At 65.4% G+C, this 55910-nt stretch carries 51 protein-coding genes, 2 tRNA genes and 1 riboswitch (2 of these 54 cut by a window edge); of the genes, 24 read left to right on the plus strand and 29 right to left on the minus strand.

The window, feature by feature from the left end; translation table 11 throughout:
* The 4 genes from ACTEK7_RS13860 to ACTEK7_RS13875 form a co-directional block, all read right to left on the minus strand.
* On the minus strand, positions 1-328 hold the start of the coding sequence (locus ACTEK7_RS13860) for an ammonium transporter (protein ID WP_036003055.1). The gene continues 1121 nt to the left of window position 1, outside the view; the window shows 328 of its 1449 coding nt (coding positions 1-328); its start codon is at positions 326-328; the stop codon falls past the left edge of the window.
* A gap of 37 nt (positions 329-365) precedes the next feature.
* Entirely contained in the window at positions 366-704 is a 339-nt protein-coding gene (locus ACTEK7_RS13865) for a P-II family nitrogen regulator (RefSeq protein ID WP_008142813.1), read from the minus strand.
* Between the two features lie 309 nt (positions 705-1013).
* Positions 1014-2315 (minus strand): ammonium transporter, encoded by a 1302-nt coding sequence (locus ACTEK7_RS13870; RefSeq protein ID WP_225148210.1) that lies wholly within the window; start codon positions 2313-2315, stop codon positions 1014-1016.
* Between the two features lie 74 nt (positions 2316-2389).
* Positions 2390-2728 carry a P-II family nitrogen regulator gene (locus ACTEK7_RS13875; protein WP_008142802.1) on the minus strand — a complete coding sequence of 113 codons (339 nt, stop codon included), beginning with the start codon at positions 2726-2728 and terminating at the stop codon, positions 2390-2392.
* Between the two features lie 260 nt (positions 2729-2988).
* On the opposite strand from ACTEK7_RS13875, the gene ACTEK7_RS13880 reads away from it, so the two are divergent.
* Positions 2989-3867: a DUF4339 domain-containing protein gene (locus ACTEK7_RS13880; protein ID WP_036038878.1), complete on the plus strand. Its 879-nt coding sequence runs from the start codon at positions 2989-2991 to the stop codon at positions 3865-3867.
* Positions 3868-3897: 30 nt separating this feature from the next.
* Here ACTEK7_RS13880 and tesB read toward each other — a convergent pair whose 3' ends face one another.
* Positions 3898-4761: an acyl-CoA thioesterase II gene (gene tesB / locus ACTEK7_RS13885; RefSeq protein ID WP_036003028.1), complete on the minus strand. Its 864-nt coding sequence runs from the start codon at positions 4759-4761 to the stop codon at positions 3898-3900.
* A 205-nt stretch (positions 4762-4966) separates the two neighbouring features.
* Here tesB and ACTEK7_RS13890 point away from each other — a divergent pair, with 205 nt between their 5' ends.
* On the plus strand, positions 4967-6187 hold the full coding sequence (locus ACTEK7_RS13890; protein ID WP_036024268.1) for a ubiquinone biosynthesis hydroxylase: 1221 nt from the start codon (positions 4967-4969) through the stop codon (positions 6185-6187).
* Positions 6188-6254: 67 nt separating this feature from the next.
* Here ACTEK7_RS13890 and ACTEK7_RS13895 read toward each other — a convergent pair whose 3' ends face one another.
* Together ACTEK7_RS13895 and ACTEK7_RS13900 are read right to left on the minus strand one after the other, a co-directional pair.
* The gene (locus ACTEK7_RS13895) at positions 6255-6452 is read right to left on the minus strand and encodes a Trm112 family protein (protein WP_036003042.1); all 198 of its coding nucleotides are present in this window, start codon (positions 6450-6452) and stop codon (positions 6255-6257) included.
* Positions 6453-6509: 57 nt separating this feature from the next.
* Positions 6510-7040, minus strand: coding sequence for a TetR/AcrR family transcriptional regulator (locus ACTEK7_RS13900; RefSeq protein ID WP_036024363.1), 531 nt, complete (start codon positions 7038-7040; stop codon positions 6510-6512).
* A 90-nt stretch (positions 7041-7130) separates the two neighbouring features.
* Here ACTEK7_RS13900 and ACTEK7_RS13905 point away from each other — a divergent pair, with 90 nt between their 5' ends.
* Together ACTEK7_RS13905 and ACTEK7_RS13910 are read left to right on the plus strand one after the other, a co-directional pair.
* On the plus strand, positions 7131-7481 hold the full coding sequence (locus ACTEK7_RS13905; protein WP_036003036.1) for a hypothetical protein: 351 nt from the start codon (positions 7131-7133) through the stop codon (positions 7479-7481).
* Between the two features lie 353 nt (positions 7482-7834).
* Positions 7835-10336: an EAL domain-containing protein gene (locus ACTEK7_RS13910; RefSeq protein WP_225148211.1), complete on the plus strand. Its 2502-nt coding sequence runs from the start codon at positions 7835-7837 to the stop codon at positions 10334-10336.
* 135 nt (positions 10337-10471) lie between these two features.
* Here ACTEK7_RS13910 and ACTEK7_RS13915 read toward each other — a convergent pair whose 3' ends face one another.
* Together ACTEK7_RS13915 and trxA are read right to left on the minus strand one after the other, a co-directional pair.
* Positions 10472-11149 carry an LON peptidase substrate-binding domain-containing protein gene (locus tag ACTEK7_RS13915; protein WP_036003016.1) on the minus strand — a complete coding sequence of 226 codons (678 nt, stop codon included), beginning with the start codon at positions 11147-11149 and terminating at the stop codon, positions 10472-10474.
* 105 nt (positions 11150-11254) lie between these two features.
* Positions 11255-12178, minus strand: coding sequence for a thioredoxin (trxA, locus tag ACTEK7_RS13920; protein ID WP_225148212.1), 924 nt, complete (start codon positions 12176-12178; stop codon positions 11255-11257).
* Positions 12179-12450: 272 nt separating this feature from the next.
* On the opposite strand from trxA, the gene ACTEK7_RS13925 reads away from it, so the two are divergent.
* The 6 genes from ACTEK7_RS13925 (at position 12451) to ACTEK7_RS13950 (ending at position 17204) form a co-directional block, all read left to right on the plus strand.
* Positions 12451-12525 (plus strand) — tRNA-Gly (locus ACTEK7_RS13925).
* Positions 12526-12797: 272 nt separating this feature from the next.
* Positions 12798-13052, plus strand: a complete 255-nt coding sequence (locus tag ACTEK7_RS13930) for a hypothetical protein (RefSeq protein ID WP_036003012.1) — start codon at positions 12798-12800, stop codon at positions 13050-13052.
* Positions 13049-13777, plus strand: coding sequence for a Fic/DOC family protein (locus ACTEK7_RS13935; RefSeq protein WP_225148213.1), 729 nt, complete (start codon positions 13049-13051; stop codon positions 13775-13777). Before ACTEK7_RS13930 ends, ACTEK7_RS13935 begins: the two co-directional genes overlap by 4 nt.
* Complete coding sequence (locus tag ACTEK7_RS13940) at positions 13774-14760, plus strand: NAD-dependent epimerase/dehydratase family protein (RefSeq protein WP_225148214.1); 987 nt, start codon at positions 13774-13776, stop codon at positions 14758-14760. The genes ACTEK7_RS13935 and ACTEK7_RS13940 overlap by 4 nt, the downstream gene beginning before the upstream one ends.
* A gap of 381 nt (positions 14761-15141) precedes the next feature.
* Positions 15142-16416 (plus strand): PQQ-dependent sugar dehydrogenase, encoded by a 1275-nt coding sequence (locus ACTEK7_RS13945; protein WP_036003007.1) that lies wholly within the window; start codon positions 15142-15144, stop codon positions 16414-16416.
* Positions 16417-16607: 191 nt separating this feature from the next.
* On the plus strand, positions 16608-17204 hold the full coding sequence (locus ACTEK7_RS13950; protein WP_225142298.1) for a c-type cytochrome: 597 nt from the start codon (positions 16608-16610) through the stop codon (positions 17202-17204).
* A 90-nt stretch (positions 17205-17294) separates the two neighbouring features.
* Here the strand turns inward: ACTEK7_RS13950 and panE are convergent, their stop codons facing one another.
* The 4 genes from panE to ACTEK7_RS13970 form a co-directional block, all read right to left on the minus strand.
* Entirely contained in the window at positions 17295-18218 is a 924-nt protein-coding gene (panE, locus tag ACTEK7_RS13955) for a 2-dehydropantoate 2-reductase (RefSeq protein ID WP_225127941.1), read from the minus strand.
* Positions 18219-18317: 99 nt separating this feature from the next.
* On the minus strand, positions 18318-18926 hold the full coding sequence (locus ACTEK7_RS13960; RefSeq protein WP_193374950.1) for a 2-hydroxychromene-2-carboxylate isomerase: 609 nt from the start codon (positions 18924-18926) through the stop codon (positions 18318-18320).
* A 101-nt stretch (positions 18927-19027) separates the two neighbouring features.
* Positions 19028-20377, minus strand: coding sequence for an MATE family efflux transporter (locus tag ACTEK7_RS13965; RefSeq protein ID WP_225148215.1), 1350 nt, complete (start codon positions 20375-20377; stop codon positions 19028-19030).
* Between the two features lie 88 nt (positions 20378-20465).
* On the minus strand, positions 20466-21062 hold the full coding sequence (locus tag ACTEK7_RS13970; protein ID WP_225148216.1) for a DUF2239 family protein: 597 nt from the start codon (positions 21060-21062) through the stop codon (positions 20466-20468).
* Positions 21063-21213: 151 nt separating this feature from the next.
* Here ACTEK7_RS13970 and ACTEK7_RS13975 point away from each other — a divergent pair, with 151 nt between their 5' ends.
* Positions 21214-21879, plus strand: a complete 666-nt coding sequence (locus ACTEK7_RS13975) for a glutathione S-transferase family protein (protein WP_036002974.1) — start codon at positions 21214-21216, stop codon at positions 21877-21879.
* A gap of 30 nt (positions 21880-21909) precedes the next feature.
* Here the strand turns inward: ACTEK7_RS13975 and ggt are convergent, their stop codons facing one another.
* Entirely contained in the window at positions 21910-23661 is a 1752-nt protein-coding gene (gene ggt / locus ACTEK7_RS13980; RefSeq protein ID WP_225148217.1) for a gamma-glutamyltransferase, read from the minus strand.
* 100 nt (positions 23662-23761) lie between these two features.
* Here ggt and ACTEK7_RS13985 point away from each other — a divergent pair, with 100 nt between their 5' ends.
* A complete protein-coding gene (locus ACTEK7_RS13985; RefSeq protein WP_225148218.1) occupies positions 23762-25147 on the plus strand; it encodes an MFS transporter in 1386 nt (461 codons plus the stop codon).
* Between the two features lie 121 nt (positions 25148-25268).
* Here the strand turns inward: ACTEK7_RS13985 and purH are convergent, their stop codons facing one another.
* The 3 genes from purH to ACTEK7_RS14000 all read right to left on the minus strand — a co-directional run bounded on the left by purH (position 25269) and on the right by ACTEK7_RS14000 (position 30249).
* A complete protein-coding gene (gene purH, locus ACTEK7_RS13990; RefSeq protein ID WP_225148219.1) occupies positions 25269-26861 on the minus strand; it encodes a bifunctional phosphoribosylaminoimidazolecarboxamide formyltransferase/IMP cyclohydrolase in 1593 nt (530 codons plus the stop codon).
* Positions 26862-26885: 24 nt separating this feature from the next.
* Positions 26886-26967, minus strand: a riboswitch (ZMP/ZTP riboswitch).
* A 59-nt stretch (positions 26968-27026) separates the two neighbouring features.
* Positions 27027-28745 carry a heparinase II/III family protein gene (locus tag ACTEK7_RS13995; RefSeq protein ID WP_036002964.1) on the minus strand — a complete coding sequence of 573 codons (1719 nt, stop codon included), beginning with the start codon at positions 28743-28745 and terminating at the stop codon, positions 27027-27029.
* A 157-nt stretch (positions 28746-28902) separates the two neighbouring features.
* Positions 28903-30249, minus strand: coding sequence for an RsmB/NOP family class I SAM-dependent RNA methyltransferase (locus tag ACTEK7_RS14000; RefSeq protein ID WP_225148220.1), 1347 nt, complete (start codon positions 30247-30249; stop codon positions 28903-28905).
* 188 nt (positions 30250-30437) lie between these two features.
* On the opposite strand from ACTEK7_RS14000, the gene ACTEK7_RS14005 reads away from it, so the two are divergent.
* A complete protein-coding gene (locus ACTEK7_RS14005; protein WP_225135565.1) occupies positions 30438-30647 on the plus strand; it encodes a DUF1674 domain-containing protein in 210 nt (69 codons plus the stop codon).
* 49 nt (positions 30648-30696) lie between these two features.
* Here ACTEK7_RS14005 and cysN read toward each other — a convergent pair whose 3' ends face one another.
* The 4 genes from cysN to ACTEK7_RS14025 all read right to left on the minus strand — a co-directional run bounded on the left by cysN (position 30697) and on the right by ACTEK7_RS14025 (position 36453).
* Positions 30697-32592 (minus strand): sulfate adenylyltransferase subunit CysN, encoded by a 1896-nt coding sequence (gene cysN, locus ACTEK7_RS14010; protein ID WP_225148221.1) that lies wholly within the window; start codon positions 32590-32592, stop codon positions 30697-30699.
* Complete coding sequence (gene cysD / locus ACTEK7_RS14015; protein ID WP_036024260.1) at positions 32592-33554, minus strand: sulfate adenylyltransferase subunit CysD; 963 nt, start codon at positions 33552-33554, stop codon at positions 32592-32594. The genes cysN and cysD overlap by 1 nt, the downstream gene beginning before the upstream one ends.
* Positions 33555-33559: 5 nt before the next feature.
* Complete coding sequence (locus tag ACTEK7_RS14020; RefSeq protein ID WP_225148222.1) at positions 33560-34579, minus strand: sulfotransferase family protein; 1020 nt, start codon at positions 34577-34579, stop codon at positions 33560-33562.
* Positions 34580-34734: 155 nt separating this feature from the next.
* Positions 34735-36453 carry a methyl-accepting chemotaxis protein gene (locus ACTEK7_RS14025; RefSeq protein WP_225113173.1) on the minus strand — a complete coding sequence of 573 codons (1719 nt, stop codon included), beginning with the start codon at positions 36451-36453 and terminating at the stop codon, positions 34735-34737.
* A gap of 202 nt (positions 36454-36655) precedes the next feature.
* Between ACTEK7_RS14025 and ACTEK7_RS14030 the strand changes: the two genes are divergently transcribed.
* Positions 36656-37240, plus strand: a complete 585-nt coding sequence (locus ACTEK7_RS14030) for a thermonuclease family protein (protein ID WP_225148223.1) — start codon at positions 36656-36658, stop codon at positions 37238-37240.
* A gap of 53 nt (positions 37241-37293) precedes the next feature.
* On the opposite strand, the gene ACTEK7_RS14035 is transcribed toward ACTEK7_RS14030, so the two are convergent.
* Positions 37294-37809, minus strand: a complete 516-nt coding sequence (locus ACTEK7_RS14035; RefSeq protein WP_036024233.1) for a L,D-transpeptidase — start codon at positions 37807-37809, stop codon at positions 37294-37296.
* Positions 37810-38251: 442 nt separating this feature from the next.
* Positions 38252-40198: an acetate--CoA ligase gene (gene acs / locus ACTEK7_RS14040; protein WP_225135575.1), complete on the minus strand. Its 1947-nt coding sequence runs from the start codon at positions 40196-40198 to the stop codon at positions 38252-38254.
* Positions 40199-40591: 393 nt separating this feature from the next.
* Here acs and ACTEK7_RS14045 point away from each other — a divergent pair, with 393 nt between their 5' ends.
* Entirely contained in the window at positions 40592-41761 is a 1170-nt protein-coding gene (locus ACTEK7_RS14045; RefSeq protein ID WP_225148224.1) for a DNA topoisomerase IB, read from the plus strand.
* 108 nt (positions 41762-41869) lie between these two features.
* On the opposite strand, the gene ACTEK7_RS14050 is transcribed toward ACTEK7_RS14045, so the two are convergent.
* Positions 41870-42325 carry an SRPBCC family protein gene (locus ACTEK7_RS14050; protein WP_036024228.1) on the minus strand — a complete coding sequence of 152 codons (456 nt, stop codon included), beginning with the start codon at positions 42323-42325 and terminating at the stop codon, positions 41870-41872.
* Positions 42326-42426: 101 nt separating this feature from the next.
* On the opposite strand from ACTEK7_RS14050, the gene ACTEK7_RS14055 reads away from it, so the two are divergent.
* On the plus strand, positions 42427-43521 hold the full coding sequence (locus ACTEK7_RS14055; RefSeq protein WP_225148248.1) for an adenylate/guanylate cyclase domain-containing protein: 1095 nt from the start codon (positions 42427-42429) through the stop codon (positions 43519-43521).
* Between the two features lie 92 nt (positions 43522-43613).
* Here the strand turns inward: ACTEK7_RS14055 and ACTEK7_RS14060 are convergent, their stop codons facing one another.
* The 3 genes from ACTEK7_RS14060 to tsaD all read right to left on the minus strand — a co-directional run bounded on the left by ACTEK7_RS14060 (position 43614) and on the right by tsaD (position 46266).
* A complete protein-coding gene (locus ACTEK7_RS14060; protein ID WP_225113176.1) occupies positions 43614-44027 on the minus strand; it encodes an EVE domain-containing protein in 414 nt (137 codons plus the stop codon).
* Between the two features lie 2 nt (positions 44028-44029).
* The gene (locus ACTEK7_RS14065; RefSeq protein WP_225148225.1) at positions 44030-45010 is read right to left on the minus strand and encodes an NAD(P)H-dependent glycerol-3-phosphate dehydrogenase; all 981 of its coding nucleotides are present in this window, start codon (positions 45008-45010) and stop codon (positions 44030-44032) included.
* Between the two features lie 188 nt (positions 45011-45198).
* Positions 45199-46266 (minus strand): tRNA (adenosine(37)-N6)-threonylcarbamoyltransferase complex transferase subunit TsaD, encoded by a 1068-nt coding sequence (tsaD, locus tag ACTEK7_RS14070; protein WP_225148249.1) that lies wholly within the window; start codon positions 46264-46266, stop codon positions 45199-45201.
* Positions 46267-46423: 157 nt separating this feature from the next.
* Between tsaD and ACTEK7_RS14075 the strand changes: the two genes are divergently transcribed.
* From ACTEK7_RS14075 to ACTEK7_RS14095, 5 genes are all read left to right on the plus strand, one after another.
* Positions 46424-47170, plus strand: coding sequence for a uroporphyrinogen-III synthase (locus ACTEK7_RS14075; protein WP_225148226.1), 747 nt, complete (start codon positions 46424-46426; stop codon positions 47168-47170).
* A 63-nt stretch (positions 47171-47233) separates the two neighbouring features.
* Entirely contained in the window at positions 47234-48454 is a 1221-nt protein-coding gene (locus ACTEK7_RS14080; RefSeq protein WP_225148227.1) for a COG4223 family protein, read from the plus strand.
* 35 nt (positions 48455-48489) lie between these two features.
* On the plus strand, positions 48490-50289 hold the full coding sequence (locus tag ACTEK7_RS14085) for a heme biosynthesis HemY N-terminal domain-containing protein (protein ID WP_225148228.1): 1800 nt from the start codon (positions 48490-48492) through the stop codon (positions 50287-50289).
* 99 nt (positions 50290-50388) lie between these two features.
* A tRNA-Thr gene (locus ACTEK7_RS14090) sits at positions 50389-50464 on the plus strand.
* 143 nt (positions 50465-50607) lie between these two features.
* Positions 50608-51000 carry a hypothetical protein gene (locus tag ACTEK7_RS14095; protein WP_036024216.1) on the plus strand — a complete coding sequence of 131 codons (393 nt, stop codon included), beginning with the start codon at positions 50608-50610 and terminating at the stop codon, positions 50998-51000.
* Positions 51001-51132: 132 nt separating this feature from the next.
* On the opposite strand, the gene ACTEK7_RS14100 is transcribed toward ACTEK7_RS14095, so the two are convergent.
* Positions 51133-52188, minus strand: coding sequence for a polysaccharide deacetylase family protein (locus ACTEK7_RS14100; RefSeq protein ID WP_036002909.1), 1056 nt, complete (start codon positions 52186-52188; stop codon positions 51133-51135).
* Positions 52189-52440: 252 nt separating this feature from the next.
* Between ACTEK7_RS14100 and ACTEK7_RS14105 the strand changes: the two genes are divergently transcribed.
* The gene (locus tag ACTEK7_RS14105; protein WP_036038816.1) at positions 52441-52734 is read left to right on the plus strand and encodes a hypothetical protein; all 294 of its coding nucleotides are present in this window, start codon (positions 52441-52443) and stop codon (positions 52732-52734) included.
* Positions 52735-52886: 152 nt separating this feature from the next.
* A complete protein-coding gene (locus ACTEK7_RS14110; protein ID WP_036002903.1) occupies positions 52887-53102 on the plus strand; it encodes a hypothetical protein in 216 nt (71 codons plus the stop codon).
* A 134-nt stretch (positions 53103-53236) separates the two neighbouring features.
* Here the strand turns inward: ACTEK7_RS14110 and ACTEK7_RS14115 are convergent, their stop codons facing one another.
* Complete coding sequence (locus tag ACTEK7_RS14115; protein WP_225148229.1) at positions 53237-54925, minus strand: MFS transporter; 1689 nt, start codon at positions 54923-54925, stop codon at positions 53237-53239.
* Between the two features lie 136 nt (positions 54926-55061).
* On the opposite strand from ACTEK7_RS14115, the gene ACTEK7_RS14120 reads away from it, so the two are divergent.
* Positions 55062-55910, plus strand: partial view of a hydrolase gene (locus tag ACTEK7_RS14120; RefSeq protein ID WP_225148230.1) — the 5' portion only. The gene runs 525 nt beyond the window's last position; 849 of the gene's 1374 nt are visible here — the first part of the coding sequence; it begins with the start codon at positions 55062-55064; its stop codon lies beyond the right edge, outside the window.

Raw genomic sequence — 55910 nt, forward strand, 5'->3', positions numbered from 1 at the left:
CCATCATGAAGGCCTTGGAGAAGCCGCCAATGAAGTCGGAGCCGCCGGTGAAGGTGAGGCTGTAGCCGTATACGGCCCAGATCACGCAGACGACGCAGACGGTGTAGAACACCTGCATCAGGACCGAGAGCATGTTCTTGGAACGAACCAGACCGCCGTAGAACAGCGCGAGGCCGGGGATCGTCATCAACAGCACCAGCACTGTCGATGTCAGCATCCAGGCGTTGTCTCCCTTGTTGACCGTTGGCTCGGCGTAGGCTGCGGTCGCAGCGAACAGGCCGACTGCGAGAGCCGCCAGTCCCGCGCCATAGGGACGCTTGAACGTCATATTGTTTACTCCTGCTTGGATAAGGTTGAGCGCGAAATCAGAGGGCCGCGGCATCGGCCTCGCCGGTGCGGATACGCACCGCGTGGTCGAGGTTGATGACGAAGATCTTGCCGTCGCCGATCTGTCCGGTTTTCGCCGCGGACGTGATGGCATCGATGGTCTTGTCGACCTGGTCGGAGGCGACAGCGACCTCGATCTTGATCTTGGGCAGGAAGCTCACGGCATATTCGGCGCCGCGATAGATTTCCGTATGGCCCTTCTGGCGGCCATACCCCTTGACTTCCGTCACCGTGAGACCGTGAACGCCGATGGCGGTCAGGGCGTCACGGACTTCTTCAAGCTTGAATGGCTTGATGATCGCCATAACAATTTTCATGGGTCCTATCCCCGCTTGGGCCCGGTCCGGACGTGGCCGGGCGTTCTCGACTGGTTCGCCACGAGGGAGAAGTTTCACTACGCGGGCACAGCCGGCCCCCTAGAATCAAATGCCGTGCCAGATCAGGCGGATTGCCTAACGGACTATGAAGACGGGGGTTTTCGCCTTTGGCGGGTGCTGCGATGCAGTGCGCTATTACGTCGCGCTCAAAACGTGGTCACGCCTGCTGAAAATAAGGGCAAGACAGGCTCCCGACACAATGTTGCTCACGTGTCGGGCAGCGAGGCGGTATTTACGTAGCGTCGGCGCCTACTGCAGGGCTTCACCGTGCTGCGAAATATCCAGACCCTCCAGCTCGTGCTCACGGGATACGCGCAAGGGCACGAACAGGCCGACCAGCTTGAGCAGGATGAAGCTGACGCCCGCCGACCAGACGAAGGTCACGGCGACCCCATAGAACTGGATCAGGAGCTGCTGCGGATTGCCCTCCAGCAGGCCGGCGGTGCCGCCGATGGCGCTGGTGGCGAACACGCCGCCGAGCAGGGTGCCGGTCAGGCCGCCGATGCCGTGGACGCCGAAGACGTCGAGCGAATCGTCGTAGTCGAAGCGGTGCTTCAGCCAGGTACAGGCCCAGTAGCAGAGTGCACCGGCAATGATGCCGATGACGATGCCGTGCCATGGCGCGACGAAGCCCGAGGCCGGCGTGATGGTGCCGAGACCTGCGACCGCACCGGAGATCATGCCGAGCACCGAGGGCTTGCGCCGGGTCGCCCATTCGATCGCGCCCCAGGTCAGCGCGCCCGCGCAGGCGGCCAGATGGGTCGCGATGATCGCCATCACCGCGCGTGAGTTCGCTCCGAGCGCCGAGCCGCCGTTGAAGCCGAACCAGCCGACCCACAACAGGCCGGTGCCCATCACTGCGAGCGACAGATCGAACGGCGAGAGATTCTCGGTGCCGTAGCCGTGACGGCGTCCCATCACCTTGGCTGCAACGAGGCCGCCGGTGCCGGCCGACAGATGCACGACGAGACCGCCGGCGAAATCGAGCACGCCCATGCTGGCGAGGAAGCCGCCGCCCCACACCCAATGCGCCAGCGGAATGTAGACGAAGATGAACCAGGCGACCGAGAACAGGAGATAGGCGGAGAACCGCATGCGGTCGGCGACCGAGCCGGCGACCAGCGCCACCGTGATGATGGCAAACGTCATCTGGTACAGCATGAACAGCGATTCCGGGATCGTCTTCGCCGCGGGGTTGACGCTGTCCATGGTCATGCCGGCGAGAAACCAGCGATCGAGCGTGCCGATCCAGGGGCCGTCACCGACGAAGCACAGCGAGTAGCCGAACGCCACCCAGAGGATTGAGATCAGCATCACCGCGGCCAGGCTCTGCGCCATGGTGGCGAGCACGTTCTTCTTGCGCACCATGCCGGAATAGAACAGCGCAAGCCCCGGGATCGTCATCATCAGCACCAGCGCTGTCGCGACGATCATCCAAGCGGTGTCGGCGGTGTTGATCTCGTTTGCCGCCGCGCGCGCCGGCGAAGCCATGGCGGACACAAATCCGATTGGCGCAGCCATTGCAGCTGCGCGGCGCGACAATCCCGCCATATCGTTCCCCCCGGCATCAATTGGCGTCGCACGCTGTGGCGTCGTTGCCCGGTGCAATCGAAGAATAATTTGTGTTAAAGCGCGTCGCTGTCGGTCTCACCGGTGCGGATGCGCAGCGCGTGGTCGATCGGCGTGACGAATATCTTGCCGTCGCCGATCTGGCCGGTGCGCGCCGTCGCGGTGATCACGGCGACCGCCTTGTCGGCGACGTCGGAAGCGACCGCGATCTCGATGCGCAGCTTCGGCAGGAAGTTCACGACATATTCGGCGCCGCGATAGATCTCGGTGTGGCCCTTCTGACGGCCATAGCCTTTCACCTCGGTCACGGTCATGCCGTGCACGCCGATCGCCGTCAGGGCTTGGCGGACCTCATCGAGCTTGAAGGGTTTGATGATCGCGACGACGAGTTTCATGGTCAGGCCTATTCCCCGGGATGCGCCGCGCCGTATGTCCCCGGCGCTGCGTCAATCTGGCATCTTTCCGGGCAAATGGCACAAAAAAGTTGCAGATTGAAGCGGAAAAACGTTTGGCCAAGGGCGGTCATGTGAACGGCCGCCTCTGTACAGGGCAGCTGTTCATCATTCACAATGCATTTTTGGCATGGATGCGGTGAACCCAGGCGTGAACCGAAGCGTCCCGGCCGGTACATACGTAAGTTCGAGGGGGACGTTCCATGGCGAGTTGGTTTTACGCATCCGAGGGCAAGCAGCAGGGGCCCTTTCCGGAAGGGCAATTCCGCGACCTCGTTGCGCAGGGCGTCGTGCGTCCGGACACCCTGGTCTGGACCGAGGGCATGGCCGGCTGGCAGAAGGCCGCCGAAATTCCCGGCCTGATCGGCGGCGGTGCGCCGCCGATGGTCCCGACGGGCGGAAGTGGCTATGGCGGCGCTGCCGGCTATGCAAGCGGTGGATCGCTCTCGGTCGATTTCAGCATCCTTGAATTCACCTGGCGCAGCATCGTCCTGCTGATCGGAATGATCTTCGTCATCCCGGCGCCCTGGGCCTTCGTCTGGTACACCAGATGGATCGTCTCCTGCGTGAAGGTCCCTGGGCGGCCGAACCTCAGCTTCACCGGCAATGCGATGACGTTGGTGCCGTGGTATTTCGGCTTCATCGTTCTCGCCATCGCGCTCGGCTTCGTCGGCAGCGAGATATTGAGCAATCTGCTGTTCATCGTGCAGATCGTGCTCTACTGGCTCCTGATCAAATGGATGGTCGCGAACCTCGCCTCCAACGAGCAGCCGCTGGGCCTCAGCTTCACCGGTTCGGTCTGGGCCTATATCGGCTGGAATCTGTTGTTTGCGATTTCCATCATCACCATCATCGGCTGGGCCTGGGTGGCCGCGGCCCAGATGCGCTGGTTCTGCCGCAACGTCGAGGGCACCCGGCGCGAGATCGTGTTCAAGGGCAGCGGCCTCGATATCCTCTGGCGCGGCATCGTGGCCGCCATCCTGATGTGCTTCATCATCCCGATCCCGTGGGTGTACCGCTGGATCATGAACTGGTTCGCCTCGCAGACCGAGCTCGCGCCGCGCGGCTCGCTCGGGGCATGATCTGAACGCTTCAGGCGCTGCTTGAAGCGATCAGGCCTTCCGTTCGCGCACCGAGCCTTCCTGCGCGACGGAGGCGACCAGCGTGCCGTCCGGCTTGAAGATCGAGCCGCGGGTCAGCCCCCGTCCCGATTGCGCGCTCGGCGAATCCTGCGCGTAGAGCAGCCATTCGTCGGCGCGGAACGGGCGATGGAACCACATCGCGTGGTCGAGACTCGCCGGCATCATGCGTTTGTCGAACAGCGTGCGGCCATAGCGCGCCATGATCGCGTCGAGCAGCGAGAAGTCCGAGGCGTAAGCGAGCGCGCACATGTGCAGCGCCGGATCGTCGGGCAGCTTGGCCGCGGTCTTGATCCAGACGTGGATGCGGCCGTCGTCGATCTTCTGGCCGAAATAACGGCCGAGCTCGACCGGGCGCAGCTCGATCGGCCGATCGGATTCGTAGTAGCGGCGGATGAAGTCCGGCATCTCCTTGAACATCGGCTGCTTCGCCACCTCCTCCGCCGTGAGCTTTTCCGGCGGCGGCACGTCCGGCATCTTGTCCTGGTGGTCGAACGCAGTCTCCTCCTCGGCGTGGAACGAGACCATGATCGAGAAGATCGCATTGCCGTGCTGGATCGCGGTGACGCGGCGGGTCGAGTAGCTTTTGCCGTCGCGCAGGCGCTCGACCTGATAGATGATCGGGATCTGCGGATCGCCCGGCAGGATGAAATAGCAATGCAGCGAATGCGGCAGCCGGCCCTCCACGGTGCGGCAGGCCGCGACCATCGCCTGCCCGATCACTTGGCCGCCGAACACCCGCTGCCAGCTCGTCTTCGGGCTGTTGCCGCGGAACAGGTTCACCTCGAGCTGCTCGAGGTCGAGTATCCCGATGAGGTCGATCAGTCCTTTGGACATGATGGTGCTTTCCAGTGATGCCTCATTCCGGGGCGCACGCGGTGCGAACCCGAAAATCTCGAGCTGATAAACCTCCGGATTCCGGGTACGCGCGTTGCGCGCCCCGGAATGACGGAACGAAGGGCTAGCGGTCCTCGTTTCACCGCACTGTTTCGCCCAGCTCAAGTCTGCTAGCAAGACCGAGAATTGTCCGGGAAGCTTTGGTATGTCGGTACAGGGTAGCATTGTCATCGGTGGCGGCGCGTTTGCCGGCCTTGCGCTGGCCTTGGCGCTACGCCAGGGGCTCGGGCCCGAGATCCCAATCATCGTCGCCGATCCCGCGCTCGGCACGCGGCCGAGCCGCGACCCCCGCGCCACCGCGATCGTCGCCGCCTGCCGCCGCCTGTTCGAGACGATCGGCGCCTGGGACGACGTCCGGGGCGAGGCCCAGCCGATCCTCGACATGGTCGTCACCGATTCCAAGCTCGAGGACGCCACCCGCCCGGTGTTCCTGAACTTCGCCGGCGACGTCGCGCCGGGCGAGCCCTTCGCGCATATGATCGAGAACCGCCGCCTGATCGACGCGCTGGTGGTGCGCGCCGAGGCCGACGGCATCGATCTTCGCGCCACCCCGGTCGCCTCCTACGATGCGCGCACCGACGGCATCGAGGTGACGCTCGGCGACGGCAGCGTGATCGCGGCGGGCCTCTTGGTCGCCGCCGATGGCGCGCGGTCGAAGCTGCGCGAGCGCGCCGGCATCGTCACTCATGGCTGGGAGTACGATCAGTCCGGCATCGTCGTCACCGTCGGCCACGAGCGCGATCACGAGGGCCGCGCCGAGGAACACTTCCTGCCGGCCGGCCCGTTCGCGATCCTGCCGCTCACCGGCAAACGCTCCTCGCTGGTGTGGACCGAGCGCCGCACTGAGGCCGCGCGCATCATCGCCCTCAGCGACGAGGAATTCCACGCCGAGCTCGAGCAGCGCTTCGGCCTGCATCTCGGCGAGGTCAAGGTGCTCGACAAGCCGCGGGCGTTTCCGCTGTCTTATTTCGTCGCGCGGTCCTTCATCGCCGAGCGCCTCGCGCTGGTCGGCGACGCTGCCCATGTCATCCACCCCATCGCGGGCCAGGGCCTCAACATGGGCCTGAAGGACGTCGCTGCGCTGGCGGAAGTGGTGGTCGATGCCGCGCGGCTCGGCCTGGATATCGGCGGGGCGGACGTGCTCGAACGCTACCAGCGCTGGCGCCGGTTCGACACCATGGCGATGGGCGTCGCCACCAACTCACTGAACTTCCTGTTCTCCAACCAGTCGACGCTGTTGCGCACGGTGCGCGACATCGGCCTCGGCCTCGTCGACCGCGCCCCGCCGCTGAAGAACCTCTTCATCCGCCAGGCCGCAGGCCTCACCGGCGAGGTGCCGCGGCTGTTGAAGGGCGAGGCGTTGTAAGGGCGAATGGTGAGTAGCGAGTGGCGAGTGGACCCATTCGCCATTCGCCACTCCCCACTCGCTGTTATCAATCGATCTTGCGCGCCTCTTCCGGCAGCATGATCGGGATGCCGTCGCGAATGGGATAAGCGAGCTTGGCGCTGCGCGAGATCAGCTCCTGCCGCTCAGCATCGAATTCCAGCGGGCCCTTTGTCAGCGGGCAGACCAGGATCTCCAGCAATTTTGGATCGACGCTGGCTTCGGGACGTTCGGTGGGCGCGTTCATGGAAGTCTCCGGCACTTGCTTGCCTTTAGCATAGAAATTCGCGCCCGCCATCGCGCTTTAGGCGGAGACCATCGCCAGGAGCTCGTCGAGCATGGTCCGCAGCCGCGCGGCCGGGATTGACGGGCCTGACAGGGCGAAACCGAGAAATGTCCAGTACAGGATCTGCGCGCGGGCCTGCGCCGTTGCCGGGGCGAGTCCCCGCTTCTGCAGCAGCTCCTCGATATAATCGAGCCTGCGGCGATCGATGGCACGCACCGCCCCTTGCGCGCTAGCATCGAACGCCGCCCAATTGCGCACCGCGCGTTCGAGGTCGAGCCGCGCGCCGAAGGATCTCCGCAGCAGCATCTTGACCGGCTCGTCGCCGGCGGCTTCGACGTCGGCGATGATCCGCTCGGCCGCGATCTCGCGCCAGCGCTTCAGCACCGCGGCGTGAAACGCGGCGAGATCGGCGAAATGCCAATAGAAGCTGCCGCGCGATACGCCCATGGCCTTGGCGAGCGGCTCGGCCTTCAAGGCCGTGAAGCCGCTCTTGGCCAGGGCCTTGAGGCCCTGGCCAGTCCAATCGTCAGCGGAGAGCTGTTGGTTCATGTCGTTTCCCGGAAGCGCACCATACACTAGTGTATTGACAAGCGCTTGGCCAGACGCTATCGAAACATACATGAGTGTATGGAGGCGTCGATGCGGGATCTGCTGCTCCAGTGTGCGGGCGTCGTGACCATCGCCGTTGCGCTCGTTCACGGCTACCTCGGCGAAGCCAAGGTCTTCGCCCGCGCGCGCATCGAGCCGGAGCGCCTCCGCACCTTGATCCGGCTGGTGTGGCAGGCCTCGACCGTGGCCTGGATCGGCGGTGGCGTGCTGCTGATCGCGGCGCCGTGGATGCAATCGGAGCCGGCTCGTCACTGGATCGTCGCGACCATGGCCTGCGTGTTCGGCTGCTCCGCCCTCGCCAACGCATGGGCGACGCGGGGCCGGCATTTCGGCTGGATGGCGCTCAGTGCGGTCGTCGTGATGTCGGTTGCCGGGTACTAGAACTCATCTAAAGCGGACCAGATCCGTTACCGATCGACCAGGCATTCTTCGGATGCCGTCATCGTCCTGGTCGTGCTCCACGTTGCTGGTGTGGCGCTGATAGGACTCCTGCAGCGCGATGATCACCGGACGCAAGCGCATCCGCGTCCATCTCCAGTCATCCGCAAACGCGCGCAGCGGGCTTCCGGCGCGACCGGCGCGCGGAACGTGTTAGCCCCACAGATCAAATTTTACGGACGGTGTTGGCAAGCCGCTAAGCATGCGATCAGGCGCGGCACAAAATTAACGCGAAGGGCGATTAGCCGGTCCAGCATCGACAAACATCAACAATATCGACGATGGGGCGAAACTGAATGTTCCGCGTTTTCTCCTGCCTTACGGCCGAACACGATTGGCGGCTCGTCGTGCTCGCTGCTCTGGTCTGCTTCGTTGCCAGCATCGTCGCGGTCAGCATCTTCCACCGCGCGATCGCAACGCGCGGGAGAACCCGGTGGATCTGGATCGCCATTGCCGGCGCGGCCATCGGATACGGCATTTGGGCTACGCATTTCGTCGCGATGCTCGCCTACGAGCCCGGGGTCACGACGGGCTACGGCATCGTGTTAACGGCGTCCTCTCTCGCGGCGGCAATGCTGCTGACCTCGGTCGGCTTCGGCGTCGCGGTCGTCACGTCCGGCCGCTGGCGCGCGGCGGCTGGCGGCGTCATCATCGGTGGCGGCATTGCCAGCATGCACTATCTCGGAATGTGGGCGCTCGAAGTGCCGGGCCGAGTCTCCTGGTCCGTGGACCTCGTGCTCCTCTCCATCGTTCTGGGCATGTGTTTTGGCTACGCTGCGCTGGCGGCAGCGCTCACCCGTCAGGGTTATAGCGGCACGCTGGCAGCCGCCACCCTGCTGACGCTCGCCATCGTGTCGCATCACTTCACGGCCATGGGCGCCGTGCAGATCACACCGGATCCGGCGCTCGCGACCGATACGCTTTCGCTGTCTCCGGCCTTCCTCGCGCTCGCCATCGCCGGCGTCGCATTGTCCGTGCTGGGCATGAGCCTGATCGGAGTGCTGGCCGATCGTCGTCTGGCGACCAGAACCGCCAAGTTCGAGGAGATCATCAGCCAGCTCTCCATCGCCCGGCAGCAGCTCGAAGGGTCGCAGAACGAGCTCAAGGAACAGAAGCTGAGGCTGGACACGGCCATCAACCATATGGTCGAGGGCCTTTGCATGTTCGACGCCGGGAAGCGGCTCGTCATCTGCAACGAGCGTTACGCCCGTTTGTACCGGCTGCCGCCGGAATTGCTGCGTGCGGGAACTCCGCACCGCGACATCATCCGTCATCGCGTCACCAGCGGCATACTCGAAGGCGAGGCCAGCGATTTCGCCGCCGAACGGCAGATCGCCAGGCTCGAAGCACTGCCGATCCATGCCGTCTCGAGCCGCATCGATGCGTTCGCCGATGGGCGGCTGATCTGCGTGACGCGGCAGCCGATGGCCGGCGGCGGCTGGGTGGCTACGCATCTGGATGTCACCGAGCAACGCCGGTCCGAAGCGAAGATCACCTACATGGCGGAACACGATGCGCTCACCGAGCTGCCGAACCGCGTGCTGCTCAAGGCGCGTCTGGAGCCTGCACTTGCCGATACGCGTGGCGGAAATCTCCATCTGGCGGTTCTCTTGCTCGATCTCGACCGCTTCAAGGAGGTCAACGACACGCTCGGACATCCGGCGGGCGACCTGCTGCTGCGCTCGGTCGCGGCGCGCCTGCTGGATTGCATCAGGGAGACGACGTTCGTCGCCCGACTGGGCGGCGACGAATTCGCAATCGTGGACTACGTGACCAATCCGGTTGCGGACGCGGCCTCTCTCGCCGAGACGATCCATGGCGCGCTCAGCGAGCCGTTCGATCTCGGCGATCATCAGGTCGTTATAGGCACCAGCATCGGGATCGCCCTTGCGCCCCGAGACGGCGCCGATTCCGACACGATCCTCAGGAGCGCAGATCTTGCCCTCTACTCGGCCAAGAGCGGCGGACGTGGTGCATTCCGCTTCTTCGAGCCGGAGCTGGACCGGCTCCTGCATGCGCGCCGCAACCTGGAGCGGGATCTGCGGAAGGCGCTTGCGAGGAGCGAATTCGAGCTCCACTACCAGCCGTTCGTCAATTTGAAGAGCGGCGAGACCTGTGGCTTCGAGGCGTTGCTGCGTTGGCACCACCCCGAGCGGGGTCTGGTCTCGCCCGGCGAATTCATTCCCGTCGCGGAGGAAACTGGCTTGATCCTGCCGCTGGGGGAATGGGTGTTGAGAACCGCCTGTGCCGAAGCGGCAAAATGGCGTTCCGACCTGAAGATCGCGATCAACCTGTCTCCAGCGCAATTCAGGAGCAAGGAGCTCGTGTCGACGATCGTGAGCGCACTGGCGGCGTCGGGGATTGCTTCAGACCGGCTCGAGCTCGAGGTCACCGAAACCGTCATCATGCATGACAGCGGGACCGTATTCGCAGCACTCAGCCAGCTGCGCGAGCTCGGGGTGCGGATTGCCCTCGACGATTTCGGCACCGGCTATTCGTCGCTCAGCTTTCTGCAGAAGTTTCCCTTCGACAAGATCAAGATCGATCGCAGCTTCGTCAGCGAGCTGTCCAGTCCGATGGAGGAGCCCCATCGGATCGCGCGGGCCGTGGTCCAGTTCGCCACGAGTCTCGGTAAGACGTCCACCGCCGAAGGCGTCGAAACCGCCGAGCAGCTGGACATCCTGCGCCAGGAGGGCTGCGTCGAGGCCCAGGGCTTCCACCTCAGCCCGCCGATACGGGCCTCGACGATCGCACGGCTTGCGGATCGAAAGGCCGAGGCCGGCGAGTTTGCCGCATAGAGCATGATCCGGACCCGAAGGGCCGCGTCAGCGCAAAGTGTGTAGCGGTTTCCGAAAAGATCATGCTCAAACCAAAAAACCCAAAGCGCGATGAGGATTTATCCTAATCGCATCGCGCTTTGGGTCGCTTGACGATCACTGCAGCGGCGGGTCGCCGCTAGTGCGCTTCTTGGCGAGGTCCATCTCGGTGACGGCGATCAGGATCTCGGCGCGGGTCTTCAGGTCGGGCGCCTCCAGCATGGCCTGCTTTTCCGCGGGGCCGTAGGGCGACATCATCGCGAGCGCATTGACGAGGGCTTCATTGGGCGCGCTCTCGACGCCCTCCCAGTCGACCTTGAGGTTGTTGGCCTTCAGGAAGTCCGCCAGCACCGCCAGCAGCGCCTCGCGGTCGACCTCCTCCTCGCCGCGGCGCGCGGTGAAATCGTCGACGTAGGCGAAGAAGTCCACCTTGCACTGCCGATAGGGGGTGAGCACCTCGAGCTCCTCGACCACCTTGAAGCGCGAAACGCCGGTGAGCTCGAGGATGTAGCGGCCGTCGCCGGACTCGGCGAGCTGGGTGATGCGGCCGACGCAGCCGACGCGGAACAGCGCCGGCTTGTCGGAATCCTTCCGCGAATGCGCGATGTCGGGCTGGATCATGCCGATCAGGCGATGGCCGTCGCGGAAGGAATCGTCGACCATCGAAAGGTAGCGCGGCTCGAAGATGTTGAGCGGCATCTGGCCGCGCGGCAGCAGCAGCGCGCCCGGCAGCGGGAAGACCGGAATGATCTCCGGGAGGTCGGCGGGCCCGCGATATTCGATGTTGATCGGCATCTGCCCGGTCCCCTGGCGTTGCTAGCGCATGATCCGGATCCGAAGGACCGCGTTAGCGCAAAGTGTGGAGCGGTTTTCCGAACAGATCATGCTCAAAAAAGGCCGTTACGAAAACAGGATCGTCGACAAACGTTTGCGGCCTTCGACGGTTGCATCATCCGTGCCGCCCCAGGCCTCGAAGAACTGCACCAGCTGCTTGCGGGCGCCGTCGTCGTTCCATTTGCGGTCGCGCTTGATGATCTCGAGCAGCTGCTCGGTCGCCGCCGCGCGGTTGCCTTGGGCGTTGAGCGCGGTGGCGAGGTCGAATCGGGCCTGATGATCGAGCGGGTTTGCGGCGACTTTCTGTTCCAGCTCGGCAACCGGTCCGAGCGATTTCGCCTGCTCGGCGAGATCGATCGCGGTCTGCACCGCCTTCACGGCCGGGTCGTTGCGCTTGGATTCCGGCACCATGGCCAGCGTCTGCTTGGCCTGCTCCATCGCGCCGGAAACGGCGTAGCACTTCGCAAGGCCCGCCAGCGCCGCGATGTTGGTGGAATCATGCTGCAGCGCCTCGGCATAGATCTGCGCCGCCGCCGCCGCGTCGCCCTCGGCGAGCATCGCGTCGGCCTCCTGCACGATCTCGGCGACGTTGACCTCGCCCGGCGCGGTGACGCCCTTGGTCAGCCGCTCGATGAAGGCGTTGACCTGGCTCTCCGGCACCGCGCCCATGAAGCCGTCGGCCGGCTGGCCGTTGACGAAGGCGATCACGGCCGGGATCGACTGGATGCCCATCTGGCCCGGGATCGCCGGATGATGGTCGATGTTCATCTTGACCAGCTTGACCTTGCCCTTGGCCGCCTTCACCGCCTTCTCCAGGACGGGGGTGAGCTGCTTGCAGGGGCCGCACCATTCTGCCCAGAAATCGATCAGCACGGGCTGGCGCTTCGATTCCTCGATAACGTCCTTCACGAAGGTCTGGGTGGTGGTGTCCTTGATCAGGTCGGCCGCAGCCGGGCCCGCCGCTCCGTTACCCTGGTCGATGATCGTCACGGGATTCCCTCGTCATGTCTGGAATGGCGGCTCTTTAGCACGCCGCCGCGTCATATGCTTGTGGTCGGCTCCTAAATTGGGCCGAATGGGCCGAATTTCAATCCAGGTCCCGCGATTCGCCGGTTCCGGGGCGTTTCCGGTCGATTTGCCCCAGCTTCGGGCTCCATATGGCGCCTCAAATGCGAAATGATGCCGCCCGTAGCTGTTGCATTCCCCTCCCGCTTTTGGCATACGACAGCCGTTGTCGGCGCGTCACGCGACCGACACAGGATGCGGGTGTAGCTCAGTGGTAGAGCACGACCTTGCCAAGGTCGGGGTCGAGGGTTCGAGCCCCTTCGCCCGCTCCAGTTTTTCCTAGGCTGGCCTAGGAAGCGCTCTCCAACCTCGGAGAGCATTGTATGAGCCTCAAAGACTCCAAAGGGCAAGCGCGAGCTGTTGTTGGGCATGAGCCGCCTCGTGCGGCGATTTGCTGTCCGCGCTTGCGAGAGCGGCCTCAAACCGAGGCCGGAGCAATTTTGAAGGTGTTTCGGTAGTTTACGGGCAAGTGAAGACGCCGGGAAGGCAGCAACTCAATGGATTCTCAGGCCTTGGTTCACTATATTTGGGGAGAGGAGTTTCCATGTCTGCTCAGCGCTCCGCCACCAAGGCCCAGTATACTGCTGGTGTAATCCAGCGGTTGGCGGCCGCTAACAACGTGGCAGTGATCGCGACATCGAACGATGTCTTTGCCCATCACGTGACGCGGCTCTCCGGCGATGACGTGAATTTCGATCCTATCGAGAATACCATCGTCGCACTCCAGCGCGCCGGGATTTTGGATCGTGTCCAAGCGGTGCGTCTTCAAGCGCGCTATCTTCGCGAAAGCCGTCTGTGACGTTTGATCCGTTTGGAGATTTTGCGACGCGCGGTTATTTGCGCAACGTCGCGAAGGCCAAAGATCCCGGAATCGTTCAGCGCCTCCTGCACAATTCCTTTCTGACCGGCATCGATGCAGCCTTGGATCATCTCAAGGCGCAGCCTTCCCTAAGCTACGCCGATGTCCTCCAAACACACAAAACGCTCTTTGAAGGAGTGTTCCCCTGGGCTGGAGAGGACCGTCATACGAACGCGTCCCACATCTTCGTAAAGAAGGGCTCTGTGATCTTCGCCCATCCCAATGACATCCGCAAAGCTATCGACTACGCGTTGGAGAAGGGACAAGACGAGGCGTTCATGGCGGAAAAGCCCGGCGAAGTGATGGGCTATCTCGCCTATGGCCATCCATTCCTGGACGGCAATGGCCGCACTATCATGCTGATCCATGCGGAACTTGCGCGGCGTGCAGGCATCAGCATCGATTGGGCCGCCACGGACAAAGTTCAGTATCTCGCAGCCCTGACGCAGGAGCTCGAAGAGCCGGGCAAGGGCAAACTTGATGCTTACCTTAAGCCATTCATCCGCAAGGGCTCGGAGAGCAACATCGCCGACGGGATCAAGGCCGCGCCGGGCCTGGACGGCGGCAACGCAGACACAGTCGCAGGCGAGACGAGCAATCCAATGCTCCAGGCGCAATACGAAGAGCAAAAAGCCAAGCGCAACGGCGGGCGAGACTTGCAATGACAATCCTGGTCACCGGTAGCGCTGGCCATCTCGGGGAGGCGGTCCTGCGGACGCTCCGTGGGCGCGGGTCGCCCGCCCGCGGCGTCGATCTCAAGCCCTCCCCCTTCACCGATGCCGTTGGCTCCATCGTCGATCCCGCCTTCGTGCGGCGCCAGATGGACGGCGTCACCGCCGTGGTCCACACCGCGACGCTGCACAAGCCGCATGTGGCGACCCATTCCAAGCAGGATTTTGTCGACACCAACGTGTCAGGAACGCTGAACCTGCTCGAGGCGGCAGTCGCGGCCGGCGTGAAGAGCTTTGTCTTCACCAGCACCACCAGCGCATTCGGCTCGCAGCTGCGGCCCGAGGCGGGACAGGCGGCGGTGTGGGTCACCGAGGAGCTGCCATCGGTGCCGAAGAACATCTACGGCACGACCAAGCTGATGGCCGAGAACCTCTGCGAGCTGTTCTTTCGCGAGCGCGCGCTACCGATCGTGGTTCTGCGGACCTCGCGCTTCTTTCCGGAGGACGACGACGACCCGGCGATGCGGTCGGCCTACACGCTGGAGAACGCGCAGGCCAACGAGCTGCTCTACCGCCGGCTGGATATCGCGGACGCGGTGAGCGCGCATCTAGCCGCCGTCGAGCGCGCGCCCGGCATCGGCTTCGCCCGCTACATCGTCTCGGCGACGAGCCCGTTCCAGCAACGTCATCTCGGAGCGCTGGCGCGCGATGCCGCCGCTGTCGTGCGCGAGCTCTATCCGGAGTGCGCGCAGCTCTATGCGGCGCGCGGCTGGCGGCTCTTCCCCGCGATCGACCGGGTCTATGTCAACGAGCGCGCGCGGCGGGAGCTCGGCTGGCGACCCGAATTCGACTTCGCCCATGTGCTGCGCAGCCTGCGCGATGGCCGCGACTTCCGCAGCACGCTGGCGCGCGAGGTCGGATCGAAAGGCTATCACGACACGCTGTTCGACGACGGACCCTACCCCGTCGCCCCGTGAGCGCCGCGATTATTTTACTCGACGCTTCAAATGATTGTCCGGCGTCACCGCGCGCGGATCAACTTGCGCAGTTCTACTGTGCATGGGGTTGTTTTCGCACTTTTGTATGCCCACCCCGGCGGACCGCCTGACGACGTTGCGCGCGCGCTGTTGATTCCGCGTTGCAGCGCGAGGCGCGGTCGTCGCAGCGTTCATCCGTTCATTGACATTCCGTCTCAATTTTTGCTGCGCGCAGCCGCGCTGCATCCGGCGCGCTTCTCACGATGGGCAGATGTGCTAACCTTTTTGCGCCTGTCGTCCCGACGGGCTCAAGACTTCGCCTCTCGACTAGCAAAAGAAAATAATGCGCAGCCCTGACGGCTGCCTTAGGGGAGTGATGCGATGACATCGATGTTCCATCGATCCGTGTTGGCGCTTGCAGCCGTGGCCCTTCTCGCGGGGACCGGCGCCGGCAACGCGCAGCAGCAGGACAAGAACAAGCCGCTGAAGAAATACGATTCCAGCACCAAGGAGTTCTGGACCCATCCGCCGGATGACTGGTTCCTCGGTGACGAGACCGAGGCGCAGAAGGGCCTCGCGCCGCCGTCGGGCCCGCCGACCGGCGCCTCCGACGCCGAGCTCGCCAACATCGTCAAGAAGATCAAGCTGCCGCCGGGCTTCAAGATCGAGGTCTACGCCTCCGGCGTGCTGGCCGCGCGGCAGATGGCCTGGGGTGACAAGGGCACGTTGTTCGTCGGCTCGTTCGGTCTCGGCAACGTCTATGCCATCAAGGACAACAACGGAAAGAAAGAGGTCAAGACCGTCCTCAAGGGCCTGAACATGCCCACCGGTCTCGCCTTCAAGGACGGCGCGCTCTACGTCATCGCCGTCGACAAGCTGATCCGCTACGACAACGCCGAAGCCAATCTCGACAATCTCGGCCAGGGCAAGGTCGTCTATGACGACATGCCGTCCTATGCCGCGCATGGCTGGAAATACATCGCGGTCGACAAGGAAGGCTGGTTCTTCCTGCCGTTCGGCCCGCCCTTCAACATCGGCATTCCGCCGACCAGCGTGTCGCAGATCCGGCGCGTCGATCCCAAGACCGGCAACGCCGAAATCTGGGCGCTCGGCGTCCGCAACTCGGTCGGCGGCGACGTCGATCCGCGCACCGGCAAGCTCTGGTTCACGGAGAATGCCCGCGACTGGATCAGCGATGATCTGCCCTCGGACAAGCTGAACATGATCAACCGGATCGGCGAGCATTTCGGCTATCCCTATTGCCATCAGGGCAATCTGCCTGACGACAAGTTCGCGATGGGCCACAAATGCTCCGAGTTCACGCCGCCCGTACTGAACCTCGGTGCCCATGTCGCACCGCTCGGCATGAAGTTCTACACCGGCGACCAGTTCCCCGCCGACTACAAGAACAACATCCTGATCGCGGAGCACGGCTCCTGGAATCGCCACAAGTACCAGGGCGCGCGCATCGTGCGGGTGATCGTCGGGCCTGACGGCAAGAACCCGAAGCGGGAGGTCTTCGCCTCCGGCTGGCTCGAGGGTGACCAGGGCTATCTCGGCCGTCCCAACGACATCATCATCGCCAAGGACGGATCAATCCTTGTGGCCGACGATTGGGCCGGCGCGATCTATCGCATCAGCTACAGCAAGAAGTAGCGCGACCTGACGGAGAAAGCTGCGACCGGGTGACGGCCGCAGCTTCTTCCGTTTCAGTGCCTCATGCTGTCGTTCCGGATTGCGCCGCAGCGCAAGTCCGGAACCCATAACCCCGGCTCGTGGTTATGGATTCCGGGCTCGTGCTCCGCACGCCCCGGAATGACGAGCTCGATAGATCGGAATCCTCCCCCATGCGCCGGCAGATCATTTCGCACGCAATCAGCGCGGTTGCGCTCCTGACGCTCGACGCCTTCATCCCGGCTACGGCCGCCGACAATGCCGCGATCAAGGAGAAGGCCGCCGCCTGCTCCGGCTGCCACGGCGAGAACGGCATTTCGCAGACCGAGAACATCCCCTCGCTCGCCGGCCAGCCCGATCAATTCCTGCAATGGCAGCTCGTGTTCTTCCGCGCCGGCGCGCGCAAGAACGATCAGATGCAGCCGATCGTGGAAGGGATCACCAACGAGGACATCCGCAATTTCGGCGCTTACTTCGCCTCGTTGGCGCCGCCGAAGGGACCCGAAGACGGGGATCCCGACCTGTCGAAGAAGGGGGCGCAGGTGGCCGCCGGCCGCCGCTGCGCCTCATGCCATACCGACAGTTATGCCGGCACCAAGGCGGTGGCGCGGCTCGCGGGGCAACGTGAGGAATATCTCGTCAAGGCGCTGCACGATTACAAGGCCGGCCAGCGTGTCGGCGGCGGCGTCGCCGCGATGGCCGACGTCGCCTATCACATGAGCGATGAGGAGATCACCGCCGTCTCGCACTATCTCGCGCACTTGAAATAGCGCTGAGCTGTTTCGTCAATCGCAGCTCGTCATCCCCGGGGCGCGACACAGTCGCGAGCCCCGGGACGACACCGAATGTGTGGTTACGCCCTACCCCGCCCGCTGCCTCTCATACGCCTTCAGATGCGTATAGGCGATGCGCAGCTTCGGCACCGGCACCTTGGCGGAGTCGGCGCGCGCGATGAGATCGCCAATGACGTGATCGGCCTCGACAGGCAGGCCGGCCTTGATGTCGCGGAACATCGACGCCGTCAGCGGCGAGCCCTCGGTGGTGAGATTGCCTTTGACGCGATCGAAGAACGGGCCGCCCGGCGGATAGCCGGACGCCGTGGCAACCGCGCTGGTCTCATCCAGCATGCCGAGCAGGAACTCCCGGCCGCCGGGCGCGGCGAGGATATTGCCGACGGACGTCCGCATCAGGCTGGTGCTTGCTGCGAGCGAGGACAGGAACACCCACTTCTCCCACATGTCCTGCATGATGTTCTGGCTGGCGCTGGCGCCATTGATGCCGCTCTTGAAGGCCTCGTCGATCGCCTTCACCCGGTCCGACATCCCGCCGTCGCGCTCGCCGTAGCTGAGCGACTGCATCGGCTGGAGCTGCACCACCTCGCGCTTCTCGTTCAGCGTGGCCGCAATGGCGCAGAGGCCGCCGAGTACGCGCTCCTTGCCGAACTTCGTGTCCAGCGTGTCGAGATGCTTCATGCCGTTGAGCATCGGGATGATTGCGGTGTTCGGCCCCACCGCGGGGACGAACGACTTGATGGCATCGTCGAGGTCGAATGCCTTGCAGCTGAGCAGCACGACGTCGAACGTGTCCTTGATTGCGTCGGCCTGAACCGTCGGCGGGTTCTTCAAGGTCACATCGCCGTTCGGGCTCTTGATGACGAGGCCGGCGCTCGCGAGCTCGTCGGCGCGGCGAGGCCTAACCAGGAAGGTCACGTCGCGGCCGGCCTGCAACAGCCTGCCACCGAAATAGCCGCCGATGGCGCCGGCGCCGACCACGAGGATGCGCATGGGAGAACTCCGCTTTTACTATTGGCGAATGGCGAATAGGGAGTAGCGAATAGTGGGCGCGATTTCCACTCGCTATTCGCTACTCGCCATTCGCGCGCTTCACTTTCCCGACACCATCTCCTCGACCTCGCGCAACTGCTCCTTGCCGAAGAACATTTCATTGCCGACGAAGAAGGTCGGCGAGCCGAAGGCGCCGCGGGCGACCGCCTCCTCGGTGTTCTTGATCAGCTTGGCCTTCACCTCGGGTTCCCCGGCGCGGGCGAACAGCTTTTGCGCATCGAGACCAGACGACGCCAGCGCCTTCGCCGCGATCTCGGGATCGTCCATCTTCTTCGGCTCGCGCCACATGTGGTGGAAGGTGGCCTCGACATATGTCTCGAACACGCCCTCGAGCTGCGCTGCGATCGCTGCGCGCATCAGGTTCAGCGTGTTGACGGGAAAGTGCGGATTCCAGACATAGGGCTGGACATGGAAGCGTTTGATGAAGCGCTCGGTCTCGACCTGCTGGAACTCCCGCTTGTTCTTGATGCCGGCGAGCGTCTCGGCCGGCGACTTGTTGTTGGTCGACTTGAAGATGCCGCCGAGCAGGATCGGCACATATTCGAACTTGACGCCGATCCGCTGTTCGATGGCTGGAATCGCCAGGTGGCTGAGATAGGCGTTGGGGCTACCGAAATCGAACAGGAATTGCGGGGCGGTGCGGGTCAAAATCATTCTCCCTGGCCTGGCTTTCTGAGCGGCTTTTTCTCATTGTGGCGCAGGCCGCGCCACAGGTCTATCGTTTAATGACGGTCATAATACTTTGACCGTCAGATCAGGCGCTGCATCGCCCGCTTGCGCCACACCAGATGGTAATAGCCCATCTGCAGAATCAACATGGCGCAGAACACGATGGGATAGGCGGCCCACACGCCGGTCAGGCCGACCGTGTGGCTGAGGATGATTGCAGCCGGCAGCTCGATTGCGGCGATCGCGAAGATCGACAGCAGCATCGGCGTCAACGCGACGCCGGCGCCGCGCATTGCGCCCGAGAACACCGTGGCGAGCCCGAACGGCACCGAGCTCCACAAGGCGATGTTGAGCAATCCCTTCGCCAGATCCAGCACGGCGCCGTCGGTGATGAAGATACCGAGCACCGCGCGTGGCGCGAGGTAGATCAGCGCCACCAACCCGCCGGTCAGGACGATATTGAACGCAAGGCCCATCCGCACGATGCCGTCAAGCTGGGCCCGGTCGCCGCCGCCGACGGCCTGGGCGCCGAGGATCGAGACCGCGATCGAAATCGACATCGCCGTGAACTGGGTGTAGCCCATCACCTGGTTGACGGCGCCATAGGCCGCGGTGGCATTCGAGCCGAAGCCGTTGACGAGGCCGAGCAGCACAAGCTCGGCGATCGCCATCACCACCATGCCGATCGCGCTCGGCAGGCCGATCCCGAGGACTTTGCCGAGCACGGCGCCGTTTAGTCGGAGGTGACGCAGCAGCGTCGCATCCGGCGCGAGCGCGTGCTTTCTCCGCAGCAGATAGGCAGCCAGCACGATCAGCGTCAGCGTGTTCGCGATCGCAGCCGCCCAGGCAGGACTGGTGATGCCGGCCACCGGCAATCCGAACGTGCCGCGGATCAGCATCGGCGTCAGGATCAGGCCGATCGCCGTCGACAAGGCCAGCGCCAGCAGCGGTGTCACTCCATCGCCGACGCCGCGGATCATCGCCGTCATCAGCAGGAAGATGAAGCCGAGCGGCATCGTCAACAGCATGATGCGCGCATAGGCGCTGGCTTCATCGAGAATGTCCGCGGGCGTGGCGAGCATGGCCATCAGGGGTCGGCTGAAGATCCCGCCAACGAGTGCAATCGCTATCGAGAGCAGCAGGCCGACGGCGAGTGTCGTGCCGACGATGATCTTGATCCGGCCATGCTCGCCGGCGCCGAAGGCCTGGCCGATCAGCACGGTGGCGCCGGTGCTGAGGCCCATGACGAAGGCGAACAGGAAGAACATCACGGGGAAGAACGCCGAGACCGCGGCGAGCGCGTCGACGCCGATCATCTGGCCGAGATAGACGTTGCTGACGGTGCCGAACAGCGATTGCAGCGCGTTGCTCAGCATCAGGGGTGCGAGAAAGCGGAGGAATGTGGTCCAGAGCGGCTTTGCGGCAGACATGGCATTGGCCTTTCATCAGGGCGTGCGAAGCCGTTGCCGCGCAATGCGCGGCTCGGCCGTCGATGGGGCGTGAGAAGCGGCGCGCGGTTTAAGCGCGGTCGCTGTAGGCGAGCTTGACGATGTGGTCGCGGATGTCGGTCGGCCAGTCGGCGATCAGGCCGGTGAAGCGTCGCCGGTCATCCGCGAACAGGGCGCGCGAGGCTTCCTCGAACTGCGGCAGATCGCCGGCCATGGTCGACATGAAGTGGTAGGCCGCATCGCGCGCCTGCCGCTCGCGGTCCTTGTCGCCGCTGGCGCGCCTGGCTTCGTCGACGAGCTTGCGCAGCGCGACCGAAGCGCCGCCGGCCTGTGCGTTGAGCCACTCCCAGTGCCGCGGCAGCAAGGTCACCTCGCGCGCGACCACGCCGAGCTTCGGCCGGCCGCGACCGCGCGGCTCTGCGGGTGCTTCGGCCGCCTCAGCCGGCGGCGGGACAAGCTTCGCCAAGCGCGCCAACACCTCGCGATCTCCACCACGCAGATCGAAGTCGATCGATCGGCCCGTGGCGTCCTCGAAGATGATGATTGGCTCGTCCGGCTGTGACGCCACCCGCTTGACGACCAGCGCGACCTCTCCAGCCGGCCCGGACACCAGGCGGCGTTGTCCCTGGAAAGCGGTGAAAAATTTCTGCATTGGAATCATTGCCATTTTGACGATGCTGGGTTTCTTAATACCCGGGTAAATTACTCGCGTCAATATACCCGGATAAAAATATCAGCAGCGACGGCTCGACAATGTGTTCCCGGGCTGGCACCAACGGCGCGGCCGATGACCACGACCAAGCCTTGAGGACCCCGCGATGCTGACCGTTCACCACCTCAACAATTCCCGCTCGCAGCGCGTGCTGTGGCTGCTCGAGGAGCTGGGCGTTCCCTACGAGATCGTGCGCTATCAGCGTCAGCCGGACATGCGCGCGCCGAAGGAGCTGCGCGCCATCCATCCGCTCGGCAAATCGCCCGTCATCACCGACAACGGCAACACCATCGCCGAATCAGGCGCGATCATCGAATATCTCATCGCCACCTACGGCAACGGGCGGCTGATCCCGCCGCCGAACACGCCGGAGCGGCTGCGCTACACCTATTGGCTGCACTATGCGGAAGGATCCGCGATGCAGCCGCTGCTGCTCAAGCTGCTGTTCACGCTGATGCCGAAACGTGCGCCGGCCTTGCTGCGCCCGCTGGTGCGCAAAGTCTCCAACCAGGCGCTGACCGCGCTGGTCAATCCGCAGCTGAAGCAGCACATGGACTATTGGGAAGGCGAGCTCGGCAAGAGCGAATGGTTCGCCGGCAGCGAGTTCACCGCGGCTGACATCCAGATGAGCTTTCCGCTCGAAGCCGCCCAAGCTCGCGGCGGCCTCGAGCAGGGCCATCCCAAGGCGATGGCGTTCCTGGAGCGCATCCACGCCCGGCCTGCATATGCGCGCGCGCTGGAGAAGGGCGGGCCGTATCAGGTCGGGCGGTAAGCTCCCTTACCCCGTCATTCCGGGAGCAGGTTACTGCCCCGCCGCCTCCGCGCCGCGCGTGCGCGGATCGGCTGCGCCCAGCGTTCCGTTCGGCGTCACCAGAATCGAGTTGGCAGATGTCTGGCCCATCGGCTCGACGACGAGGTGCCCCATCGCCTTCAGCTCGAGCAGCACGCCCTCGGGAAAGCCGCGCTCGACGCGCACTTCATCCGGCAGCCATTGATGGTGCAGCCGCGGCGCTGCGACCGCGGCTGCAACATCCATCTCGTAGTCGAGCACGTTCACGATCACCTGCAGCACGGTCGAGATGATGCGGCTGCCGCCGGGCGAGCCCGTCACCAGCACCGGCTTGCCGTCCCTCAGCACGATGGTCGGTGACATCGACGACAGCGGCCGCTTGCCGGGTCCGGGAAGGTTCGCTTCGAAGCCGACGAGGCCATAGGCATTGGAGGCGCCGATTGCCGCGGTGAAATCGTCGAGCTCGTTGTTGAGCAGCACGCCGGTGCCGTCGGCGACGAGGCCGACGCCGTAGCTGAAGTTCAGCGTGTAGGTGTTGCTGACGGCATTGCCGCGGGTGTCGACGACGGAAAAATGCGTGGTGTTGCTGCCCTCACGTGGCGCGGCAGGAGAGGCCACGAGCTCTTTTGACGGCGTGGCGCGTTCGGGGGAAATGTGCGCGCGCAGCTTCGCGGCATAGTCCTTCGCAATGAGGGTCTCGATCGGCGCGTTGACGAAGGCGGGATCACCGAGATAGCGGGCGCGATCGGCATAAGCGCGCTTCATGGCTTCGATCAAGAGATGCAGCGACGCCGCCGATCCCTGCTTCAGATCGGCCAGAGGGAAGCCCTCGAGGATGTTGAGCGTCTCCATCAGCACGACGCCGCCGGATGAGGGTAGCGGCATCGACACGATGTCATAGCCGCGGTAGCTGCCACGCACCGGCGTGCGGATGACCGGCTGATAGGCCTTGAGGTCCGCCGGCGTCATGATGCCGCCGGCATCGGTCACGGCCTTGGCGAGTTTCTCGGCGACCGGCCCCTCGTAGAATCCCCGCGGCCCCTGTGCAGCGACGGCCGCCAGCGTTTCGGCGAGATCGCCCTGCACCAGCCGATCGCCTTCGCCCAGCGGCGTGCCGTCCGGTCGCGAGAAGATCCTGGCCGAAGAAGGCCAGCGTGCCAGCCGCCGGTGCCAGCTCGGCAACGTATCGGCCATGTCGTCGCTGACGATGAAGCCATCGCGTGCGAGCCCGATCGCGGGCGCCAGCAATTGCGCCAGCGTGAACTGACCCGAGCCATATTTCTCGAGCGCGAGCGCAAGGCCGGCGACGGTGCCGGGCACGCCGATGCCGAGCGCGGAATCCCGTGACTTCGCCACGTCAGGCTTGCCGTCGGTGCCGAGGAAGATCTGCGGCGTGGTGGCGGCCGGCGCGGTTTCGCGATAGTCGATCGTGATGTCTTCATTGCGATCGGCGGAATGGATCACCATGAAGCCGCCGCCGCCGATATTGCCGGCACGCGGATAGGTCACGGCCATCGCGAAGCCGGTCGCGACCGCAGCGTCGATGGCATTGCCGCCGCGCCGCAGGATGTCGGCGCCGATCTGCGCGGAGATCTTCTCCTGCGCCACCACCATGCCGTGCTCGGCGGCGACGGCGCGCACCGCCTCGCGTGCGGGCGGAACATAGCCCTGCCGTGCATCCTGAGCGGTCGCAGGGGCGAGACCGAGCACCAGGACGGCAATGGCGGCTAAAAATCTCCGCCGTGTCGAATATGACGACATCATCAAATTCCCGCCGTGGCGTTGCACCGGTTCACACCCGTCACTGTAATGCTATACCGTTTGCTCTAAGAGAGGCAAAACTGTTCGTGATGGGTGCTGCGTGATGACGACAATCGCTCCGGATGCGCGCATGGCCGGCGTGGCGCGGACCTATCCGCCGCGCGCCGCCGTCGTGAGTTGGATCTTCTTCGATTGGGCCGCGCAGCCATATTTCACGCTGATCACGACCTTCGTGTTCGCGCCCTATTTCGCGACGGCCATTGCGCCAAATCCCGCCGCCGGTCAATCCTTGTGGGGCTTTGCGATGGCGGCCGCGGGCCTTGCGATCGCGCTGTTGTCGCCGGTGCTCGGCGCCATCGCCGACGCTTCGGGCCGCAGGAAACCGTGGATCGCAGGTTTCGGTACGGTGCTTGTGCTGGCGTCCTGCACGCTCTGGATCGGCAAGCCCGGCGATCATGCCGTCATTCCGCTGATGCTCACCGCAGTTGCGCTCGCCAGCGTCGGTGCGGAATTTGCCACGCTCTTCAACAACGCGATGATGCCGACGCTGGTGCCGCCGGAGCGGATCGGTCGTCTCTCCGGCACCGGCTGGGCCACGGGCTACATTGGCGGCATCGTCAGCCTGATCATCGTGCTCGGCCTGCTCGCCGCCAATCCCGAGACCGGCCGCACGCTGCTCGGCGTCACGCCGCTCTTCGGCCTCGATCCCCTCACACGTCAGGGCGATCGTGCCGCGGGGCCGCTGACTGCGCTGTGGTTCATCATCTTCGTGACGCCGATGTTCCTGTTCACGCCGGATTATCCGGCGAAGCGCCCGCTGGGCGAGGCGTTGCGCGAAGGCCTGTCGGAGCTGAAGCAGTCGATCAAGAGTCTGCCGAGGCAGAAATCGCTCGCGGCATTCCTGCTCGCCAACATGATCTACACCGATGGTCTGGTGTCGCTGTTCGCCTTCGGCGGCATCTATGCCGCGGGCACCTTCGGCTGGCACACCATCCAGATCGGGACGTTCGGCATCATGCTCGCGATCGCCGGCGCGCTGGGCGCCTGGTTCGGCGGCAAGCTGGATGATCGTCTCGGGCCGAAGCGCGTCATCGCCGGCAGCCTGCTGGTCCTGCTGCTGTCGGTGGCCGCGATTCTCCTCGTCGACAAGGACAGCGTCCTGTTCGTCAAGACCGCGCCGCCGCAAGCGGGCGCTGCCCTGTTCTCGAGTACGGCCGAGCGCGCCTATCTCGTGCTGGGCTGCCTGATCGGTGCAGCCGGCGGCCCGCTCCAGGCCGCTTCCCGCACGCTGCTGATCCATCTCGCGCCGAAGGATCGCATCGCGCAATATTTCGGCCTGTTTGCGCTGACGGGAAAGGTGACGTCCTTCATCGGCCCGCTCCTGATCGGCCTGGTCACCGCGCTGACCGCTAGCCAGAAGGCCGGCATGGCCGTGCTGGTGGTGTTCTTCGTTGCGGGATTGGGGCTGTTGATGCGGGTGCGGGATTAGCCCGCATCATGCAACTCTATCCTCGTCATTGCGAGGAGCACTTGCGACGAAGCAATCTAGACCTTCCTTGCGGAGACAGACTGGATTGCTTCGCTTCGCTCGCAATGACGAGTCGATGGACTCAATGCCTGAAGTGCCGCGTTCCCGTGAACACCATGGCGATGCCGTGCTCGTCGGCGGCCTTGATCACCTCGTCGTCGCGCATGGAGCCGCCGGGCTGCACCACGGCGGTGGCGCCGGCTTCGATGCAGGCGAGCATGCCGTCGGCGAACGGGAAGAATGCATCCGAGGCCACCACCGAACCCTTGGTGAGCGGTTCGGCGAGCTTCAGCTCGGCCGCCGCATCCTGCGCCTTGCGCGCGGCGATCCGCGCTGAATCCACCCGGCTCATCTGGCCCGCGCCGATCCCGACGGTGGCGAGATCCTTGGCGTAGATGATGGTGTTGGACTTGACGTGCTTTGCCACCCGGAACGCGAACTTCAGATCACGCATCTCCGCATCCGTCGGCGCGCGTTTGGTCACGACCTTGAACGTCATGTCGTCGACCACGGCGTTGTCGCGGCTCTGCACCAGCAGGCCGCCGGCCACCGTCTTGGCGGTCAGGCCCGGCGCACGCGGATCGGGCAGGCTGCCGGCGAGCAGCAGGCGGAGGTTCTTCTTGCCGCCGATGATGGCGATCGCCTCTTCGCTGGCATCGGGCGCGATGATGACCTCGGTGAAGATCTTGGTGATCTCGCGCGCGGTGTCGGCATCGAGCGCGCGGTTCATCGCGATGATGCCGCCGAACGCGGACGTTGAATCGCAGGCCAGCGCCCTGCGATAGGCCTCGACGAGGTTCGGCCCTTCGGCGACGCCGCAGGGATTGGCATGCTTGACGATGACGCAGGCCGCGGTGCGCTTGGCGTCGAACTCGCCGATGCATTCATAGGCCGCATCGGTGTCGTTGATGTTGTTGTAGGAGAGTTCCTTGCCCTGGAGCTGCCGCGCGGTGGAGACGCCGGGGCGCTTGTCCGGCGTCGCATAGAACGCGGCGGTCTGGTGCGGGTTCTCGCCATAGCGCAGCGACTGGATCAGCCGACCGCCGAAAGCGCGGAAGTCGGGCGCGTCGATCTCGAGCTGGCGGTTGAACCAGTTCGAGATCGCGGCGTCATAGGCCGCAGTGCGGGCATAGGCCTTCGCCGCAAGCCGACGGCGCAGCTTGAGCGTGGTCGCGCCCTTGTTGGCGGCGAGCTCGTCGAGCACGGCCTGATAGTCCTGCGCCTCGACCACGACGGCGACGTCGTCATGGTTCTTCGCAGCGGCGCGGATCATCGCGGGGCCGCCGATGTCGATGTTTTCGATGCAATCCTCGAAGCCGGCGCCTTTGTCGACGGTGGCTTCGAACGGATAGAGATTGACGACGAGCAGGTCGATCGGCGCAATGCCGTGCGCCTTCATCGCCTCCGCATGCTCTTTGTTGTCGCGGATCGCGAGCAGGCCGCCATGCACCTTCGGATGCAGCGTCTTGACGCGGCCGTCCATCATCTCGGGGAAGCCGGTGAGGTCGGAGACGTCCTTCACCTTGAGGCCGGCCGCGGCAATGGCTTTCGCGGTGCCGCCGGTCGAGACCAGCTCGACATCGTGCGCGGCGAGCGCCTTGGCGAACTCGATCAGGCCGGTCTTGTCGGAGACGGAGAGAAGGGCGCGGGTGACGCGGCGGGGATGGTCAGTCATGAGCAAGATTCTCTGTTCAGGGAGTGTCTATGCCCAGGCGCGCGGCTTATATGTCCCGCGCTTCCCGATGGTGCTCCATCCAAGGTCGCCAGTCGCGCGAGCGAGCGCTCGATAGCAGCTTTCGCCGCTTTTCACAACGACGAGATAAGGCCGGATCGCACCTGTTTACAACGGAAGTTCCGGCTCCCGCCGGGCGTTGCGGCGGGCATTGGTCACCGCGGGCGAGGCGGTGGAGCGGACAAAACTCCAGCGGATCGACGGCGCCTGGCGGGCGTTCTGACGGATCACGATCTGGGCGGTGCGGCGCGGGCCGTCATTGCCGGCCAGGAATACGCTGTCCTCGAGATCGACCTTGTCGTCCAATGCCTCGAAGGTCCAGACGTCGCGGTTCGGCAGCACCAGCATGACGCCGCGCGCATCCGACAGCCGGCTTGCCTTCACTGCGGGATGCAGATGGAAGCGCAGCGCGAAATCGGCATCGGCGCCCTTGAAGCGTCCGCCCTGCGGCGGCGACAGCGCGTCCTCGCCGTCGATGCGCGCGCCGTCATTGGCGATCATCAGCACGCGGCGGTGGATCGCGCCGAACTTGGCGAGATAGCCGTCATGCGAGGTCGTGAGCAGCGTGCCGTTCTGCACGACCTCGCGATAGCTCTCGACCTCGACCGGGCCGCTGGTGACGGGCGCGCCGTGCAGGAGCCGCTTCATCGCCGACATCTCGACGAACTGGCATGACGACGACTCGTGATAGGTCAGCGTCGAATGCGCCGCCGTGCTGCGCGCGAACGGCCGCCAATTGTCGCGGCCGGTGGTCGGCATGCCGCAATTGGTGACGATGCGGCTGATGCCGGACGACAATTCGAACGAGAGGCAGCCGGCATGGGCGTCGTGACTGACGCCGGCCGGCGGCGGCGGGCCGGTGTCGATGATCACAGTGGTCTGGCCGGCATCGAGGCGCTGAAAGCCGGTATGCGGCATGTTCGCCATCGGTGCGCCGTGGGTGTCGTCATAGGCAAGCAGCGTGGCGAGCAGGTCGGACGAGGTCGCGCTCATGCCGTTGAACAGGGCGAAATTGCCGTCGCCGTGCCGGAAGAAGCGCAGCATCGGCATCATGCGGTCGATCGCATTGAGCAGGGCCGGCGGCGGCGCGATATTGCGCGCCGCAAAAGTCTGCCGCAGCGGCAAGAGGTCGATCAGGAGCTCGATCAGCGCGCCCGGATTGCGCGAGATGTGGCCGCCATCGGGCAGGATCTGCCGCTGCAATTCGTCGGACAGCTTCTTGGAGGCGCTGCGGATGTGACGCGTCTGGTTGGCGAGGCACAGCGACGCATAGCACAGCGCGATCAGCACCTGCAGCTTCGGCACCCCGTCCGGAATGTCGACCATGGTGTAGCGCAGGAAGCGGATCTCGCGCGCCAGCGCCCGCAAGTAACGACGGTAGAACTTGTTGTCGGTTTCGCTCAGCACCAGCGGCGCCTGCGAGAGCAGCGAAATCACGCGCCTCGCCAGTACGTCGGCGCGCCGCGCGACGGGGCGGCGCTTGTTGGCGGGATTCGAGATCCAGTCCTCGATCAGCGCGCGCGCATTCGCCCGCGTCAGCGCCGTATCGGCGGCGCGCAAGTGCCGCAGCCAGCCGAAGCCGAGCAGCGCAACCTCCCAATCCTCCGACGGCGGCTCGAGGTCGAAGATCGAGCGGCCATGGCAATTGACGATCTTGCCGGCGAAGACGAAGCGACCGGCATAGATCTCGGCAGCGCGAGTCGCATCCGCGGTCCGCAGGTCATGCGGCGCGATGATCAGCCGGTCGGTGCGGCCGGGCCAGACCCGCGACAGCACAACGGAACCGCCGCTCGCGCGCGCGAGCATGTTCCGCGCGAAGCGGTTCATGACCAGCGTCGAGATACGTCTGCGTTGAGCGACCGACACGCCTTGCCTTGATGGGGGAGAGGATCAGTGACGAATCCTTATTAATCCCAAAATCGGACGCCTGACACCACCTTGAACGGCGCGAATCAGGGTCGTGGTCGCAAAATCCAGTGCAAAATCAGGATTTAACGAGCCGGGCCGCGAAAAATCCGTCGAGCCCGCCGAGCCTGGGATCGGCGTTCGGCAGATGGCAGGGCAGGGTGCGCAGGTCGCCGTCCCGGTTGAGGATTTCGTCGAGGCCCGCAACCTCCGATGCCACGATCGGAGCGCGGCGAAGCGCGGGCTCGGCGGCGAGCAGTGCCGCCACCGCCTGCTCGCCCTCCTCGGGTTCCAGCGAACAGGTGCAATAGACCAGCGTCCCGCCCGGCTTGAGCAGCGACACCGATTTGCGCAGCAACCGCTGCTGGAGCGCGGCCAGGGTAGCGATGTCGGAGTCCTGCCGCAGCCATGCGACGTCGGGATGCCGGCGGATCGTGCCGGTGGAGGTGCAGGGAGCATCAATCAGAATACCGTCGAACGCCTCCGCCGGGCCGGCCCATTCCACGGCGTCGGCGACGACGGTCTCGGCTTGCAGCGACAGCCGGGCCAGGTTTTCGCGCAAACGCGCCACCCGTGCCGGCGAGCGGTCGATCGCCGTGACCTGCGCGCCTGAGAGCACCAGCTGCGCGGTCTTGCCGCCAGGGGCGGCGCAGAGATCGGCAATGGACTTGCCTTTGACATCGCCGAACAGCCGGGCGGGCAACGCGGCGGCGGCGTCCTGTACCCACCATTGTCCTTCGGCGAAGCCGGGCAGCATGGTCACCGAACCATGCAGCAGCATCCGCACCGTTCCCGTCGGCAGCGTCTCACCATGTAGGCGGCTTGCCCATTGGGCGGGATCCGATTTCACCGTGAGATCGAGCGAGGGCTCGTGGCCGAGCGCCGATGCCATGTCCCGTGCGGTCGCCTCGCCATAATGCGCGCTCCAGCGCGCGAGCAGCCATGGCGGCAGATCGAGCGATTGCGTCGCGACCTCCTCGACCAGCGCCTTGCCCTCGCGCGCACAGCGGCGCAGCACGGCGTTGACGAGACCGGCATAGCGCGCGGCGCGGCGGTCGGATTGCACGAGGCGGACGGAGAGATCGACCGCGGCGTGATCCGGAACGTCCATCCAGAGGATTTGGGCGGCGCCGACCAAAAGTGCGCTCTGCGCGCGTGGCGCGTCGGAGGGAACGCCCTTGTCGAGCAGGCGGGACAGCACATGGCCGAGCGTGCCGAGCCGGCGCAGCACGGTGGCGACCAGGCGCCGCATCAGCGCGCGGTCGCGGTCGGCCAGCGTCTTCAGTCCGGGATGGGCACCGCTGCCGTCGAGCTGGTCGTCGAGCGTGCGGTGCTTGTGCAGCACACCGTCGACGATGTCGGCGGCAATCCGTCGCGCCGCAAGGCCGGGCACTTCGGACGGAGGGACGAAACGTTGAGATGGCATGCGGAAGCAAGGTTCTGAACGAGCGGCAGTTCCGCCGCAATGGGCGCATGCCTTGAGAAGTCGATCTCTGACACGCGAATATGCCAAATGTAAGAATCGCTTGCGGGTTTTTCAGCGCTCCGGGCCGATTTCAGGAATGCGTTATTGGGCATCGCGTTGTGCCCGGTCCTGCGCTAGAAAGCGCGGCGATGAGTAACCCCGTTCCCGATCGCAAGCCGCTGTCGCCGGCCGCCCAGCGCGCGCTGGCCGAGGCCGAGGCGCGCCGGCAGGCTGCGGCCGCCAAGGCCAAGGATGAGGCCAAGAACGAGACCAAGGCGAAGGAGTTGAAGGGTCCGCAGGGGCCCGAGCCCACCCGCTACGGCGATTGGGAGCGCAAGGGCATCGCTTCCGACTTCTGAGCTTGCAGTCGGAGCGACTGGATAACGCCGGCAGATCTCGTCCCGGTCGTCACAGGTAGTTGTGCGCTCGCAAGTAGCGGATGATGCGTTCGCAGGCCGCCTCGCTCGACAGCTCCGAGGTGTCGATGGTGATGTCGGGCGCCAGCGGCGCTTCGTAGGGGGCATCGATGCCGGTGAATGCCGGTAGCTGGCCGGACCTAGCCTTGCGATAGAGCCCCTTGGGATCGCGGCGCTCGCATTCGGCAAGCGGCGTCGCGACATGGATCTCGATGAACTCGCCCGCTTCGAGCCGCTGGCGCGCCAGCTGGCGCTCGCTGCGGAACGGCGAGATCAGCGCCACCAGCGCGATCAAGCCGGCATCGACGAACAGCCCCGCGATCTCCGCGACGCGCCGGACGTTCTCCGTTCTCTCCGCGTTGGAAAAGCCGAGGTCGCGGTTGATGCCGTGACGAAGATTGTCGCCGTCGAGCAACGCGGCATGGCGCCCGAGCTCGGCGAGCCGGCTGTCGACGAGATTGGCGATCGTCGATTTGCCGGCGCCGCTCAGCCCCGTGAACCAGAGCACGCAGGGCCGTTGCTGCTTCAGCCGGGCTCGCACGGATTTGTCGACCGCAAGCCGCTGCCAATGAACGTTGGTGGCGCGGCGGAGCGACATGTCGATCATTCCCGCCGCGGCAGTGCGATGGCTGATCGGGTCGATCAGGATGAAACTGCCCATCTCGCGGTTGTCGCGATAGGCCTCGAACACCAGCGGGCGGTCGAGATCGAGATGGACATAGCCGATCTCATTGACGTCGAGCGTGGCGGCGCTTTCCCGCGCCATGGTGTCGATGGCGATCCGGTGCTTGAGTTCCGTGATCACCGCGCCGGTCGAGGCGGTACCGCACCGGAGCAAATAGCGCCGGCCGGCGACCATGGCCTCGCCATCGAACCAGACGAGATGGGCCGCGAGCTGATCCGCCACCGGCGCTGCAGATCCGGCGGTCAGCACGTCGCCGCGGCTGACGTCGATCTCGTCGGCGAGCGTGAGGGTGATGGACTCGCCCGACCTTGCGTGATTGCGCTCGCCGGCGGGCGTGAGAATGCGCGCGATGCGGGTCTGGTGTCCCGACGGCTGCGCGCGAACGGCATCGCCCACTGCGATCGTTCCACTCGCGATCCGTCCGCAGAAGCCGCGAAAATCCGCATGCGGCCGACTCACCCATTGCACCGGCAGCCGGAATGGCTGCTGCGAGGCGTCGCCGGTCACGTCTACGGATTCCAGATAGGCCGTAACGGTCGGTCCCTCGTACCAGGGCATGCGCGTGCTCGCGGCGACGATATTGTCGCCGTCGGGCGCCACGACCGGGATGCACTGGACCTGGGAGATCCCGAGCTGACCGGCCAGAGTCAGGTATTCGGCGGTGATGGAAGCGAAGCGATCGCCGTCGAATCCGATCAGGTCCATCTTGTTCACGGCGAGCACGACGTGGCGGATGCCGAGCAGCGACAGGATGTGGCTGTGGCGCCGCGTCTGCGGGATGACGCCCTTGCGCGCGTCGACCAGCACCACGGCGAGATCGGCATTGGAGGCGCCGGTCGCCATGTTGCGCGTATATTGCGCATGGCCCGGCGTGTCCGCGACGATGAAGCGGCGCAGCTTCGTGGCGAAGAAGCGGTAGGCCACGTCGATGGTGATGCCCTGCTCGCGCTCGGCCTGCAACCCGTCGACCAGCAGCGCGAAGTCGAGGTCGCCGCCGGTGGTGCCGGCGGTCCTGCTCTCCGAGGCGAGCGCGTCGAGCTGGTCGTCGAGCAGCGTCTTCGAATCGTAGAGCAGCCGACCGACCAGCGTGCTCTTGCCGTCGTCGACGCTGCCGCAGGTGACGAAACGCAACGTCGGGCGATCGTCTTGCTCGAGCCGCGGCGCATCGGCGGCGGCGATCGCCGGTGCCTCGTGATAGGACATCAGAAATAACCTTCCGCCTTCTTGCGCTCCATCGATGCGGGACTGTCCCGGTCGATCATGCGTCCCTGTCGTTCGGAGGTGCGCGACGCCATCATCTCCTGCACGATCTCGGGCAGGGTTGCCGCCGTCGAGCTCGTTGCACCGGTGAGGGGATAGCAGCCGAGGGTGCGAAACCTGACGGAGCGCGATTGCGGCTCCTCGCCGGGCTGCAGCGGCATCCGGTCGTCGTCCACCATGATCAATGCTCCGTCGCGCTCGACCACGGGGCGCGACGCTGCGAGATAGAGCGGAACGATCGGGATGTCCTCGAGCAGGATGTAGTCCCACACGTCGATCTCGGTCCAGTTCGACAGCGGAAACACCCGCATGCTCTCGCCGGGCGCGAGCCTCGTGTTGTACAAGCCCCACAGCTCCGGCCGCTGGTTCTTCGGATCCCAGCGATGCGCAGCGCTGCGGTGTGAGAACACGCGCTCCTTGGCGCGCGACTTCTCCTCGTCGCGCCGCGCGCCTCCGATCGCGGCGTCGAAGCCGTGGAAGTCCAGCGCCTGTCGCAGCGCTTGCGTCTTCATCACGTCGGTGTAGCGGGCCGAGCCGTGGGTGAAAGGGTCGATGCCCTGGCTCAATCCGTCATTGTTGGTATGGACGATCAGGTCGAGGCCGAGCTCGCGCGCGCGTCGGTCCCGAAACGCGATCATCTCGCGAAACTTCCAGGTCGTATCGACATGCAGCAGCGGAAACGGCGGCTTGCCGGGATCGAAGGCCTTCATCGCCAGATGCAGCAGCACCGAGGAATCCTTCCCGATGGAATACAGCATGACCGGCTTGCGGAACTCGGCCGCCGTCTCTCGCAGGATGTGGATGCTTTCCGCCTCCAGACGGCGGAGGTGGCTGGCGACGTGACGCTGCTTGCCGCCAGCACCTTCACGGAGTGCGGAATCGGCTCCGGTGGGAACGTCCAGCATGACCATCACGCAGCCGCAGCAAACCACTCGCCGAACAGACGTTGCGACAGTGCCGCATTCAGGCCGAGATCGCGAACACAGGCGGCGACCGCGACGCGATAGGCATCATTGACCCCGCAGCGCTCCAGAGCCTCGCGTTGCGCTTCGCTCAGAGAGGCCGTCGCACGGCGCTGGTAGCGATAGGCACTGTCGGAGGTGTGCAAATTGGGCACCTTGTAGATCGTCGCTTCGCTCGGGAAGATGACGCGCGCATTGTTCGCGTGCGAGTCTCCCGGCTCACGCCAGGACGTCACGGCATTCTCGTTGAAGCTGCCCGAAAGGCCGATCCGTTCGAACAGGACACGAACCGAGGACACGGCCTCCTTGCTCACCTCGTAGACGTAGTGAGTGACGGCAACGCCCTGTCGCTGGGCGTAGCTTGCGACTTGAGCCGCGCTGAGCGCGGCGACGACATAGTGCCGCAGCAATACATCTTCAGGCGCGCGCGAGATCAGCTTGTCGAGCCACGATGCCAGTGAACTCGCCGGCTCACGGTCGAGCATGATGAGATGCAGCCGGTGCCGCGGATAGCCCGCCTCGATCAGCAGCTTGAGCGGATTGAACAGGCTCTCGGCGAGCACGTAGGGCCCGATCGTTTCCTTGCTGAAGATGTGCGGCTCGTCGTCTGCCGACGGCACGGCCCACGGCGCCGGCCTCTTGCCGACGAGCGCATCGCGCAGCATGGCCTTCAAAGGCTGATAGTAGGAAGGCATCCCGGTCATGCCGAACAGATTGCTCAGGGCCGTCGATCCGACGCGCGCCTTGCCGCATGCAAAATAGAGCATGGGAAAGTCTTGCGGCGAGCGATGCCGAAAGCCGTCCGCCAGGCACTCCGTCACCTCGCGCATCAGTGTTTCGAGCGCGACGGTCCTGGTTTGGAACCCCTCCACCGGCGGAAGCAGCGTGGTGTCGAGAGAACTATCTTGCCGACGAACGAGTTCGGCGATTCGCTCGAGCGAATCGGGGGACGACGCATCGATATTCATGGCGGGGGACTCGCTGAACAGGTTCCGCAAGCGAGTTGCTTACGGCTCAATGTTCAACCTAGTGTTGATTACGACCCCGGTCAAACCCGGGAAATCCCGGGGGCTTCATGAATGTCCGGCGAGCACGGCAATCGTGCTCGCCGCTCCGTTGCGCATTACGCGGCGCGCACGGTGCTGAGGAACTTCTCGACCTCGGTCTTCAGGAGGCTGCTTTCGCTCGACAGCGAACGCGCCGACGCCAACACCTGTCCCGACGCCGCGCCGGTCGCGCTCGCGCCATGGCTGACCTGGGCGATCTTGTCTGCGACTTCGACCGTTCCCTTGGCGGCTTCGCTGACGTTTCGCGCAATCTCGGCCGTCGCTGCGCCCTGCTGTTCGATCGTCGCGGCAATGGTCGTGGAAATATCGGAGATGCGGCCGATGGTCGTTCCGATTTCCTTGATCGCTCCGACGGAGTCCTGCGTTGCCGATTGCATGCCGGCGATCTGCGCGCTGATTTCCTCGGTCGCTCGCGCGGTTTGCGCCGCGAGCGCCTTGACCTCGCTCGCCACGACCGCAAAGCCGCGGCCGGACTCGCCGGCGCGCGCCGCCTCGATTGTTGCGTTTAGCGCCAGGAGGTTGGTCTGTTCGGCGATCGCCGTGATCAATTTGACGACGTCGCCGATGCGGCCCGCCGCCTTGAGCAGCTCGTTGATCCGGGCATCGGTGCGCTCGGCCTGCTTGACCGCATCGCCGGCGATACGGCTGGAATCGTGCACCTGACGGCCGATCTCGACGACCGACGTGCTCATTTCCTCGGCCGCGGACGCCACGGCCCCGACATTGGTCGAGGCTTCCTCCGAGGCGGCGGCGACCATTCCGGAGAGCTGCTGGGTCTGTTCGGCCGTACCCGACAACGTGCCGGCAGCGGATTCGAGCTCCTGGGATGCAGCCGACACCGAGTTGATGATGCCGCCGACCGCAGTTTCGAACGCGTTGGCAAGCCGCGTCATCTCCTGCTTGCGCTGAGCGGCCGCAGCGGCTTGGTGGTTCTTCTGCTCGGCTTCCATCTGCTCGATGCGGATCAGATTTTCCTTGAAGGTCTGTGCCGCGCGGGCGTTGTCGCCGACCTCGTCGCCACGGCGGGTGTAGGGAATTTCGATCGCCTTGTTGCCTCCGGCGAGCTGCAGGAGCACATCGCCGATGCGACGGATCGGACGGGCGACGTTCAAGACGGAAAAGACTGCGGAGCCGACCAACGTCAGGACGACGAATAGGCCGACGATCAAAGCGAAATTGGCGACGCGATCCAGCTCGGCCAGCATCTCGCCCTTGCGGCGCGCGGCGAATTCGTTGGCGACGCCGACGAGATCGTCGATGCGCTTGCTGACTTCCTGCGCTGCCGGACGCATATGCTCTGCGAGAATACTTGCCTTGGCCGACTCTGCTGCAAGCTTGGCGCCACCCGCGGGGGCGGCGATGACCGCCTTTTGCGCCGCGGCGAGCTCGACGCCGCTGGCCAGATACGCATCGACGAACTTCTTGGCCTCGCGGTAAGCGTCCTGTGTGACCTTGCGGGTCGCCCGCTCTCTCGCGGCATCGATTTCGGTGCCGGCTTCGCCGGCCCGGGTACGGAGAAGCTCGAGGAGCCTGTCGACCTCTCCGGCTGACGGTGCCGAGCCGAGTTCGAGAGCGGCGAGCTGCGCGCGTGCCATCGCCGTCTGAGCCGCCTGCGCATTGCCCTTGTTGAGATAGTTAATTGTGACGAGGCGATTGGATTCGGCAATGGAGCGGTTGCCGAGCATCTGATTGGTCAGCATGCCGCCGACCAGCAAGACGCTCACGCCCGTCACGATGCCGAGCTTTGTTCCAATGCGAAACCCGAATGACCCCACGGCAATCTCCCCTCGGTTTGTCGTATAACAGCTATTCGCAACCAATGATTGAGATTTGGAAAATATTCGCGGATCCCCAGTAGAACTACGGCTAACCTCTTTGAGAGACGGAACTTTCGTGCATGGCCTCCGGCGCATTCGGCGTCGTTTATGGACGCGCTCGTGCTTGTGAGTTCCCCCGACTCAGACATAGCGTGAGTTGATGCGTTTCCAGGATCGCCCCAATTCCTACCGGCCGCAGTTCAGCGGCTCGCCGTTCGGCCGCCGCTTCTCCGGGCTATTGCCCTGGATGTTCGTGGTGGGCATCGCGCTGGCCGTCGTGCTCACATTCCGCCATGGAACGCACTGGCTTGTTCGCGATACCGATCGCACTGGAGATGCCGAGATCGTTCTTCAGCAGACCGGCCACGCGGATGTGCGTCCGGTCGAATTCATTCGCGCCATCGATGGCGACACTTTTCTCGCGCGTGTTCGCCTGCACGAGGGACGCGATCCCGTGGTCCGCATTCGGCTGCGCGGCATCGATGCGCCCGAACTGAAAGCATCCTGCCAGGAGGAGCTGGACAAGGCCGAAGCTGCGGCCCGTGCCTTGCGCGATCTGCTCGGCCAGGGCGGCGTGACCATCACCAATCTCGCTCCCGACAAATACGGCCGAGTCCTCGCCGACGTCGCGACCCGGCGGACTGCGAACGTCTCGGCGGCACTGCTCGCCGGCGGCTTCGTGCGCAGCTACAATGGCGGCCATCGCGACGGCTGGTGCGCGCGCGGCTGGCGGTTCTGGCAATAAAAAGGCCGCGTCGAAGACGCGGCCTTTCATTTCATCTCGGCTGATTCAGGCGATCAGCGCGTCACGACCACCGTCGTGCCGACGGAGACGCGGCCGTAGAGATCGGTGATGTCGTCGTTGAGCATGCGGATGCAGCCATAGGAGACGAAGCCGCCGATCGAGCCCGGCACGTTGGTGCCGTGGATCGCATATTCGCCGCCGGCGAGCGTCATCGCCGCAACGCCCATCGGGTTGCGCGGCGAGCCGCCCGGAATGACGTCGGGGATACCAGGCTTGTCGCGCTTCACCTCGGCGGGCGGCGCCCAGGCCGGATTGAGATATTTGCCGTCGATCTTCGTGGTGCCGGCCCACTGCTTGCCGGCTTTGCCGACGCCGACCGGATAGCGCACGGCCTGGCCGTTCCCGAGGATGAGATAAAGCCGCCGCTCGCTGGTTTTGACCACGATGGTGCCCGGCGAATAGTCGGCCAGGTGCGCCCCCACCATTTCCGGCCGCGCCTGCGCCGCCGTCGACGTCAAGGCCCCAGCCGCGATGGTGGCGGCCAGCGCCACCGCAATCCTCATCGACATCGATGCTTCCCCTTGCCCAAAACGGATCGTCCAAAATGACGCAGAACCGGCAATCGTCGCCGCACCAAGCCCTCGTCGATGCTCATTCTTAACCGCGCCCGTTAACCCAATGGTTTCGACGCGCGGCTGCCGAGGGCAGGCCAGCAGGGGGAACAAAGGAAATGTTCGAAATAAAGTAAATGACCAGAAAACAACACTCGACGGGAAAGATGCAGGCGCGCTGCCGCGCCCGCTGACAGCAGCGTGAGGGTGTGAATGGCCGTTGGTTGAGAGGGCGCGCTGACGCGAAAACTAATCGCGTGTCCCGGATGCGCTGCAGCGTGAAACGCTGCTGCGCAGAGCCGGGATCCAGGAAGCTACACGTTCTGACGTTTAGATGGGCCCCGGCTCAGCAGCGCACCGCTGAAGGAGCGCTGCGCTGCGTCCGGGGCACGAACTCGCCTTACGCCGACTTCTTGTTCTGCCGGTTCTTGACGAGATCATCGACAACGGCGGGATCGGCGAGCGTCGAGGTGTCGCCGAGGCTGCCCGGCTCGTCCTCGGCGATCTTGCGCAGGATGCGGCGCATGATCTTGCCGGAGCGGGTCTTGGGCAGGCCCGGGGCGAACTGGATCTGGTCGGGCGAGGCGATCGGGCCGATCTCCTTGCGCACCCAGGTCACGAGCTCCTTGCGCAACTCGTCGCTCGGCTGCACGCCGGCCATCAGGGTGACATAGGCGTAGATGCCCTGACCCTTGATGTCGTGCGGGAAGCCGACGACGGCGGCTTCCGACACCTTCTCATGCGCGACCAGCGCGCTCTCGACTTCGGCGGTGCCCATGCGGTGGCCGGAGACGTTGATGACGTCGTCGACGCGGCCGGTGATCCAGTAATAGCCGTCGGCGTCGCGGCGGCAGCCGTCGCCGGTGAAGTATTTGCCCTTGTAGGTCGAGAAGTAAGTTTGTTCGAAGCGGGCGTGGTCGCCGTAGACCGTGCGCATCTGGCCGGGCCAGGACCGCGTCAGGCAGAGATTGCCTGATGTTTCGCCTTCCAGCACCTTGCCGTCGGCATCGACGATCTCAGGCACCACGCCGAAGAACGGTTGCGTCGCCGAGCCGGGCTTCAGCTTGGTCGCGCCCGGCAGCGGCGTGATCAGGATGCCGCCGGTCTCGGTCTGCCACCACGTGTCGACGATCGGGCAGCGGTCGTCGCCGACGACGCGGTGATACCACTCCCAGGCTTCGGGATTGATGGGCTCGCCGACCGAGCCGAGCAGGCGGAGCGAGGCGCGCGAGGTCTTCTTCACCGGTTCGTCGCCGGACTGCATCAGCGCGCGGATTGCGGTCGGCGCGGTGTAGAAGATGTTGACTTTGTGCTTGTCGATGACGTTCCAGAACCGCGAATTATCCGGATAATTGGGCACGCCCTCGAACATCAGCGTGGTCGCGCCGTTGGCGAGCGGCCCATAGAGGATGTAGCTGTGGCCGGTGACCCAGCCGACGTCGGCGGTGCACCAGTAGATGTCGCCGTCGTGATAGTCGAAGACGTATTGATGCGTCATCGAGGCGAATACGAGATAGCCGCCGGAGGTGTGCAGCACGCCCTTGGGTTGGCCGGTCGAGCCCGACGTGTAGAGGATGAACAGCGGATCCTCGGCGTGCATGTGCTCGACCGGGCATTCCGTGGTCACCATCGCCGCGGCCTCGTGGTACCAGAGGTCGCGCGTGGGGTTCATGTCGACCTTGGCGCCGGTGCGCTTGACCACGACGACCCAGTCGACGCCGTCGGCCTTGCCAAGCGCCGCATCGACATTGGCCTTCAGCGGCACCTTCTTGCCGCCGCGTAGGCCTTCGTCCGCGGTGATGATCACCTTGGATTGGCAGTCGTTGATGCGTTGGGCGAGGCTGTCAGGTGAGAAGCCCGCGAACACCACGGAGTGGATCGCGCCGATCCGCGCGCAGGCCAGCATTGCGTAAGCAGCTTCCGGAATCATCGGCAGGTAGATGGTGACGCGGTCGCCCTTCCCGACGTTGCGGGTGCGCAGGATGTTGGCCATCCGGCAGACCTCGTCATGCAGCTCTTTGTAGGTGATGTGCTTGGACTGCGAGGGATCGTCGCCCTCCCAGATGATCGCGGTCTGGTTGGCGCGTTTGGCGAGATGCCGGTCGATGCAATTGTAGGCGACGTTCAGGATGCCGTCCTCGAACCATTTGATCGAGATGTTGCCCGGCGCGAACGAGACGTTCTCGATTTTCGTCGGCGCCTTCATCCAGTCGATGCGCTTGGCCTGCTCCGCCCAGAAACCGTTCGGGTCCGAGATCGAACGGGCGTACATCTCCTTGTACTTGGCCTGGTCGACCCAGGCGCGCTTCGCCCACTCCGCGGGGATATCGTAGATCTTCTCGGACATGCTTCCCTCCACATGCGGCAAGCTCAGGCAATGCCGACATCATCATTTGATGGATTATGCGTCGGGCTAACCGGACCCGACAAGGAGCACAAGCTGGACCTTCGACGGGCAGCCGGCCATGCGGAGAATCAAGCTCCGGAAGGCCCGCTGTCGCAAATCTGAAACAGGGCCGACGAGCACTTTCCGGCTCTTCACCCAAACCGCCAGAACAGAGACCGCAGAGCCCCCATGCGCCGAGGAGAGGTATTTAGCAACCTCTTCTCACTGATTCGGGACTCGCATTCGTGTTCGGAACACCCTAAATGGCCAACCCGGGTTCAAAGAGACTCCTCGGAACAAAAATCACAACAGCGGCATTGATCGACAACAGGACAGGAGCTGAGGCGTAAGACCATGATGGATCAGCAGAATCTCGGGACGATACGGCCCGCTTCAGCCGATCCTGCAGCCATTGCCCTGGCCAAGGCCCTCGGACAATGGCCGAAACCGACCGGTTTCAGGCGCCCGAGCCCCAAGAAGACCTACGACGCGGCGCCTGCGGCGACGGTCGAGGCCCTCGCCAAGGAGCTCGGCTTGCGGCTCGGCGACCAGAACGAGCTGACCATCCGTCGTATCAGGCGCGGCAAGGGCTATTCCTTCGTCCGCCCCAACGGTGCGCATATCCGCGACGCCCGCACCATCCGGCGGCTGCATTCCATGGCGGTGCCGCCGGCCTATCGCGAGGTGCGCTACTCCGCCGACCCGAACTCGCATCTGCAGGCCGTCGGCCGCGATGCCGCGGGCCGGCTGCAATACCGCTACCACGCCGACTGGGAGAAGGTCCGCGAGCAGCGCAAGGCGCATCGCCTGGCAAAGCTCGTCGGCGCGCTGCCGAAAATCCGGCGCAAGGTCTCGGCGTTCCTGTCAGGGGACGAGCCGACGCGCGAGTTCGCGCTCTCGGCCGTGATCGAGCTGATCGCGCGCACCGCGATCCGCCCCGGCAATGAATCCTACGCCCGCCTCAACGGCACCCGCGGCGCGACCACGCTGCTGAAGTCCAACGTCACTCTGGAAGACGATTGCTTCGTGCTCAGCTTCAAGGCCAAGGGCGGCAAGGCGGTGCGCAAGGAGTGCGACGCCGCCAAGCTGGTGCGCGCCATCGGCATTTTGCAGAGCGTTCCCGGCAAGCGCATGTTCCAGTATCGCGATGCCTCCGGCATCGTGCGCGCGGTCAACACCACCCAGGTGAACGCGTTTCTGCGCGAGATCGCCGGCATCAAGATTTCCCTGAAGGATTTCCGCACGCTGATGGCGTCCGCCGTCGTGGTGGAATCGCTGTCGCGGATCACGCCGGCGAGCAGCCAGCGCGGCCGCAAGAAGCAGGTGCTGGATGCGATCCGCGCCGCCGCCGACCAGCTCTCCAACACGCCGGCGATCTGCCGCAAGAGCTACGTCCACGACACCATCGTCACCGCCTTCGAGGAGGGCATCCTCGAGCGCTTCGCCGCGACCATGACGGGTCAGCGCTCGCAGGCCAGGCGCGAGCAGTTACTGGCGCAGGTGGTGGCGACGGCAGCAGTGTAACGAAGCGCCGCTCTCGTAAGGTGGGCAAAGCGAAGCGTGCCCACCATTTGCCCATAGTGACGGGTGGTGGGCACGGCGCGAAGAGCGCCTTTGCCCACCCTACGAGAGCTACTTATTATCTGACACACCTATGTCAGGACCGGGGTCGCCGCCTGCGGCTGCGATCGTGAGCCGCTTAAGGTAGTGCGCCCAACCCGTTGCATGAGCGGCCGCCTGCGCTTCGTTCGGCAGGCCGCTATGGGTCATGCGCAGCAGCGTGCCGCCGTCCTGCTCGATCAGGTCGATCTCGATCAGGCTCGAGCCGGGCGGCACTTCCTGACCGCCCTCCCACCCGAACGTATAGGCCAGACGATGCACCGGCACGACCTCGCGGAACGCGCCGCGGGCGGCGGCGCCGTCCGGGCTGACGCCCTTGAGCAGGTAGAGCCCGCCGGGATAAGGCTCCGTGGTTGCGTCGGAGCCCATCCAGCTCAGTATCTTTTCGGGGTCGGTGAGGTAGGCGAAGACGGTGGCGCGCGGGGCCGCGATCTGGGTCTCGCGTCGCACTATAAAGGGTTCGGGCATCGGCGATCATCCCTGGTCTGACGATGGGACATGGCGGTGGCTCTGCGCTCCGTCAAGGATTGCCCGTGGCAAAGACGGCCCTGTTTCGCCATGATCGCCGGATGCAGCTCTCGCCGACCCTCGCCTGGCTCCTCGATGCGGCCTCGGATTGCCGCGGGGCCGACCACCTGCTCGCGGAGCTCGGCGCGCATCTGGTCGCCGACGGCATTCCGCTCGCGGCAGGCGCCCTGACGCTGGAGGTGCCGCATCCGCTGATCGCGAAGCGGACCTGGCTGTGGCGTGCCGACAGCGGCCAGGTGATCGAAGCGCTCGGCTTCGCGCCGGGCGGCCTCGCGCCCGATCCACCCGACGACGCCGGCCGCCGCTGGCTGCGCGATATCGCGGGCGGCGAGGTGCATGAAGATGTCGCCGGACGGCCCGATGGCCCGCTGCTCGGCTGGATCGGGCCGCGTCCGTTCACGGCGGATGAGATCGAGCAATTGCGTCAGGCCGCGCGTTTCGCCGCAACGCCGCTGGCCGTGCTCGCCGCGCGCGCCACCTTGCGGGCAACGCTCGATGCATACCTTGGCACGCGCAGCGCGGAGCGGGTACTGGCGGCGCCTCTGCGCCGCGATCTCGGCGAGACCATCCAGGCCGCACTGCTCTATGCGGATTTGCGCAATTTCACGACCCTGTCGGAGACGACACCGCCGGCCGATGTCATTGCGGCGCTCGATGCCTGGTTCGATCGCATCGCCGGCGCGGTTCACGCCTTCGGCGGCGAGGTGCTGAAATTCATCGGCGACGGCGTGCTCGCGATCTTTCCGGTGCTCGAGGCGTCCCCGCGCCGCGCCTGTGACGCTGCTTTGCGCGCGGCAAGCGCAGCCGAAGCCGGGATGACGTATCTCAACAAGGAGCGCCGCGCGCAAGGGCTGCCGCCTTTGTCGTTTGGCGCCGCGCTCCATCTCGGCGAGATGCTCTGGGGCAATATCGGCGCCGCGAACCGGCTCGACTTCACCGCGATCGGCCCCGCCGTCAATCTCGTCAGCCGTCTGGAGGGATTGTGCAAGCCGCTGGGCCGGACGGTGCTGGTGTCGGGCGCGCTCGCCGCCGAGACGGAGATGCCGCTGGTTGCGCTTGGGACGCATGAGCTGCGCGGCATTGCCGCGCCGTGCGAGGTGTTTGCGCTGGAGGAGTCGCAAGCCCGGATATCGTAGCCGGGATGGAGCGAAGCGTAATCCGGGATCGGGCTTCAATCGAGACTTTCCCGGATTGCGCTGCGCTCCATCCGGGCTACGAAACGACGTAACTACATCCCGCCCATCTTGCAGACGAGCTTCCACTCCTCTGCCGTCACCGGCTGCACGGAGAGGCGCGAATATTTCACCAGCGCCATATCCGCGAGCTTCTTCTCCGCCTTGATCGCGGCCATCGTCACCGGCGTCTTCAGGGGCTTGTCGGCCTTGATGTCGACGCAGACGAATTTGCCGGTCTTGTCGGTTGGATCGGGATAGGCCTCCTTGATGATCTCGGCGATGCCGACGATCTCCTTGCCCTCGTTGGAATGATAGAAGAACGCCTTGTCGCCCTTCTTCATGTTCACGAGGTTCTGACGCGCGGTGAAATTGCGCACGCCGGTCCAGGCCTCGCCCTTGGCGCCCTTCGCAACCTGCTGGTCCCAGGACCACACCGACGGTTCGGATTTCACGAGCCAGTACGCCATGCTTATTCCTCTGCCTTGAAGGGGCGCGTCATCAGCGCCGAGATCGCGGCATCGATCGTGCTTTTGCCGCTCAGGATCGATGCGACCGCCTCAGATACCGGCAACTCGATGTTTTGCGAAGCGGCGAGCTCGATCAGCACGGGGGCGGTGAACTCGCCCTCGGCGAGCTTGCCGGCGGGAGGCTGCTCGCCGCGGCCGAGCGCGAGGCCGAGCGCGAAGTTGCGCGATTGCGGGCTCGAGCAGGTCAGAATGAGATCACCGAGGCCCGACAGGCCGGTGAGCGTCTCGCTGCGTGCGCCGAGCGCACGGCCGAGGCGCGTCAGCTCGGCAAAGCCGCGGGTCGTGAGCGCCGCCTGCGCGGAGGCGCCGAGCTTGCGCCCGACCGCAATGCCGACCGCGATCGCCAGCACATTCTTGGCGGCGCCGCCGATCTCGACGCCGCGAATGTCGGTGGAGTGATAGGGGCGGAATGTCGGCGAGCCCAGCGCCTGCACCAGGCTGCTGGCGAGCGCCTCATCGCTTGCCGCCAGGGTCACTGCCGTCGGCAGGCCGCGTGCGACATCGTCGGCAAAGCTCGGCCCCGACAGGATCGCCGGCTGCGCGTGCGGCGCGGCCTCGGCGATCACGTCCGTCATGAACTTATGGGTGCCGTGCTCGATACCCTTGGCGCAGGCGACGATCGGCACCGCCTTCGTGATGTGCGAGGCCAGCATGTTGACCGCGCCGCGCAAATGTTGCGCCGGCGTCGCAATCAGCAGCATGTCGGCACGCGCGGCGAGCGCCAGATCGCTCGTCACGACGAGCTCAGGCACGATCCGAATCCCGGGCAGCCGCGGATTGTCGCGCGTCGATGCGATCCGCGCGGCGTGCTCGGCATTGCGTGCCCACAGCGTCACGTTTCGCCCTGCTCGCGCCGCCACCGTCGCCAGCGCCGTACCCCAGGCGCCCGCGCCGATCACTGCGACGGATTGGAACGCGGTCATTGCGCGATCCCTCCACTCCCTCGCCCCGCTTGCGGGGAGAGGGTCGGGGTGAGGGGCAGTCTCAGCGGGGACGGTGACAGAGAGACTCGCGGAGAGTCCCCCTCACCCGGATTGCATCTCTGATGCAATCCGACCTCTCCCCGCAAGCGGGGCGAGGTGAAGGGGAGCCCGTGGCAGCGTCTGCTCATTCAATATCCCGCCCGAGTCTTGCCGTAGCCCGCGGGCGCGGTCGCGTTGGCATCGAGCAGCCAGCGTGCGCGCGGCTGCGCGTCCATCGTGTCGGTCAGGCCAAGCGCCAGGCGCTCGGCGCCGGCCCAGGCGATCATGGCGCCGTTGTCGGTGCACAGCGCGGGTGGTGGCATGATCAGCTGCGTCCCGGCCTGCTTCGCGACATCGTCAAGCGCGCCGCGGATCGCCTGATTGGCGGCAACGCCGCCGGCGGCGACCAGCGCGCGCGGTGCGCCGAACTGCTCGCGGAAAAGCTTCAGGCCGACGCTCAGCCGGTCGGCCGTTGAATCGAGCACGGCGGCCTGGAAGCTCGCGCAGAGATCGCTGATGTCCTGCGGCATGAGCTCGGCCAGCCGGCTCGCTTCGGTGCGCACCGCCGTCTTCAGTCCCGACAGCGAGAAATTGGCATCGGGGCGCCCCTGCATCGGCCGGGGAAACGCAAAGCGCGTGGCATCGCCGCCTGCCGCCGCGCGCTCGACCTGCGGGCCGCCGGGATAGGGCAGGCCCAGCATCTTCGCGACCTTGTCGAAGGCCTCGCCGATGGCGTCGTCGACCGTGGTGCCGAGCCGCACATACTGGCCGACACCGGTGACTGCGACGATCTGGGTATGGCCGCCGGAGGCGAGGAACAGGCAATAGGGAAATTCGATGCCGTCGGTGAGACGCGGCGTCAGCGCATGCGCTTCGAGATGATTCACCGCGACCAGCGGCGTGTCGTGCACCATCGCGATCGCCTTCGCGGTGGTGAGTCCGACGATGACGCCGCCGATCAGCCCGGGCCCCGCGGCCGCCGCGACGCCGTCGAGCTGAGCATAATCGATGCCGGCCTCGTTCATGGCGCGGTCGATGATCCCATCGAGCACGTCGACATGCGCGCGCGCGGCGATCTCCGGCACCACGCCGCCGAAGCGGGCATGCTCCTCGATCTGCGACCGCACGATGTTGGACAGGATCTTGCCCTTGCCGTCGGCCGCGCGTTCGATCACGGCCGCGGCGGTCTCGTCGCAGGTGGTTTCGATGCCCAGCACCAGCATTGGCGAATTGTTATCCAATTTGCGCCCTTGCGCTCATCCATAAAGCAGAGTTCTGGTACGTCCGGTAGCATCCCGGGGTCGGCTTGCGCAATCGTCACGCGCAGCCGTTCTGGTCAATGCGTTACCGCCAAATGGTCCGGGAACAGCAGCGATGTCCATTCTTGTCACACGGCCGCATCCCGACAATGCGGCGACGGCGGACAATCTGCGCACGCGCGGGCATGCGGTACTGCTTGCGCCGGCGCTCAAGCTCGAGCCGGTCGCCTTCCAAGGCGAGAGCGAAGTTTCTTATGATGCCGTTCTCGTCACCTCGGCCAACGCGATTCGCGCCATAGCGCCGCAATTGCCGGACCTCGGTCTGCTGGAGCTGCCATTGTTCGCGGTCGGCGAACATACGGCTGCAGCGGCGCGAGAGGCTGGTTTTGCCAAGGTGATCGTCGCCGGGGGCGACGCCGCGTCCTTGCGCGACAAGGTGATGCAGAGCGCGCGCGACAAGGTGCTGAAGAAAAACAGCACGCTGTTGTATCTGGCGGGCGCGGATCTGTCGCGCGATCTTGGCGGCGAGCTCGGCGCGGGAGGTTTCCGCGTGGTGACGCAGACGACCTACCGCATGGCGCCGGTGAAGCATCTGCCGCGCGAGGTGTGCGAGGGCTTTGCCGCCCACGGGATCGAGGCGGTGCTGCACTACTCCCGGCGCAGCGCACGTGCGTTCCTCGATGCGGCGCGGGACGAAGGTGTCGAAATTTCGGCGCTGGCGATCCCGCATTGCTGCCTGTCCGAGACCGTTGCGGGCGTGCTGCGCGATGCCGGCGCGTCACAGGTTCTGGTGGCCGCAACGCCGGACGAAACTGCCTTATTCGACACCTTGGAGCGTGCGTTGCGGACCCGTTTGGCGTAAAGGTCGGGCCGAATCCGACGCAATCTAATCCACCCTGGTATGGAAGTGTGAGGAACCGTCACGATGGCCGACGACAAGCCTGAAGACGCTGGATTGGCGCCCGATCCGGGTCGTGCCAAGCGCACCCCGCCCACCATCGACCTCGAGGCGACGGAAGTCTCGACCCAGCCGCAGCAGGTCGCGGGCGAGCCCGAGGCATCCGAGCATGTCGCGCAGGAGCAGGCCAGGGTGGAAGAGCCCGGCTCGGAACAGGTCAAGGCCGAGCCTCAGTCCGAATCTGCAGAGCAGCAGGCCTCCGCGGCGGTGCTTGTATCGGCGCCGATTTCGCCCTGGGTCATCGCGCCGTTCTCCGGCGTTGCCGCGGCTGCGGTCGTGATCGCAGTCGGCTGGATGCTGGGCTGGCCCGCGGTGCAGGCCCCGCCGGCCGCGCCGCAGGTCACCAGTGCGACCGTCGATGCGCTGAGCGGACGCGTTGCCGCGGTCGAAGCCAGGGCCGCGAGGCCGGCGGCCGATCCGGCCCAAGTCGCGCGGATCGACGCGTTGGAGAAAGCGGCGAGCGCACTGCGCGGCGACATCGCCAATTTGCGCGCACAGTTCGATAAGACGGCGAGCGCGCTGAACGATGCGAAATCCGCGCCGCCGAGTGCCGCGCCCGATCTTGCCGCGCTCACCGACCGCATCGCCCAGCTCGAGCGCGCGAGCAAGACCGAGCGGGCCGAGCTTGCGCAGCAGGGCGAGAAGATCGCCGAGGCCAAGACGATGGACGACAAGCCGCTCCGCTATGTGGTCGCGGCGTCCCTGCTCGACGTTGCCGTTCGCCACGGCGATCCCTATCAATCGCAATTGGCGGCGGCGCGGTCGCTGGCGACCAAGCCCGATATGCTCAAGCCGCTCGAGGCGTTTGCATCGTCCGGCATCCCGACATCGGCGGCGCTGAGCCGCGAGCTCCTCAATATCGTGCCGAAGCTGTCGCCGCCGGCTGAAGCTCCGTCGAGCGAGGCCGGCATTGTCGAGCGGCTCCAGGCCGGCGCGTCAAAGCTCGTGCGGATCGAGCGCACCGATGGCGTCGGCAACGATCGCGGCGCCATCGTGACGCGCGTCACGGCGGCGGCGCTCCGTAGCGATTTCGCCGAAGCGCGGCGCGAGCTGAAGACGCTGCCCGAGGCTGATCGTGCTCCGGCGCAGGCCTGGCTCGACAAAGCCGACGCCCGCGACGCCGCGCTCGCCGCGTCCCGCAAATTCGCCGACGATGCCATGGCGGATCTCGCCAAATCTACTCAATAAGATTCGCGCAACAATCGGCGCGTATAGGGATCGCCATGCTTCGCATCGTCCTCTTTCTCGTCTTGATCGCACTGGCGGCGGCCGGCGCGGCCTGGGTCGCCGACCAGTCCGGTGATCTCGTCCTGACCGCGGGCAGCTTCCGCATCTCGACGACGCTGCCGAGGTTCGTGTTCTTGCTCGGCCTCTTCGCCGCTTCCGTCGTGCTGGTCTGGAGCATCCTGACGATGATCTGGCGCATGCCGGGGCGCTTGCGCCGACGCCGTCATGACAAGCGCCATGCCCGCGGCCGTCACGCCATCACCCATGGCCTGCTCGCGATCGGCCACGGCGATTCCGCGCTCGCGCGCCGGCACGCCGAGGCGGCGCGGCGGCATGCACCGAACGATCCGCTCGCACTGCTTTTGCACGCGCAGTCGGCGCAGCTCGAAGGCAATCGCGACGAGGCGCAACGCGTCTTCCGCGCCATGGCCGAACGCGAGGACACGCGGCTGCTCGGCCTGCGCGGTCTCTTCATCGAGGCGCAGCGCGCCGATGATGCGGTCGGCGCCGTGATGATCGCGGAGGAAGCGATCAAGCTGTCGCCGTCCGCGACCTGGGCTTCGCACGCGGTGCTCGGCTTCCGCTGTGCGCGCGGCGACTGGAGCGGCGCGCTCGCGATCCTCGATTCGAACCTGTCCGCGGGCCTGATCGACAAGCAGACCTATCGCCGGCAGCGCGGTGTGCTGCTCGCCGCGCGTGCGCTGGAGCTGGAAACGATGGACCGCGACGTCGCGCGCGAGAGCGTGCTGGAGGCGGTCAAGCTCGCGCCGACCTTGGTGCCGGCGGCCGTGCTCGCGGCAAAATTCGAGAGCGAGGCGCATCAGGTGCGCCGCGCCATGAAGCTGGTGGAAGCCGCCTGGCTCGCCAATCCGCATCCCGATCTCGCGGATGCCTATGCGCATGTGAAGCTCGGCGATTCCGCATGGCACCGCTTGCAGCGGGTAGAAAATCTCGCCGCGAAGACCCCCGCCGACAAGCCCGGTTATGTCGAAGGGCAGCTCGCAATCGCGCGCGCTGCGATCGAGGCCTCGGAGTTCGCCCGCGCGCGCGAGGTGCTCGCGCCTTATCTCAAGGATCCGACCCAGCGCGTCGCGCTGCTGATGGCCGAGATCGAGCGCACAGAGCATGGTGACGGCGGCCGCGCCCGCGCCTGGACCTTGCGCGCGGTGCGCGCCCGGCTCGATCCCGCCTGGACCGCGGACGGCTATGTCAGCGACCGCTGGCGTCCGGTCTCCCCGGTCACCGGCCGCCTCGATGCGTTCCAGTGGCAGGCGCCGGTCGCGAGCCTGCCCTCGGACAAGGGCCCCACGCTCGAATCCTCGGCCTTCGAGGAAGCCATGCTGGCCGCTCCGCCGCCGAAGCGGGTGACCGCCGCTCCCAGCGAAGCCGCGGTGGAACCGCCGGAGGTGGCCCCGCTGCCGGCACCGGCCGCGCAGGACAATTCACCCCCTCACGCCAAGGACGCCGCGAAGGAGGCTACCAAGGAAGTGGCCGAGGAGACTGGGGAGCAAACTGCGAAGGTCGACGAGCCGGTCGTCACGCCCGCCGAGCCGGCGAATCCGGCTCCGGCGCCCGCCGAATCATCGCCGCCGGCGCCGACGCCGGTCTTCCGGACCCGGGCCGACCTCAGCAAGCCCGCCTCGGCGCCGACCCAAACCGTCATCCCGATCGTCCGCGCACCGGACGATCCCGGGATCGACGACGACGGCCCAAGCGACGAATTTACGGAACAAATCGGCACGCCCAAAGCCCAGGCGGGCGGCTGGCGCGGATTCTGGTCCCGCTGGGGCGCGTGAGCGGTATTTCGCCTCCCGCTTGTCCTTGCCAATTCGGGCCATGCCCGATATCAGGGGCGCGCGTATCGGGGCCGGCATTGCTTTGGTCCCGGCAGGTTCGCCGCAATAGCTCAGTCGGTAGAGCACGTCATTCGTAATGACGGGGTCGGGGGTTCGAATCCCTCTTGCGGCACCAGCGCCCCGGTTCATCCGACCCCAAGCGCTCCGATGACCAGGCATCAGCCTGCATCAGGGCTCGCTCGGCTGCGTGATCGCGATCACATAATCGCAGACATGGCTCCCCTAACGTCCTGTCACGCCAACACGGGGAGACTTCACATGCGCAAGATCATTCTGATTGCCGCCATGCTGCTGGCTTCGGCCTCCGCCCAGGCAGGCGGCTCCCGCGGTCTGTCGCTGGCGGCGGCAGGCGAACAGACCTCCACTCCGCAAACCACGACATCGGCGAGCACCGTGACGGCGCAGGTGAGCGAAGCCGCGCCGGCCACCGAGGTTCAGAAATATCATGATCGTCCGCCGGCGGTGTCGCTCTCCGCGCCGACAGTGGCGACCACTCCGACGGTCACCACACCGGCGACGGCCTCCGCGCCGGTCACGACGCCCAAGCCCGCCGCCAAGACCACGGCAAAGGCGGACAAGCCGAAGCCCAAGCGCAGCTGGACCGAGCGCCGCATCATCAGCGAGCTGCATCGCCACGGCATCTATTGGTGAGGCGCCGACCTGTACCCTGATCTCGCCGTCATGCCCGGGCTTGACCCGGGCATCCACGTCGTCGCGCCTGATCCTAAAACGTGGATGGCCGGGACAAGCCCGGCCATGACGCAAGAGTTTTGGATTTGGCGCTTACTGCGAGATCGTTTGCACGACGCTCGCGATCGGACGGGAGTTCGTGCCTGCGGTCGGCACCTTCATGTCCTTCATCAGCGCCTCGTCATATTCCGGCAGCGTCTGGAGGCTCGTCTTGGCCTTCATCTGCACGACCTTGTAACCGCCGGCCTTCAGCCGCGCGAGCAGCGTCGGCAGGGCGAGGCCCGTGTTCTTCTGGAAGTCGTGCATCAGGATGATGCCCTTGCCGAGCTTGTCCAGCCTCGTCATCACGGTCTCGACGATCTTCTCCGGCGTCGCGCCCTTCCTGAAGTCGAAGGAGTCGATTTCGGTCGAGAACATCGCGACGTTGCGGGTGCCGAAATAGCTCACCATCGCGGGATTGTGCTGAAGCTGCGGAAAGCGGAAGAACGGCGCCGGGTTGGTGCCGAGCGCGAATTTCACTGCGCTGAAGCCCTTCTCAACCTCGTCCTTGACCTGCTGCTCGGTCAACTTCTTGCTGTTCAGATTGACATGCGACCAGGTGTGCGTGCCCACCGTGTGGCCCTGGGCCAGCACCTGCTTCAGGATCTCCGGATGGTAGGTCGCGTGCTTGCCGACCGAGAAGAACAGGCCCTTGGTGCATTCGTCCGCGAGCGCCTTCAGCACCGTGGGCGTGTTGACCGGCCACGGACCGTCGTCGAAGGTCAGCACGACCTCCTTCTCGGTCAGGAAGTCGAACTGCTTGAAATGCTCGAAGCCGAAGCCGGGGCCGCCCGTCGTGTCGATCTCGACGACGCGGGACACGCCCAGCGCGTTCGGATTGGCGCAGGCCTGCTTCGGCTGCATCGGCATGACCGGCACGGGGGCAGGTGCTGGAGCTGCTGCGGCCGGCTTGGCCGCGACGGCCGCGGTGGTCTCGACGTCGTCCTTGGCGGCGAGCTTCGCCTGTGCCGGCAATGGGTCGGCGGCACGGGCGGCAACTGTCTTGGGAGCGCCCTGGTCGGCGCGCGCGGAATAATAAAACCAACCGCCGGCGGCGATCACGACCGCCGCAACTACACTGGCCAGCATCAGGCCCAACGCATTACGCATCGTTACTCTTTCCAATTACGCAACCAAACCGGCGGAATTTCCCGCGCGACGAGCCATTAATGCGAAGTAAGAGTTAACGTGACACCAACACGACAGCGGTTGCGAAGGAATTTCAGTGGGGTGCGCTAGAGTGACTGAGGTCACAGAGGGTGGGTCTCCCGTGAGCGTCATCACAGTGGAAACGGTTTTGCCGGAGCATCGTAGCTCCCATCGACAACGGGCCCGCTGAGGCGGCGCCAACGGGAGCTTCAAATGACCAAGTCGTTTACCGGCAAGATCCGCGACACCAGCCTGGCCCTGGGCTTTGCCGCCATCGTCTCGATCGCTTCGACGGGCGCGAGCTTCGCCTTCTCGGCCGAGGCGCAGCAGATGTGCACGGGCGATGCCTTCCGTCTCTGCTCGGCCGAGATCCCCAATATCCCGAAGATCACCGCGTGCATGATCAAGCATCGCTCGGACCTCAGCGCCGGATGCCGCGCGGTGATGGACAAGACCCTCGCCAAGGGCGCCTCGCGCAAGGTCGCTGACGCTCAGGACACACAGTAACCAAGACGCTGCAGCTCCCCTCGTCATGCCCCCCGGCATGAAGCCGGGGTGATGCGGCGGCGCCCTGCAGCTAGTCAACAAAGCCGTTGCAGGTGCGGGATCGTCGCACTAGCTTCGCCCGCACGTCTTTCCGGGTAAGAGGCAATTGCGCGATGACCAGACTGCTTTTCGTTATTTCCTTGCTCCTGTGCGCATCGAGCGCCTCCGCGCAACAGCAGCCCGGCCATGATGCCTGCGCGCGCGACGTCACGCGCTTCTGCCGTCCCGTAATGGACAATGGCGACGGTGCCGTGCTGGCCTGCCTGAAGCAGAACCGCACCAAGCTGAGCAAGGCCTGCGACAAGGTGCTGACCCAGCACGGGCAGTGATCGTCATTCCGGGGCGCGCGAAGCGCGAACTATGGTGCGCAACTGCGCACCTGAGAATCCATCGCGCGACCAACTCCTGCGATAAATGGATTCCGGGTTCGCACCTTACGGCGCGCCTCGGAATGACGAGAGGCCTACGTACTGCTTCCCGCCGCGGTCGCGACCACCGGCAGCACCTCGCTGTTGGCGCGGTCCGGCGTGTCGTCCTTCCAGCGCACCGAACCGAATGGGCGCTCCAGCATGCGGCGGATCCGCACCGGCTCGGGACCGATGTGGAAATCGATCGCCTGCTGATGCAGCGCGCGTTCGGACTGGGTCGCACGGTTGCGCTGACGCAAATAGTCGAGCCAGGTCGGGCAGTGATAGCGCTCGGTCCACAGCTCGGGATCGGCGATGTCGCGCGCGATCGACCAGCCATAGGCACCGTTGCGCTGGCGCGAGAGCTGCACGTCCTGCATCACGTTGTGGAACGCGCGCGCATTCTCTTGCGCAACCCGATATTCGATCTCGACCACGAGCGGGCCGCTGCGCCCTGTCAGCGACAGCCTCACCTCGGGATCGGCCAGCATGTCCGCATCCTCGTTGCGGGCGCCGACACGCGGCATCGTGAGCCAGATGCCGAGCAGCGGCGAGATCAGCATCAGGCCGGCCGAGGTCAGCAATGCGATCTCGACGCCGGCATAGTCGGTGAGATGGCCCCAGCCCCAGGCGCCGATCGCGATGCCCCCGGCGATCGCGGCCTGGAAGGCTGCGAGCGAGCGACCGGCGACCCAGCGCGGGGCCGAGAGCTGCACGCCGATATTGAACAGCGCGATCGCCGCCATCCAGACTGCGCCGCCTAGCACCAGCGCGGCCGCCGTCAGCACCGGCTCCGTGCTCAAAGCGAGGGCGGCCATGGTGAAGGCCATCGTGATGGTGCAGGCGCGGATCGCGGCCTCGCCGCTCATGCGCTTGCGCAATTCGTGGATGTTGAGCGCGCCGATCACCGCGCCCATGCCGAAGGCGCCGAGCATGATGCCATACATCTGCGCGCCGCCATGCAGGAGGTCGCGCGCGACCAGCGGCATCAGCGCCATCACCGCGCCGCCGATCAGGCCCATCACCAGCGTGCGCAACAGCACGATCTTGATCGGCGGCGAATTGGTGATGTAGCGCACGCCCGAGACCATGGCGCGGTTGAGCTTTTCCCGCGGCAGGCGCGACACCTCGGTGCTGCGGCGCCAGAGCAGCAGCACCACCAGCAGCGGCAGATAGAGGATCGCGTTGCAGGCAAACGCGGCCACCGCCCCAAGCGCAGCGACGATGACGCCGCCGACCGCGGGGCCGAAGCTGCGTGCGATGTTGTAGCTGATGCCGTTCAGCGCCACCGCGGATGCCAATGCCTCGGGCGGCACTTGTTCGCTGACCGAGGACTGCCAGGCCGGACCGAACAGCGCATTGCCGCTGCCGACGATGAAGCAGAAGGCGAGCAGCAATTCCGGGGTGATCAGGTTGAAGCCGGCCAGCACGGTGAGCACGCTCGCGCCGATCAGCGCGATCGACAGCGAAATCACACTGACGATGCGGCGGTCATACATGTCGGCGATGGCGCCGGCCGGCATCGAGATCAGCATGATCGGCAGCATGAGCGCGGTCTGCACCAGGGCCACCTTGTCTGCCGAGGCCGCCATCTGCGTCATCGCCCAAGCCGCACCCACGCCCTGGATCAGGAGGCCGAGATTGGAGAGCAGGCTGGCGAGCCAGATTCGCCGGAACACGGTGTACCGCAGGGGCGCAGTGATGCCGTCGGCGGCCATTTTCGGGCGGTTCGGCTGCTCGGTCATATCCCCTTCCATATCGGATGGCAGAAGTGGTCGTGGTGATTCCGGCTAATTCAGTGATGCCCGCGAAAGTCCTTCGCTGTCCAGTGCTTAGGCCGGTATAAGCAGTGCAAAGAGCCAGGCTTGCCGGGAGGAACTGATGACGCTGTCGCGACGGACGATTTTGCGAGGGGCTGCGAGCGTGCCTTTCGCACTTGCGAGCTTGCGGACGGGCGCGCTGGCCCAGACCGCGCCCGCCGCCGCGCCCGGCACGGAGCTGCCGCCGATTCTGCTCGTCCACGGCAATGGCGATTACGACGCGCTCTGGATGACCACCTTGTGGCGGATGGAGTCCAACGGTATCGCGCGCGATCGCATGATGGCGATCAATTTCACCAATCCCCTGGCGCGTAGTGACGACAAGGTCGAGCAGGCGGGTCGCTCCTCGACCGAGGACCAGCGCCGCGAGCTCGCTGCCGCCATCGCTGAACTGAAGCGCCGCACCGGCGCACCTCGCGTGGCCTTGGTCGGCAGCTCACGCGGCGGCTATGCGATCCGCAACGTCATAAGGAACGGCGGCGCTGGCGATGTCAGCCATGCCGTGCTGTGCGGCACGCCCAATCACGGCGTGTTCGCGACCGACGACCAGCCCAACAGCGAGTTCAACGGCCGAGGCACGTTCCTGCGCAGCCTGAACGAAGGCGAGAGCGAGGTGACGCCGGGCGTTGCCTTCCTCACGCTGCGCAGCGATGGCATGGACAAATTTGCGCAGAGCGACGGCCGCTTCATCGGCAAGCCCGGCACGCCGACCAATGTCACCGCCGAAGGGCCGGAGCTGAAGGGCGCAACCAATCTCGTGCTCGGCGCGCTCGACCATCGCGAGGTGGCGTTCCACCTGCGCGCGTTCCGGGAGATTTACAAGTTCATCGCGGGGCGCGAACCTGCGCGCATCGCGATCGTGCCGGAGACCAGCGTGAGATTGAGCGGCCTCGTCACGGGCACGCCCGGC

It is taken from the genome of Bradyrhizobium sp. JHI2711, from assembly GCF_056156565.1.

Excerpts from the sequence above, each read along its gene's own strand:
- ACTEK7_RS13865 (WP_008142813.1), bottom strand. The coding sequence starts at position 704 with ATGAAAATTGTTATGGCGATCATCAAGCCATTCAAGCTTGAAGAAGTC.
- ACTEK7_RS13870 (WP_225148210.1), bottom strand. The coding sequence starts at position 2,315 with ATGGCGGGATTGTCGCGCCGCGCAGCTGCAATGGCTGCGCCAATCGGA.
- ACTEK7_RS13875 (WP_008142802.1), bottom strand. The coding sequence starts at position 2,728 with ATGAAACTCGTCGTCGCGATCATCAAACCCTTCAAGCTCGATGAGGTC.
- ACTEK7_RS13880 (WP_036038878.1), top strand. The coding sequence starts at position 2,989 with ATGGCGAGTTGGTTTTACGCATCCGAGGGCAAGCAGCAGGGGCCCTTT.
- tesB (WP_036003028.1), bottom strand. The coding sequence starts at position 4,761 with ATGTCCAAAGGACTGATCGACCTCATCGGGATACTCGACCTCGAGCAG.
- ACTEK7_RS13890 (WP_036024268.1), top strand. The coding sequence starts at position 4,967 with ATGTCGGTACAGGGTAGCATTGTCATCGGTGGCGGCGCGTTTGCCGGC.
- ACTEK7_RS13895 (WP_036003042.1), bottom strand. The coding sequence starts at position 6,452 with ATGAACGCGCCCACCGAACGTCCCGAAGCCAGCGTCGATCCAAAATTG.
- ACTEK7_RS13900 (WP_036024363.1), bottom strand. The coding sequence starts at position 7,040 with ATGAACCAACAGCTCTCCGCTGACGATTGGACTGGCCAGGGCCTCAAG.
- ACTEK7_RS13905 (WP_036003036.1), top strand. The coding sequence starts at position 7,131 with ATGCGGGATCTGCTGCTCCAGTGTGCGGGCGTCGTGACCATCGCCGTT.
- ACTEK7_RS13910 (WP_225148211.1), top strand. The coding sequence starts at position 7,835 with ATGTTCCGCGTTTTCTCCTGCCTTACGGCCGAACACGATTGGCGGCTC.
- ACTEK7_RS13915 (WP_036003016.1), bottom strand. The coding sequence starts at position 11,149 with ATGCCGATCAACATCGAATATCGCGGGCCCGCCGACCTCCCGGAGATC.
- ACTEK7_RS13930 (WP_036003012.1), top strand. The coding sequence starts at position 12,798 with ATGTCTGCTCAGCGCTCCGCCACCAAGGCCCAGTATACTGCTGGTGTA.
- ACTEK7_RS13940 (WP_225148214.1), top strand. The coding sequence starts at position 13,774 with ATGACAATCCTGGTCACCGGTAGCGCTGGCCATCTCGGGGAGGCGGTC.
- ACTEK7_RS13945 (WP_036003007.1), top strand. The coding sequence starts at position 15,142 with ATGACATCGATGTTCCATCGATCCGTGTTGGCGCTTGCAGCCGTGGCC.
- ACTEK7_RS13950 (WP_225142298.1), top strand. The coding sequence starts at position 16,608 with ATGCGCCGGCAGATCATTTCGCACGCAATCAGCGCGGTTGCGCTCCTG.
- panE (WP_225127941.1), bottom strand. The coding sequence starts at position 18,218 with ATGCGCATCCTCGTGGTCGGCGCCGGCGCCATCGGCGGCTATTTCGGT.
- ACTEK7_RS13965 (WP_225148215.1), bottom strand. The coding sequence starts at position 20,377 with ATGTCTGCCGCAAAGCCGCTCTGGACCACATTCCTCCGCTTTCTCGCA.
- ACTEK7_RS13970 (WP_225148216.1), bottom strand. The coding sequence starts at position 21,062 with ATGGCAATGATTCCAATGCAGAAATTTTTCACCGCTTTCCAGGGACAA.
- ACTEK7_RS13975 (WP_036002974.1), top strand. The coding sequence starts at position 21,214 with ATGCTGACCGTTCACCACCTCAACAATTCCCGCTCGCAGCGCGTGCTG.
- ggt (WP_225148217.1), bottom strand. The coding sequence starts at position 23,661 with ATGATGTCGTCATATTCGACACGGCGGAGATTTTTAGCCGCCATTGCC.
- ACTEK7_RS13985 (WP_225148218.1), top strand. The coding sequence starts at position 23,762 with ATGACGACAATCGCTCCGGATGCGCGCATGGCCGGCGTGGCGCGGACC.
- purH (WP_225148219.1), bottom strand. The coding sequence starts at position 26,861 with ATGACTGACCATCCCCGCCGCGTCACCCGCGCCCTTCTCTCCGTCTCC.
- ACTEK7_RS13995 (WP_036002964.1), bottom strand. The coding sequence starts at position 28,745 with ATGAACCGCTTCGCGCGGAACATGCTCGCGCGCGCGAGCGGCGGTTCC.
- ACTEK7_RS14000 (WP_225148220.1), bottom strand. The coding sequence starts at position 30,249 with ATGCCATCTCAACGTTTCGTCCCTCCGTCCGAAGTGCCCGGCCTTGCG.
- ACTEK7_RS14005 (WP_225135565.1), top strand. The coding sequence starts at position 30,438 with ATGAGTAACCCCGTTCCCGATCGCAAGCCGCTGTCGCCGGCCGCCCAG.
- cysN (WP_225148221.1), bottom strand. The coding sequence starts at position 32,592 with ATGTCCTATCACGAGGCACCGGCGATCGCCGCCGCCGATGCGCCGCGG.
- cysD (WP_036024260.1), bottom strand. The coding sequence starts at position 33,554 with ATGCTGGACGTTCCCACCGGAGCCGATTCCGCACTCCGTGAAGGTGCT.
- ACTEK7_RS14020 (WP_225148222.1), bottom strand. The coding sequence starts at position 34,579 with ATGAATATCGATGCGTCGTCCCCCGATTCGCTCGAGCGAATCGCCGAA.
- ACTEK7_RS14030 (WP_225148223.1), top strand. The coding sequence starts at position 36,656 with ATGCGTTTCCAGGATCGCCCCAATTCCTACCGGCCGCAGTTCAGCGGC.
- ACTEK7_RS14035 (WP_036024233.1), bottom strand. The coding sequence starts at position 37,809 with ATGTCGATGAGGATTGCGGTGGCGCTGGCCGCCACCATCGCGGCTGGG.
- acs (WP_225135575.1), bottom strand. The coding sequence starts at position 40,198 with ATGTCCGAGAAGATCTACGATATCCCCGCGGAGTGGGCGAAGCGCGCC.
- ACTEK7_RS14045 (WP_225148224.1), top strand. The coding sequence starts at position 40,592 with ATGATGGATCAGCAGAATCTCGGGACGATACGGCCCGCTTCAGCCGAT.
- ACTEK7_RS14050 (WP_036024228.1), bottom strand. The coding sequence starts at position 42,325 with ATGCCCGAACCCTTTATAGTGCGACGCGAGACCCAGATCGCGGCCCCG.
- ACTEK7_RS14055 (WP_225148248.1), top strand. The coding sequence starts at position 42,427 with ATGCAGCTCTCGCCGACCCTCGCCTGGCTCCTCGATGCGGCCTCGGAT.
- ACTEK7_RS14060 (WP_225113176.1), bottom strand. The coding sequence starts at position 44,027 with ATGGCGTACTGGCTCGTGAAATCCGAACCGTCGGTGTGGTCCTGGGAC.
- ACTEK7_RS14065 (WP_225148225.1), bottom strand. The coding sequence starts at position 45,010 with ATGACCGCGTTCCAATCCGTCGCAGTGATCGGCGCGGGCGCCTGGGGT.
- ACTEK7_RS14075 (WP_225148226.1), top strand. The coding sequence starts at position 46,424 with ATGTCCATTCTTGTCACACGGCCGCATCCCGACAATGCGGCGACGGCG.
- ACTEK7_RS14080 (WP_225148227.1), top strand. The coding sequence starts at position 47,234 with ATGGCCGACGACAAGCCTGAAGACGCTGGATTGGCGCCCGATCCGGGT.
- ACTEK7_RS14085 (WP_225148228.1), top strand. The coding sequence starts at position 48,490 with ATGCTTCGCATCGTCCTCTTTCTCGTCTTGATCGCACTGGCGGCGGCC.
- ACTEK7_RS14095 (WP_036024216.1), top strand. The coding sequence starts at position 50,608 with ATGCGCAAGATCATTCTGATTGCCGCCATGCTGCTGGCTTCGGCCTCC.
- ACTEK7_RS14100 (WP_036002909.1), bottom strand. The coding sequence starts at position 52,188 with ATGCGTAATGCGTTGGGCCTGATGCTGGCCAGTGTAGTTGCGGCGGTC.
- ACTEK7_RS14105 (WP_036038816.1), top strand. The coding sequence starts at position 52,441 with ATGACCAAGTCGTTTACCGGCAAGATCCGCGACACCAGCCTGGCCCTG.
- ACTEK7_RS14110 (WP_036002903.1), top strand. The coding sequence starts at position 52,887 with ATGACCAGACTGCTTTTCGTTATTTCCTTGCTCCTGTGCGCATCGAGC.
- ACTEK7_RS14115 (WP_225148229.1), bottom strand. The coding sequence starts at position 54,925 with ATGACCGAGCAGCCGAACCGCCCGAAAATGGCCGCCGACGGCATCACT.